Origin of the sequence: Paraburkholderia sprentiae WSM5005 (genome assembly GCF_001865575.2) — a bacterium.
GTDB lineage: Bacteria > Pseudomonadota > Gammaproteobacteria > Burkholderiales > Burkholderiaceae > Paraburkholderia > Paraburkholderia sprentiae.
This window is the reverse complement of record NZ_CP017562.2, coordinates 228,807-285,039: the sequence shown is the minus strand read 5'-3', so window position 1 is coordinate 285,039 and position 56,233 is coordinate 228,807. Positions and strand designations below refer to the sequence as shown.

Here is a 56,233-nt window from a genome sequence, read left to right as displayed (position 1 = left end):
GCCTGTCGCCGTGAGCGACGACCGCGATGACAAAGAGATGCGCTTGTATTACCTGATGCATCCGCTTTACGTGGACGTTTGTTTGGCCGATCTCGATTCCCCAACAGGGTTGAGTATTGCGCCTTATCCGGGAGATTCACTGACAGAATGAGTGACGTGAGCATAGCCCGTTCTTTTCGCCCATCGCAAGCAGATTTTTTATTGCATGCTGCAACTGCATGATCAGTTAATAGATGCAACTTTAATGCTTGTATCAATCGGCACCGATTTGCCATCCTCGGTCGCAGGCGATACTCTGTGCTGGCTTGACTTTCCCGTCGCCATTGTGAAGTGTAGTCAGACGGCGGCCTTCGATGCACGGTGATCTACGTTATGGGTGAGCTATGTCTTCAGGAAAGTACATCGGCAACAAGACGGTCAGTCCATCGTTTTCATGTCTTTGCGACAAGACTCGAGCGCAGTATGCAAACCGCCGCATCAGTGCCGACCTGTCGCGCCGCGGCTTTGTCACCGGTCTCGCGGCTTCGATGCTGAGTCTGGTTCTCCCCGGACTCAGCCAGGCGCAAAGCATGCAACCGCCAGCACCGCCCGCCAAGCCGGTGCTGTTCACGAACTTCCGCTTATTCGACGGCAAATCGTCGACGTTGCGCGATGGCCTCCATATGATTGTCGAAGGCGATAGCATCAGCCAGTTGCGTCAGGGGCAGCCCGCTTCGAGCGACGGCAACACACTCGTCGATTGCGGTGGCAAGGTGATCATGCCAGGCATGATCGACATGCACTGGCATGCGCTGCTCGCGGCGGTACCGATTCAAGTCCTCCTTCAATCCGACATTGCTTTCGTCCATCTTGCGGCGAGCGCTGAAGCAGAACGCACACTATTGCGCGGCTTCACGACGATACGCGACGCGGGCGGCCCTTCGTTCGCGTTGAAGCAGGCGATCGATAGCGGCATGATTTCCGGGCCACGCATCTATCCGTCGGGCGCGATGATCACCACGACCGGCGGCCACGGCGATTTTCGTTCGCTATGGGAGCTGCCACGCACCGGCAGTCAGGTCAGTCAAATCGAACGGGATGGCGGCGCCGCGATCGCCGACACCGAAGACGAAGTTCGTTTGCGCGTGCGCGAGCAGTTCATTCAGGGCGCGACGCAGATCAAGCTGGTCGGATCCGGTGGCGTATCGACGCCGCGCAGTCCGCTCGACATGCTCACGTTCACCGAAAGGCAGCTACGCGCGGCGGTCGAAACAGCGGCCGACTGGGGCACCTATGTCCTGTCGCATGCGTACACGCCCGAAGCGATTCAACGCTCCGTTGCGGCCGGGGTGCAGTGTGTCGAGCACGGTCATCTGATGGATGACAGGACTGCCGCGTTGATGGCGAAGAACGGCACGTGGCTGAGTACGCAGCCGTTCGTCAGTGAAGACGACGTGGGCCCGCTCGCCCCACAGAGCCGCGAAAAGTTTCTTGCAGTGACTGCGGGCACCGACAACACTTTCAAGCTTGCGCACAAGCATGGCATCAAGGTCGCGTTTGGCACGGACCTGATCTTTTCGCAAGCCGTCGCAGCGCGGCAGGGAACGATGCTCACGCATATGCGGCGCTGGTACAGCGCAGGCGAAGCGTTGCGTATGGCAACGGGCACCAATGGCCAACTGCTCACGTTGTCAGGCCACCGCAATCCGTATCCGCGCAAGCTCGGCGTACTGGAGGAAGGTGCCTACGCCGACTTGCTGCTCGTCGACGGCGATCCGCTCGACAATCTCGACCTGATGGCGAACCCGGAGCAGAACCTGCGCATCGTGATGAAGGACGGGAAGTTCTACAAGAACACGCTGAAAGCGTGATGAGCAATGCGTGCGGGCGCGCAACTTCGCGCGCCCGCATTCGCTACATCGTCAGCACTATTTAGCTGTGGCCCTGCAGACGGATGTCGCGCGACGATGCGCCGACGTACACCGAGCTGCCCGGCACGTAGAGCCAACGGTTATTCGTCGTATCCCACACACTCTGCATGCGCTGCGTTACGACCATGTGCACGCGGCGCGATTCGTGGGGATTCAGACCGACCTTGTCCCAACCGACGAGACGCCGCGGCGGTTCACCCTGATACGGCACCCCGAGATACACCTGCGGCACTTCCGCTCCCGCGACGCGCCCATCGTTACGCACGTTGAACGACACGTCGAGCAGGCCGCCGGGCAAATGCTGGACCGACAGACCCGAGTACGCGAAGTGCGTGTACGACAGGCCGTAGCCGAACTCGAACATCGGCGTGATGTTCTGCGAGTCGTACCAGCGATAGCCCATATCGAGCTTCTCGGCGTACACCGGGTTCGCCGCAAACGCGCCATTGGTGCCCCACGTCGGCGTATCCTGGTCGCGCATCGGGAACGTGACGGGCAGCTTGCCGGAAGGATTGACCTTGCCGAACAGCACGTTCGCGATCGCGTTGCCGCCGCCTTCGCCCGGATACCATGCTTCGACGATCGCCGACACACTATCCTTCCACGGCATCAGCACAGGATTGCCGCTTTCGACGACGACGATCGTGTGCGGATTCGCAGCCGCAACCGCTTCGACGAGCGCGTCCTGGTTGGTCGGATTCGCGAGGCCGAGGCTCGGCAGATCGCCGATGTCCTCACCGGCCGGTTGCGCGACCACCACGATCGCGACGTCGGAGTTGGCCGCCAGCGTCGCCGCCTGGGTGATCTGCGGTTGCGTGTAGGCGGCAAACGGCGACTGCTGATCGCTGTTGCCGGCGAAGGTCACCGTGGCCTGCGGCGCGAGCGCCTGAATCGCCGACACGATCGGCGTCTTCAGTTTCAGCCACGGGTTGGTCCACCAGCTGCAGCCCGTCGACGTGCCGAACGTCAAACCTCCGCAACCGGCGAACGCGCCCGTCACCGGATCGCGCGTATTTCCCGAACCGCCGCCCGTCAGCACCGCCGCGTCGGCGTGAGCGCCGATCACCGCGATGCGCGACAGCGAACCGGCGGCGAGCGGCAACTGATTGCTGGCGTTCTTCAGCAGTACCATCGATTGCTCTTCCACTGACTGCGCGAACGCCCTCGCTGCGGAGAAGTCGATGGTCGCGCCACCCTTTGGCGGATCGTCCATCACGCCGGTGCGGATCATCACGTACAGCTTGCGCTCGACCATGTCGTCGAGGCGCGCGGTCGACACCGAGCCGTTCGCGATGGCCTGCTTGACCAGCGTGGGCGTCAGGTAGACGGTCGAACCGACGTCTTCTTCCTCATCGAGACCGGCGTTGATAGCCGGTACGGTGCTATGCGTCGCGCCCCAGTCCGACTGCACCTGACCTTCGAAGTGCCAGTCGTTCTTCAGCACGTCGTTGAGAATATGCGAGTTCTCGCAGGCATACGTGCCGTTGACCTGGTTGTAGCTGCACATCACGCTGCCTGGCTGCGCGCGACGCGCGGCGATTTCGAACGGCAGCAGATAGAGCTCGCGCATCGTGCGCTCGTCGATCTGGCTGTTGCCGCCGCCGCGGTTATGTTCCTGCTCGTTGCCCATGTAGTGCTTGATCGTCGCGATGACCTTCTGGCTTTGTGTGCCGTCGGTGCGCTCGGCGAGCATTTCGCCGGCCAGCACCGGATCTTCGCCGAGATACTCGAAGAGCCGGCCACCGCGCGGCTCACGCGCGAGGTTCGTGCCGCCGCCGAGCCCCATACCGAAGCCTTGCTGACGCAACTGGATCGCGATCTGCTTGCCGAAGTTCCACGACAGTGCCCGGTCCCAGCTAGCCGCCACCGCGAGCGTTGCCGGGAAAGTCGTCGACGCTTGTGTGGTGCTGCCCGAACCCGTGGCGGAGTCGACCATGTTCAGGTCGGGAATGCCGAGACGCGGCACGCCCTGAATGTAGCCCGCGCCGCCGCCCGGCACGGCCGACATCGCGTACTCCGAATGAATGAACTGCAGCTTTTCGTCGATCGTCATCTTGTTGACGAGGGTTTGCGCGCGCCGATGCGCCGCCGCGGACGCGAATGGGTTCAGCACCGTCGACATGGGCGCGAAGTCGAGACCAGGATTGGGAATTTCCGCGTGCGCAACGGCGCTCACGACCGCCGCTATCGCGACGGCCGGCCATAGTTTCTTCTGCATAGTGTCTCTCCGAAATTGTGCTTTTCTGGGGCCAACGGAGCGCGTCGGGTGGGTGGAAAGCGGACGCGAAAGCAGGCGTGCAGCGATGACTGCAAACGTTTGCCTGCTGGGAAGGAGAACCGGCGCAACTGGATGGGCTGTAGCGAGTCTCCGTGGTGATTAATGTAAGAATGTAGTCTGACTACAGCATCGGTATTTCTACTAATGCGAGTAATTTTATGCGCAATAGGGCGTAAAGCTTTTCTTGTATAAGGCAATCGAAAGTTTGGCAATCAATTCGCATCGTTGATCGGCAATTTGTTTCCGAATTTTTATTCACATTCGTAAATGCGGAAGAATGTACGTGCAATGAGAACTCTTCGTTCACTGGGCAGGTACGGGGGTTGTCGGGCAGCGCATTTCGTACGGGCTTAGCGTGCGCGGGACCGCGTGGCTGGCGTACTGAGCGTGGTCGCCTTTGCTTCATGCCGAGTCCATCTCAATAATCGGATTCTCCCGATACTCGTTGCTAGCCGCGGTCCATAGACTAAAGGCTCCTCTTATCGGGTTGTGTAGCGCGAACGAGTAGCCCTCTATCGGGTTTCTGCTGTTCCAGCAATGTCATTCATGCCTGCAGCCCTTTATTCCGACTGCGAGGTTTGCAATGATGCGCGTTTCCTATCTACGTCATGCCTGCTGCTGCGCCCGCGCTATTTCCGTCACCGTGGGCCATTCGATGAATTGCCGATTTACATCTTCAGCGCGTGCCGTGTTGCTATGCGGCATCGCTGCGCTGCTGGGCACATCGAGCGCAATCCGATCTTCCCTGACCTCGGAAGTGATCGTGCCGGCTGTTGACGAGCCTGTTAGCAAAGCCGGGCATAGTGAGCTGTCTGACGCTGCGCCGCTTCGCATGCCGGAGGCCGATAGCGGGTCATACGCGGGGCGCATCGATGGCACATTGCACGACACGCTCGTACGGGCCAACGTGCCGATGGATATACAGGAACAAATCGCGCATATTTTTGCGCATCAGCTCGATCTCGCCGCCCCCGCGCAGAAGGGCGACACCTACCAGGTCCTCTACGGACGCGACGATACAACGACAGCGCGCAAGCGTCTCACGGCCGTCGAACTGAGGTCACGCGGTCAAGTCTACCAGGCCGTATGGTTTATCGCGCCGGGGCACACCGATGGGGACTACTACTCATTCGACGGACGGCGGCTCACCGACAAGCCCTTTACGATGCCGCTCGGTCACGCTCGGGTCAGTTCGCGATTCGGCTACCGACACCATCCGGTCAAGGGCAAGCATCTGATGCACACAGGTGTGGACTTTGCCGCACCCATGGGGACTTCTGTCGCCGCCGCCGCCTCGGGAACCGTGCGGTTCGTTGGCTTCAGAAGCGGTTACGGCAAGATCGTCGAGCTCAGTCATCCGCGAGGCTATACGACGCATTACGCGCATCTGTCGGCCTTCGCCCGCGACTTGCGCGTCGGCGCGCCGGTGACTGGAGGACAGCCCCTCGGCGCGGTAGGCAGTACCGGCACAGCCACGGGGGCTCATCTGCATTTCGAGGTGCGCAAGCACGATCGACCGGTCGATCCGCTCACGTTGACGAGCCGAACCCGCGCTGCGCCGCTCACGGCAAGTCAACGGATCGCGTTCGATAGCATGACAGGCGCCCTGCTCGAAAGACTCGCGGCGTTGCCCGCCGATACTCCGCCGGTCAGAATGGCGTCGAATGCTGAAGGCACAGCGAATCGCGCTGGAAACAGGAAAGGCTCGTTGGTTTGACGCACGACACCGCGCGTGCCCTGGATTGACAACAATAAAATCATTGTCTATTTTACTGGAAACACCGTCTCTTAAACTGGAACATATGGACATCAACGCCCTGATCGCACGCCGGGTCAAAGCGCTGCGCGATGCGCAGAACTGGTCGTTGGATGCACTGGCTGAACGCAGCAAGGTCAGCCGCTCGAATATCTCGCTGATCGAGCGCGGGCAGAGCAGCCCCACCGCGACCGTGCTCGACAAGCTCGCGACCGCGTTGAACGTGCCGCTCGCATCGCTATTCGAGCAGGATGACGCACCAGTTACCGAGCCGTCGCCGGTCAGTCGCTCGTCCGAGCAGGTGGTATGGACCGATCCGAGCTCCGGTTACGTACGGCGTCATCTATCGCCGACCGCGCGCTCGGCGATCCAGTTGGTGGAGGTCACCTTCCCCGCGGGTCAGCGCGTCAGTTACGAAACCGGCGCGCGCGACGTCGACATTCATCAACAGGTGTGGATGCTCGACGGCTCGATGGAAATCACGGTCGGCGACGTGAGCTGGCGCCTCAAGACAGGCGACTGTCTCGCGATGCGGCTCGATAGCCCGATCGTGTTCCGCAACCACACTCGCAAACGCGCGCGCTATCTCGTTGCGCTGAACACAGCGCCAGTCAATGAACGGAGAAACGGATGATCGATAGCGCGACCGTACGGCGCGTCGGCGCAAACGAAGCCGCGGCCTGCGTCGAAGCGCTCGCCGATGTGCTCATCGACTGCGTGGAAGGTGGCGCGTCGGTCAGCTTCATGCTGCCCATCTCGCGCGACACGGCGCTCCGATTCTGGCGCGACGTCGCGGAGGGCGTCGCGCGCGGTGAGCGCGCCTTGCTGATCGCTGAAGATCGAGATGGCAGCATCATCGGCACCGTGCAGTTGATCACCGCGCAACCCGAAAATCAGCCGCATCGCGCCGATGTCGCGAAGATGCTCGTGCACAGAAAGGCGCGCCGGCACGGCGTCGGGCATGCTTTGATGACCGAGCTCGATCGCATCGCACGGGAAGAGAAGAAATCGGTTCTCGTGCTCGACACCGTCACCGGTGGCGATGCCGAACGGCTCTATCAGCGCGCCGGCTGGCAACGCGTCGGCAGCGTGCCGAATTACGCGCTGATGCCCGACGGCGAGTTCTGTGCCACGACGTTCTATTGCAAACAGCTTTGACTTCGAAGGCAGTCGGCTCCGCGCAAGTATTTGAAATTTTCAACTACTTGCCTATAATGCCGCACTGCGTATGACGGTCGACAGCGGAGCAAATTCTTGTACTCGGACTTCCTGACTTTCAGGCTCGACCTGACCAGCGCGTTGCTGATCAACCGCGCGAACATCGTCTACCGCGAGCGCTGGGATCTCGACGTGCGTGCGCTGCGCGTGCTGCGCCTCGTATGCTCGCAGCCCGACATCACGCCGAAGGCCGTTTCGCAGCGCGCGCTGATCGAAAAGACGTTGCTTTCCAAGGTCCTCGCCGAGCTTGAAACGCGCGGCCTGATCACGCGCAACATGCATGCGTCGGACCGCCGTAGCATCGCGTTGCGCGCCACCGCGCACGGGCTCGACGTCGCGCAGGCGTCCGAAGCGGTCGGCACCGACCTCGAAGTCGAGCTCGCGAAGGCGCTCAGCAAGAACGAACGCAAAACGCTCGAGCGTCTGCTCGGCAAGCTTTCGCACAGCCTGCTCGAAAGCGAGTCCGCAAGCACGCCGCCTGCGGGATCCTGACAGACGATCCGTATTTCGCCGCTTTCTCTCTGGCCTTCACGCTGACAAGCATCCCGCCATGCCGAAGCCGATCGAAACGATGTCGAGCGCATTCGAAAAGCAGTTCAGCGAGCGCGCCCATGAACTGCCGGGCGACCATTCGCCGAAGTTCGCACCGGTGCTCGACCCGAAGCTGCGCATGGACCTTGAAGCCCTGCCGTGCACCGGCGGTGCCTCGCTCGACCAACACGAAACTACTCAGTGAATTCGCACGCCGTCTATACCATCTTCGATCTGATCGGTACCTTCGTGTTCGCGATCAGTGGCGCTGTGGCCGCGCGCCAACGACGACTCGACCTGTTCGGCATCGTCGTGATCGCCTTCATGGTCGCGTGCGGCGGCGGCATCGTGCGCGACCTATGCATCGGCGCGATCCCGCCCGCGGGGCTCTCCAACTGGCGATATCTGGCCGCCGCGCTAGCCGCGTCGGCGGTGACCATTCTCGCGTATCCGCAGGTGCGCCGGCTGCGTCAGCCGGTGTTGTTCTTCGATGCGATCGGGCTGGGTCTGTTCGCTGTGTCGGGCGCGCAGAAAACGCTCGCGTACGGCCACAATGCCGAGCTCGCGATGCTGCTCGGCATCGTCAGCGCGGTGGGCGGCGGTGTCATGCGCGACGTCGTGCTGTCGCGCGTGCCCGCGATTCTCGAGCGCGAGATCTATGCATCGGCCGCGCTGCTCGGCGCGGCGGTGCAGGTCGGCTTTTCGTATGCGGGCTGGACCGACTGGTGGACGCCGTGGTTCGCGACCCTCGCGTGCGTGCTGGTGCGGCTCGCGTCGCTGCGCTACGGCTGGCGGCTGCCGGTCTTCCAGGGCAGACGCACGGCCGAGAAGCGCGACAACCCATGACACCGTGAGCCGAGCGCGCGCTTTACTCGCCCGCTCCTTCCGGCTCGCGCGGCATGAGCCGCGCCTTCGCGTGGCGCATCTTCTCCAGCGTCTCGGGCCCGGCCTTCAGCGCGACACCGATCGCGAGCGCGTCCATGATGCATAGATGCACGAGCCGCGACACGCCCGGCGTGTTCGGATCGATCGGGCTCGCCACGCGCAGCAGCAGCGGAATATCGACGAGCCATGCGAGCCGCGAGCCGACGTTGGTCAGCGCGATCGTCGTGGCGCCGCGCTCCTTCGCAATCTGGATGCTCTCGTTGACCTCGACGCTGCGGCCCGAATGCGAGATCGCAAACGCGACGTCGCCGGGCTCCATCAGGCCGGCGTAAAGACGCTGCAAATGCCCATCGGTAAACGCGGCCGCGGCGATGTCGATACGCAAAAACCGCAGCGCCGCATCCTGCGCGACGAGCCCCGAGCCCGAACCCACGCCGAAGAAAAACACGCGCCGGGCGCTGGAAAGTGCCGCGATCGCGCTTTCGACCACGGCAGGGTCGAGCGCCCCGCGCGCATGCGTGATGCCGTCGATCGCCGCTTCGCCGACCTTGTTCATCAAGGTCTGCACGTCGTCGTCGCGCGCGACCGCGGTCGACGCATAGGGCAGCCCGCCCGCCACGCTCTGCGCGAGGTGCATCTTGAAGTCGCGCAAGCCATGCGCACCGATCGCGCGGCAAAAACGCGTGACGGAAGGCTCGGACACTTCGGCGCGCTGCGCGAGTTCCGTGATGCTTGCGCGCATCGCGAAGTCGACGTCAGCGAGCACCATGTCGGCGACCTTGCGCTCGGCGGGCCGCAGATTCGCGAGTGCGCTGCGGATATGGGGAATCAAATTCGGTGCGGACACCCGGTGTTCCTTAGGGTCTGTTTACATATGGATCCGCGTCGCTCGCAGCTGCTTCGGCTTCAGGCGGCCCGATCAACATTCAGGCCGCACGCGGTTCAGACCAGCCTGCGCCCACTCTCCGTATCGAATAGATGAATGTGTTCGGCAGGCAGACGCAGCGCGACACGCTGACCGGGATCGATCTTCGAGCGTTCGCGCGTGGTCACGCACCATGTCGTGCCGCCGATTTTTCCGTACAAATGCGTCTCGGCGCCAGTCGGCTCGATCACTTCGACGTCGAGCGCGGCATCCGGTATCTGCGTCGTGATCTCGATGTGCTCGGGCCGCACACCGAGCGTGACGTTCGCGCCGGCCACAGCCGACGCGGGCGTGCGCTCGAGCGCGACCTCTCTGCCGTCCGTGAGCTTCAACGCGAGGCCCGTACCCTGCGTGCGATTGACGATCACGCCCTCGGCGAAATTCATCGACGGCGAGCCGAGGAAACTCGCGACGAACAGATTCGCCGGCCGGTCGTAGAGTTCGAGCGGACGGCCGATCTGCTCGATACGTCCCGCGTTCATCACGACGATGCGATCGGCCATCGTCATCGCTTCGATCTGATCGTGCGTGACGTAGATCACCGTGTTCTTCAAGCGCTGATGCAGCGCCTTGATCTCGGTGCGCATCTGCACGCGCAGCTTCGCGTCGAGATTCGACAGCGGTTCGTCGAACAGGAACAGCGACGGCTCGCGCACCACCGCGCGGCCCATCGCGACCCGTTGCCGTTGACCGCCCGACAGTGCCCGCGGCAAGCGGTCCAGATAGTCACTGAGGTTGAGCATCTTCGCGGCCGCATCGATGCGCGGCTTGAATTTTTCCGAGGATTCGCGGCGAATTCTCGGACCGAACGCGATGTTTTCGTACACCGACAGATGCGGATACAGCGCATAGCTCTGGAACACCATCGAGATATTGCGCTGCTGCGGCGCGAGCGTATTCGCGCGCGTGCCGCCGATCATCAGATCGCCGCCACTGATTTCCTCGAGCCCGGCCACCATCCGCATCAGCGTGCTCTTGCCGCAGCCGGACGGACCGACCAGCACGACGAACTCGCCGTCGTCGATGTCGAGATCGATGCCGTGCACGACCTGGGTGTCGCCATAGCGTTTGAAGATGCCGCTCAGTTGCACTGCTGCCATGCTGTCCTCATTGTCTTGCTGCGTATCGTATTGCGGGTAGCGGATTGCGCACGCCGGGCGCGGCTCAGAACGACTCGAGCGTCAGCTCCTCCGCCATCAGGCGGTTGCCCGCCATCAAGCCGCCATCGACCGGCAACGCGACGCCGGTGATCACGCGCGCTTGCGGCGACGCGAGAAACAGCACCGCGTCGGCAATGTCGTCGGGCGTCGCGAAGTCGCGCAACGGATACCACTTCTTCAGTTCCTCGAATACCTGCGGGTTCTTGTCGACGCGCGCCTGCCATGCCTGCGTCTTCACCGTGCCCGGACACACGATGTTCGCGCGAATGCCGTAGCGGCCCAGTTCGATCGCGAGCGCCTTCGTATAGCTGATCAAGCCGGCCTTCGCGGCGCTATATGCGGGATGGCCGAGCGCGGCGAGACCGTTCACCGAGCCGATCAGCACGAGCGAGCCGCGCTGCCGTTCGATCATCGACGCGCGCACCGCCTCGACCGTGTGATACGTGCCGTTCAGGTTCAGATGGATGTCGCGGTGCCAGCTCGCGGCGTCGGTGGTCGCGAGCGACGCGCCGAGCGCCGCGCCCGCGTTCGCGACCAGCACGTCGACCGGGCCGCGCTGCGCGACCGCGGCGGCCACCGCCTGCTGCACCGCGGCGGCGTCGCCGAGATCGACCGCGACCGGCGCGACCTTGTCCGCGCCGAGTCGCGCGCTCAGTGCTTGCAGCGCGGCCGCGTCGATGTCGAGCGCGAGCACGGTGTCGCCCGCCTCGACGAAGCGCTCGCACAACACACTGCCGATACCGCCGCATGCGCCCGTTACCAATACGACACGATCCATGTGATCCTCGCTCGTTCTCCCGGCTGTTTCAGCCGTCTTGCCGTCGCCTTCCGCCAGCCCGCATGCGCCGCGCGCGGTGCTGTAAATTTCCTACATCCGCAACGACCGAGGGCTATGGGGTGATCCCGAAGAGTGGGCTTTCACGCCACCGCGAAATACACGATAGCCCATGCTTTACAGCATCTTATGCACAAAACGGCCCGAGAAAAAATATCGCAGACCCTACGTGACAAGCTATTTTGCGTCATGTAGGATTTTTTCAAACAACGTACCCAGGCGGCCGGCGACGGCAGCAAACCACCCAGGAGAGAGAAAAATGTCGTTGCATGCCCGTGCTTCCCTCGCGCTAGGCAAAGTCGCCGTGGCGCTCGCGTTTGCAGGTATCGCCGTCTCGGCTCACGCCGACACGGTCCGCGTGACGGTCGCTCACTACAGCGACGCGACCGCGCCGTACTTCGAGAAAATGGCCCGCAACTTCGAGAAGGCCAATCCCGGCACGACCATCAAGATTGAAGACGTGAACTGGGACACGCTGCAACAGAAGCTGCAAACGGACATCTCCGGCGGCGCCAACGCCGACCTCGCAATCGTCGGCACGCGCTGGCTGCTCGACTTCGTGAAGGACGACGTCGCCGAGCCGCTCGACGGCTACATGGACGCGAACTTCAAGGCCCGCTTCATCGGTCCGTTCCTGGCGCCTGGCCAGATCAACGGCAAGACCTACGGGCTGCCGATCGCCGCTTCCGCCCGCGCGCTGTACTACAACAAGGATCTGCTCGCGAAGGTCGGCTACCCCGACGGCCCGAAGACCTGGAACGAGGTGATCGACGCATCGAAGAAGTTGAAGGCGCAAGGCATCGCCGGCTTCGGTCTGCAAGGCAAGGAAATCGAAACCGACGTCTACTTTTACTACGCGCTGTGGACGATGGGCGGCGACGTGGTCGGCAAGGACGGCAAGGCCGCGTTCAATTCGCCCGCGGGCGTGAAGGCCGCGACGATGTACAAGCAGATGATCGACCAGGGCCTCACGCAACCGGGCGTCACCGGCTATAGCCGCGAGGACGTGCAGAACCTGTTCAAGCAGGGCCGCGTCGCGATGGTGATCTCCGCGCCGTTTCTCGCCAAGCAGATCAAGAAGGAAGCGCCGAATCTGAAGTACGGCATCGATCCGGTGCCGATGGGTACGACGCACGCCACCTACGCGGTCACCGACTCGATCGTGATGTTCAAGAACTCGAAGGTGAAGAAGTCCGCATGGAAGTTCCTCGACTATCTGTTCACGAAGGAACCGCGCGTCGAGTTCACGACGACCGAAGGCTTCCTGCCGACCACGAAGGCCGAAGCGACGGACCCGGCGTTCAACGACCCGGACCTCAAGGCATTCATCGCGTTGCTGCCCACCGCTCACTTCGCGCCGACCGTGACCGGCTGGGAAGACACCGCGAAGGCCGTGACCGACGCGATGCAGGCGATTTACCTGAACAAGGCGCAACCGGCTGACGCGTTGAATGCGGCGGCTGCGCAGGCGAACAAGTCGCTCGGTCACTGATACGCGGCTTTTGGCAATAGCGAGGCGAACAGGCAACGCGCGGCGCCGTTACGACGGCGTCGCGCGCTGCGCCGCGCCACCCGCGCAATCGAGCCGACGCGGCACGATGCACTCTCCGGCCCATTCCGTCGCGCCTGCCGTTTCAAGGCGGGCGTGTCTTACGATCGAGCACGCATGAGCCGTTCCGTTTCTCCGCGCGCGCACGCGCCCTGGTTGCTGATTGCGCCGAGCCTCGTGCTCGCGCTGTTCATCATCAGCTATCCGATTTTCAACATCGTGTGGCAATCGCTGCATGAGGTCTCGCGCTTCGGTGCGATACGCGACTTCACCGGCGCGCAGAATTTCATCAACGTGTTCGAGGACCCGGTATTTCTCGCTTCCGTACGCCGCACGATCATCTGGACCGTGTGCGTGGTGGGCGGCACGGTGCTGATCTCGGTCCCGGTCGCGCTGATTCTGAATCAGGACTTTCACGGCCGCGGCGCGGCGCGCACGATCGTGATGCTGCCGTGGTCCGTCTCGCTGACGATGACGGCCGTCGTATGGCGCTGGGCCTTCAACGACGACTACGGCATGGTCAACGTTACGCTGCAGCGGCTCGGGCTGATCGGTGGCCCGATTCATTGGCTCGCGACACCCGAGTTCGCGTTCCCCGTCGAAATCGCGGTCGGCATTCTCGTGTCGATTCCGTTCACGGTAACGATTTTTCTCGGCGGCCTGTCGTCGGTGCCTGGCGATATCTACGAAGCCGCGCGTATCGACGGCGCGAGCGCCTGGCAGCAATTCCGTCAATTGACGATGCCGCTGCTGCGCCCATTCATCAACATGGCGATCCTGCTGAACGTGATCTACGTGTTCAACTCGTTTCCGATCATCTGGGTCATGACGCAAGGCGGCCCGGACAACAGCACGCACATCCTCGTCACCTATCTGTACGAACTCGGCTTCCGGCTCGGACGCCCCGGCGAAGCAGCCGCCGTGTCGCTGATCATGCTGGTGATGCTGTTCGTGTTCTCGATCGCTTATCTGCGTCTGCAACCCGCGAAAGAAGGAGTGACGTCATGAGTCTGAGCGCGAAGACGAAACGCTCGCTGTGGTGCTGGCTCGCGCTGTCGCCGCTCGTGGTCGTCGTGCTGTTTCCGTTCGCGGTGATGTTCTTCACCGCGGTCAAGCCCGCGTCGGAGATCTTCGTCTATCCGGCGCGCTGGCTGCCAGTGAACTGGCAGTGGCGCAATTTCGTCGACATGTGGGACGCGGCCAACTTCGGTGTCGCGCTGCGCAACAGCGCGATCATCAGCTTCCTGTCCACCGCGCTCGCACTCGCGGTCAGCTTGCCCGCCGCTTACGCGCTCGCGCGCTTCCCGTTTCGCGGGCGCGGCCTCTACCGGCAGTTCCTGCTCGTCACGCAGATGCTTTCGCCGATCCTGCTGGTGGTCGGCCTGTTCCGGCTCGCGGCGATGATTCCGTGGGGCGACGGCAACCTGGTCGATTCGAGGATCGGCGTGATCGTGTCGTACGCCGCGTTCAATATCGCGTTCGCGGTGTGGATGCTGTCGTCGTACTTTCAGACCGTGCCGCAGGATCTCGAGGAATCCGCGTGGCTCGAAGGCTGCAGCCGCACGCGCGCGGTGTTCAAGGTGTTTCTGCCGCTCGCGGTGCCGGCGATCGTCGTGACCGCGATCTTCACGTTCATCAATGCGTGGAACGAGTTCGCGGTCGTCTATACGCTGATCCGCTCGCCGGAGAATAAGACGCTGACCGTGCAGGTGACCGATATGGTGGCGGGCAAGTACGTGGTCGAATGGCATCTGGTGATGGCCGCGACGTTGGGCGCGACGTTGCCGGTTTCGATCGTGTTTGCGTGGTTGCAGCGCTATATGGTGAAGGGCCTCGCGCTCGGCGCGGTGAAGTAAGCTGCTGCGCGGCGCGTGCCGCGCAGTGTTTCGTTGCGGCTCGCGTCAGTCGGTGCCGCGCACGATGCGCAGATCGCGCTCGACGCCATCGCCCAATGCGGCCAGCGCCTTCTTGTATTCCTCGCTTTCGTAAGCGGCCACGGCTTGCTCGTAGGTCGGGAACTCGATCACGACCGTGCGCTCCTTGAGGCCCTGCTCGCGCGCCTCGTCCGCCACTCCCCGCACCAGAAACTTGCCGCCCGCCGCCGCTACCGCGGCCGGAGCCAGTTGGGCGTATGCGGCTAGTTTCTGCGGGTCGTTCGTCTTGCGGTACGACGACACCCAATAACCTTTGCTCATTCGAATCTCCTTGTGTAATGGACCTGGCTGTTGCGGTCTTACATAGTAGCAAAGAGGCGCAGGCTGTTCGCGTGGTTCGCTATTGAACGTTTTGTGCACTAGGATTGCTTGTGCACATTCCAGGTGACGGACCATTCAAGGAGACGGCGAATGAGCGAGCGATACGAGTCGTTGTGTGCATGCTGCGGCGGTGCCGATCACCGGGCGATGAGCCGGCGAACTTTCATGAGCCTGCTTGCGGGCAGCGCCGCCGGACTCGCGATGCCGTCCGCGTTCGCGGCCGATGCCCCCACCGTGCCGACGATAGCTTATGACTCGATTCCCAATCCGGTACGTTTGCCGAACGACATGTACTTCGGGGAATGCTCCGGCGTCGCGCTCAATTCGCATGGCCACCTCTTCGTGCTGTCGCGCGGCAACACGAGCGGGCCCGCGTATGGCGCGGCCGCCGCGCAACTGCTCGAGTTCGCACCCGACGGACGCTTCGTGCGCGAGATCGGCCACAAGCTGTATGCGTGGTCGTTCGCGCACACGGTGAAGGTTGACCGGCACGACAACATCTGGGTCACCGACAAGGGTTCCGACATGGTGATCAAGTTCACGCCGGAAGGACGCGTCGCGATGGTGTTCGGCCGCAAGCAGGAGGCGTCGGACGAAGGCACCGCGCCACTCAAGCATCCGAATCCGCCGCTGCCGTCCGAGCCCGGACGCTTCCGTCAGGTGACCGACGTCGCGTGGGACAAGGCGGGCAATACCTATATCAGCGACGGCTACATCAATTCGCGCATCGCGAAAGTCGATCGCGACGGCAACTGGCTGAAGTCATGGGGTGATCGCGGCACGGGTCCGGGGCAATTTCATACGCCGCATAGCATCGCGGTCGATGCGAACGACCACGTGTACGTGGCGGATCGCAGCAACAGGCGCATCCAGGTGTTCGATACCGAGGGCACCTTCCTGCGCCAGTTCACGATCGATGTGCCGGTGCCGCCCGACGCGCGCCCCGCGATCGGCAACCTGCCGAGCGAAGCGGACATCGCCGCCGGCACGTTCGCGCCGGGCTCGCCGTGGGCGATCTGCATTTCCCCGGGACCGCATCAGGTGCTCTATAGCGCCGATGCGTTTCCGGGCCGCATCTACAAGATGACGCTCGACGGCAAAGTGCTCGGTGTACTCGGCAAAACGGGCAAACAGCCGAAGCAGTTCGGCTGGATTCACCAGATGGCGTGTCCTGCGCAGAACGTGTTAGTCGTTGCGGAGTTGCTGAACTGGCGCATTCAGAAACTGGTTCTGCGTGCGTGATAGACGGTAGGGCCGCCGCGGTGCGCGACGGGCGGCCCTGATCCTTCGCGGACTGGTCCCGTCGATGTCAAGCCGTCTCAGTCGTAACGACGATGCTTGTGATGGTGCTTGCCCGATTGGTACCCGCGGGAGTAGTCATTCGCGTACGAGTTCGAGCGCGAGACGTTGCCGCCGAGAGCCGAACCCGCGCCGCCGCCGAGCGCCGCGCCGACGAGCCCGCCGGTGCGGCCGCCCATCGCGTTGCCGGCCGCGGTGCCCGCCCCGCCCCCCAGCGCGCCGCCGATGATTGCGCCGGTACGCTCGCGGCGATTCGACGTGACCGCGCCGCCCGCCCCGCCGCCCACCGCGCCGCCGATCACCGCACCGGTGCTGCCGCCCACCGCGCCGCCGACCGCCGCGCCGGCGACGCCACCGAGGGCGCCGCCGAGCATGTTGTTCATATCACCGGCGAATGCCGGCAACGACGCCGCGGCGCTCAATGCAGCCACGGCAACCATCTGAATGATTTTCTTCGACATATCGGGTCTTTGTTTTAGTGAGACGGCGCCGAGTATAACGGGGCTTTGGAAAGGGCTTTGTAACCGCGACGATCAGTGTCGGTAAGACGTGTAACAAAAATGAATGGGACGGGTTCGTTGCGGTGGGCGTCAAAGCACAAGGGCCGCTCATGACGAGCGGCCCATGGAAAATGAATGCCGATTACCGATGCGAATCTTTGGTTCTACCCGCGCCGCTTCTTCCGCAACCCGATCGTCTCGAACAGTTCATAGTCCGGTGTCGGCGTCTGATCCGCGCCCGGCGCATGGTAGTAGTTCATCGTGATCGTGGTATCGCCGCCAGGCTGCCCCGGATCGTAATCGAACACCGCGATGCCGTAGCCGGTGCCGGTGTCGCGTTGCGCGGACCAGATCGCGTCTTCGACCGCATCGGCGCTCGCGCGCACGAACGTGCCCGCGGTCGTCGACGGCATCGGGCGATTCGGCTTCGTGAAGATGCGCGCCTGCGGCAGGCCCGTGCCGGTATCGACGCCATACACGTCGAGCGGCGCGCTGGTGCCGCCGCCGCCGAGAATCAGGTGGATCGTGCCGTGGCTCGTATCGAACGTCGATGCACCCGCCGATACCGCCGACATGATCGGCTTGGGCTGCAACGTATCGACCGGGCGCCCCGTCGCGATGTCGGTGCCCTTGTTGTGATTGCAACCGCGCACCGGATAGCTGCGCTCGTAGTCGTGATCGTGACCGCACAGCACGAGGTCCACGCCATAGCGATCGAACAGCGGCAGCCACGCTTCGCGAATGCCCTTGTCGGAACCGTTGCCGGTCTTCGACGAACTGAGCGCATCCTGATGCATCTGCACGATGATCCAGTCCACGTCGTCATCGTGCGACGCATGCTGCAGCACTCTTTCGAGCCAGCGCGTCTGTTCGCCATTACTGTAGCCGCGCACGTAGAGCGATGTGCCCGCCGGAATCGGCGGATTGCCGGTACTCGCGACCGGCGTCAGCGGCGCGGGACCGGCGACGAAAGCGGCGGCATCCTGATAGACGACGTCGTCCGCATCGAGCGAAATGAACAGTACCGAGGCGATGCGGAAGCTGTACCAGCGGCCCGGAAATCGCGTGCGATTATCGGGCAGCATGTAGCGCGACAGATACGACGCAAGGCCCTGCTCGCCGTTGTTGAATTCGAGCTCGTGATTGCCCGGACAAGGCATCCATGGCCGGTTCGCCGCCGACGTCTGCGCGTTGTTGCCGAAGTCGCGCCACACCTCGGGCTGCTGCGTCGGGTTCAGATTCGCGTAGCAGAGGTCACCGTTCAGCAGATGGAACAGCGGCTCGAAGCGCTCGACGGCCGCCACCGCGAAGCGGCTTTGCGGCGACGACAGCACCCAGTTCGTATTCGGCGTCGCGAGATCGCCGTAGCTCGTCCAGCGAAACGGCGCGCGCCCGCGCGGCGCAGTACGAAAACTCGCAGTGAACGGTTGCGCTGCGTTGCCGTCGTTATCGGCCGTGACTTCATACTGGTAACTCGTGTCGGCCTTCAGGTCACGCACGCGCGCGTGATAATTGAACACGACCTCGCCGTTGATGCCATCGGTGTAAGTGTTTTGCACCGCGTGAACCGTATGTTTCGCGTGATCCCTGTTCGCGCCGCTCACGCGAACCTGCGGATTGACCGCGGGCGCGAGCGACGACCACGACACGGTGACTTCGCTCGTCGGGTCGCTGCCCCAGGTGAGATGAATCTGCTCGGGGGTGCCGTCGGGTGTGCCGCTATTCGCGCCGCGCGCGGTCGACGCGAGCGCGCCCGCCGCCGTCGCGAGACTCGATACGCCGGCGAACTTCAGAAAGCCGCGACGCGAGACGATCGATGCACCGTGCTCATCGGCAGGCGGTGTCTTGACGATTTTTCTGTTCGACATGTCCGGTAGGGTTGTCCAGGTGGAAGAATGCCAGCGCAAAACAACGCCCCGCGAGGCGCGCGCGGACGCAAGGTGACGGACGATCGTAGCCGGACGGCGATGACAGCCCGATGAAAACATCGGGTGAACAGCGGAAGGGGGATTGATATCGGAACCGGTATAAAAACAAATTGCCGGTGCAGCGCGTGATTCGATCACGCGCGTGCAACCGGCAATCGGCTTGACGTCCGCTCAGGTTTGCGAGCTGGTATCGTCCGCGGCTTGAGCGTTGGCGGCGTCGTCCTGCTTCTCTTCTTCTTTCTTTTCCACCAGCGATTCAAGCTTGCCGGCGCCTTCGAAACCCGCGATAGCAGCCAAGCCTTTCGTCAGCAGACCCGCTTCCGGATCGACTTTCTCGGCGGCTTCAACGGCGGCAACCGCACCGGCAATCTTGCCCACTTCGTCAAGAAGTCCCATGTCGCACCCCTACAAAAATAAGTGAAACTGCATCGTCTCACGAACTGCGTCGCGTGTCGTCGAATGTTAAGCCGTTTGACGATGAAGCTTTCGGAGTGAAATGTAAGCGGCTGCCTCACACACGCGCGGGCGCCGCTTCGCACTGCTCGATTTCGTCACTGCACATCGGCTTGCCCAGAAGATAGCCCTGCGCATGCGTGCAACCGCAGACGCGCACGAAATTGAGCTGCTCTTGGGTTTCGATGCCCTCGGCCGTGGTCGGCATGCCGATCTCGCGCGCAAGCGCGACGATGCCCCGCACCACGGCCGCCGATTCGCGCCCATGCACCGACTCGCGGACGAACGAGCTGTCGATCTTCAGTTTGTCGAACGAGAAGCGCACAAGCGTCGACATCGTCGAAAAGCCCGTGCCGAAGTCGTCGAGCGCGAGCCCGATGCCTAATGCGCGCAACCTGGTGATATTGCGGCGAGTCACTTCGTCGTCGTCCAATAGCGCCGTTTCCGTGACTTCGAGATTGAGCCGCGTGGGCGGAAGCTTCGTTTTTCGAAGTATTGCCGTCACCGTCGATGCGAACGCTTCCTCACGCAATTGAACGGGCGATACGTTGACCGCGACGATCACCTTGTCGCGCCACGTCGCCGCTGACATGCACGATTGCAGCAACACCCATTCGCCCAACGCGAGGATCAGGCCGGTGCGCTCAGCGGTGGGAATGAACGAGGACGGCGGCAGCTCGCCGCGCGTCGGATGGGTCCAGCGAATCAGCGCCTCGCGGCCCGCCACCGCGCCGGTGTTCAGATCGATGATCGGCTGATACGCCATGCGCAAACCATTGAACGACTTCAGCGCGCCTTCCAGGTCGCTGCGCAACAGGCTCAGGCTTTCGTCGGAAGCGTGCTTCTCGGCATCGAAAATCGCGAACGCGCTTTTGCCGCTGCGCTTGACGCCATACAACGCGCGGTCGGCGCAGATCAGCAATTGCGGGCCCGTTTTCGCATGTTCGGGGTAGAGCGCAATGCCGACACTCGCGCCGATATGGACGAGCGCTTCGCTCAACACGAACGGCCGCGCCAGTGTTCTGACGATGCGATCGGCCAGCACGCGCACGTCGCGAAGCTGCCCGGCGTCGTCCGAAATCGCGACGAACTCGTCGCCGGCCAGGCGGCCAACCTGATCGCCGCTCGGCAGCAGATCGCTCAAACGCGTCGCCGCTTCCTGCAGAATCTGGTCGCCGGCGGCGTGGCCGAGACTGTCGTTGATCGCCTTGAAGCCATCGAGGTCGATCAGCAGCACCGCGAACGCCTCGCGCTCCCGCGTCGAACTCTCGCCGGTGCGTTCGAGCAGTAGTTCGCTGATACGCGCGCGATTCGGCATACCGGTCAGACTGTCCTGGCGCGCGAGGCGATGACTGTTTTCGCGCGCGAGCAGCAACGCGACGGTGTCGCGATTACTACGCAGCGCGACCGTGAAAAAGCCGGCCGCGCAAAACGGCGCCTGAAATAGCAGCACGAGCTTGCCGTTGCCCGGCGACATCGCCGCGCCGACACTCAGAAAGCTGAGAATAAACACGATCTGCAATAACGCGAGCCGCGGCGTGCTCGCATTGCGGCCGGCCAATCCGCCGATTACGCCGACCGCGCAAACGTTTCCAAGCAGAAAAAGCGTGGGACTTCCACTGATATTGCACAGCATTGTGCCGAAACCGAATAGCGCGCTCCACAAGAGACTCGCGAGAACAAACGCGGAAGTCGGCGTGGGCAGCCCTTGCGCGGCGCGCTTTCGGCATAGCCAGATGAGCACGAGCCGCGCGATCAGCAACGCGACGACGGCAATGCCCCACGCGGCATACAGCGGAATCGGATAAAGATAATACGCGGTCGCGCAAACGCTGATTTCGCAAATCGACGCGAAAACGATGGAGGCGGTTCGCGTGAACAGATTGGCAAGCAGGACCTGCCGGTTGTCCGGACTCAGGTTCTGGGCTGAGGACACAACCCACTTGAAAAATGGAGACCTTGGTTCGGTAAAAGCCATGACCTGCGCATTCGACGGTGAGTGGGTCCGAATCGGCATGCGAATGGACGGCTCTTGCAGCAATTACATAAACATAAAGTATCAGATTAATGCATGCAATGGCGTGAAATGACCCGTAGCCGTTGCGGAACGGCAATAAAAAAGAGGAAGAGCGCGGCTCTTCCTCCTTGATGATTTCCGGCAGCCTCGGCTTGCCGAGTCGCGATCGCCGGCCTTGCTTAGTCGTACAGCACGGCTGCGATCTTCGGATCGTTGATATTGGTCTTGTCGTACCAATAGAAACCGGTGTCGATCTTCTTCGGCAGCTTCTCGCCATGCAGCGCCTTGACCGCCGAGTCGACCACGCACTTGCCGATACCGACCGGGTTCTGCGTGATCGCGCCAGCCATCAGGCCGGACATGATGTTGTCCTTCTGCTCCTTGCCAGAGTCGAAGCCGATCAGCACCAGTTTCTTGCCCGATTCCTTGACGCCGATCGCCGCGCCGTCCGCGGAACCTTCGTTCGCGCCGAAGATGCCCTTCAGGTTCGGATTCGCCTGAATCATCGCCTTGGCGATTTCTGCGGACTTCAGGTGATCGCCGGCGCCGTATTGCACGGACACGATCTTGATGTTCGGATGCTTCGACTTCATCTGATTGACGAAACCGTCGCGGCGATCGACGCCGGTACGGCTCGTCTGATCGTGCACGATCACGGCGACTTCGCCGGAGTTGCCGATCAGCTCGGCCATCTTGTCGGCGGCGAGCGCGGCGGCCGCGAGGTTGTCCGTCGCGCAGGTCGTCAACGGAATATCGCTGTCGACGCCCGAGTCGAATGCGATCACCGGAATCTTGTCGTTCTGGGCGCGCTTGAGCAAGGGGATCGCCGCCTTGCTGTCGAGCGCCGCGATACCGAGCGCCTGCGGCTTCTTCGCGAGCGCGGCCGACAGCATGTCGATCTGCTTGTCGACCATCGCTTCCGTTTCCGGTCCCTCGAACGTGATTCTGACCTTGTTCGCTTTCGCGGACTGCTCGGCGCCCGATTTGACGGCTTGCCAGAACTGGTGCTGGAAGCCCTTCGAAATCAGCGGAATGTACGGCTCGTCCGCATACGCGAGACAACTTCCGCCGACGAGTGCACCGACACCGACCACGATACCGATTAGTCTTCTCTTCAACATGGGGCCTCCTCCAATGGTTGGGCTATCAAGCCGCTATCGAGCTTCAGGGGGGCGCTTCGCGCGTCCCTCTCGCTCATGGTTCTGGGTTTGCTGCTGATTTGCTGCTTCCTTGTTCCCGCGTCAACTGCTCCGGCGGCGCCGCAGGATATCCGCATACACCGCCAGAATGATGATCAGCCCCGTCACGACGATCTGCCACTCCTGCGCGACCGACATGATGCGCAGTCCGTTGGTCAGCACGCTCATGATGAAAGCGCCGATGATGGTGCCGAGTATCGTGCCCGAGCCGCCGCTCAACGAGGTGCCCCCGATCACGACTGCCGCGATCGCATCGAGCTCGTAGCCCTGGCCGAGCGCTGGTTGCGCCGAATTGAGCCGCGATGCGATCAGCAGACCCGCGATACCGCAGATCGCGCCACCCACGCCGTAAATCGCGATCTTCCAGCGATCGACATTGACGCCCGAAAGCCGCACCGCTTCCTCATTGCTGCCGAGCGCGAACGTATAGCGGCCGAGCGCGGTGCGATTGAGCGTGATAGAACTGACGATCGCGAGAAAGAACAGGATCAGTACCGCATTCGGAATAGGCACGCTCGGCAGGAAATAGCCGATCAGCGAGTCCTGAGAAATACGGTAGAAGTTCTCGGTATCGGTGAAATAGATCGGCTTATCCGACGACACGACGAGCGAGAGCCCTTTCAGCAGCATCATCATGCCGAGCGTCGCGATGAATGGCGGGATCTTCATTTTCGCGGTCAGCGTGCCCGATACGGTGCCACATACCGCGCCCGTGGCGAGTGCCGCGAGTACGCCCATCCACATCGGCAGATGCCAGTAAGTGAGAAACACCCCGCAAATCACGGCGGTGAACGTCATCAACGTACCGACCGACAGATCGATGCCGCCCGTAATGATCACGAAGGTCGCAGCGATCGCCAGCACGCCGTTCACCGCGGTCGCCTGCAAGATGCCGAGGATATTGTCCATCTGCATGAATGCCGGCGACGCGAAGCTGAAGAACACCAGCAGCAGGATGAGGCTCGCGAACGCGAGCATCTTTTGCACCGCAGTCGGCGCGAAAATGCGCGCTTTCAGGCCGGAAGTGCGCCTTTCATTGTCCAGCGTCGCGGTATCCGTTTGCAATGTCATGTCGTAGACCTCTTCAGGCTTGTGCCGTTTTCAGGGTTTCGCGCTGCGTCGCGAGATGCATGATGCGCTCCTGCGTCGCTTCGCTGGCGGATAGCTCGCCGGTAATGCGGCCTTCACACATCACGACGATGCGGTCGCTCATGCGCAGAACTTCCGGCAGCTCGGATGAGATCATCACGATCGCCTTGCCTTGCGCCGCCAGCGAACGCAGCAGCTTGTAGATTTCGCTTTTCGCGCCGACGTCGATACCGCGCGTCGGTTCGTCGAAGAACAGCACGTCGCAGTCGCGCTCCAGCCATTTCGCAATCACGATCTTCTGCTGATTGCCGCCGGACAGGAGCCGCACCTGCTGCGTCGCTGAAGGCGTGCGAATCGCAAGCAGCTTGATGAAGTGCTGCGCTCTTTTGCGAATCTGCCCGCGGCGCAGGAACATATTGAATGACAGGAACTTGCCGAGATCGGACATCACGATGTTCGATTCGACATCCATTCCTGTCGCGAGACCGAAGCGCTTGCGATCTTCGGACAGGTAGCCGATGCCGCGCTTGACCGCATCACTGGGCTTTTTGATCGACGCCTTCGCGCCCTTCACGAGAATCTCGCCCGATTCGACCGGATCCGCACCGAATATCGCGCGCGCGACCTCCGTGCGGCCCGCACCCATCAAGCCGGCGAAGCCAAGTATTTCGCCCTTGCGCAATTCGAAGCTGACGTCGCGCACGAGCGGACCCGCAACGAGATTTCTCACTTCGAGCGCGAGCTCGCCTTTGACCGGCGCGTTCTCGACCGGCGTGATATCGCTCAGCGTACGTCCGACCATCATGCCGATGATCGTCTCGACGCTCGTGCTCTCGGTCGGCACGGTGGCCACATACTCGCCGTCGCGCATCACGGTGACGCGATCGGTGATCTGCTTCAACTCGTCCATTTTGTGCGAGATGTAGACGACGCCGACGCCGCGCTCTTTCAATTGACGGATGATCCGGAACAGCTCGGCGATCTCGGCATCGTTGAGCGCAGACGTGGGCTCGTCCATGATCAGTACGCGCGAATCGAAAGACAGTGCTTTCGCAATCTCGACCATCTGCTGACTCGCCACGGTCAAGGTGCCGACCATCGTGCGCGGATCGAGTTTCACGTGCATGCGGGCGAGGATCTCGCGCGCATGCGCATTCAGCTTATCTTCGTCAAGGAACAGACCGAGACCCTTGCGCGGCTCGCGGCCGATAAAGATGTTCTGCGCGATGCTCAGATGATTCATCAGTTGCAGTTCCTGATGAATGATGCCGATGCCGACCGCCTGCGCGTCGCGCGGCCCTTCAAAATCGACGGGTTTGCCGTCGAAGAAGATTTCGCCGGAATCGCGCGTATAGACACCGGCGAGGATTTTCATCAGCGTCGACTTACCCGCGCCGTTCTCGCCCATCAGCGCATGGACCTCGCCGGCCATGACTTCGAAGCGGACGTCGTGAAGCGCTCTGACGCCCGGAAAGCTCTTGCAAAGCTTGTTGACGGAAATGAGTGGGTTCATGTGCTGATCTGTTCGACGGCTGCCTATATCACCAACGTTTTTTCGGTGGAGCCTTTTATGGCTTGGACAACGGCTTTCATTTCCAGCTTTCATTCAAGGCGCGAACAGGTCGGGCCGCTCTTTTGCGGACCGGTGCAACTCGGCGACGACCTGGTCGAGATGATCGTGCATTGCTTTCGCGGCCGCATCGCCGTCGCCGGCGCAAAGAGCCTTGAAGATGCTCTCGTGCTCTTCGAGCGTATGCACGACCCGTTCGGGACTCGCGAGCAGTTGCCTCGCGCGGTCCAGCGCATTGCGAGACACCGCGACGATTTCCTTGACGCGCGGCAGTTTCACCGCGTCCAGCAGGATTTCATGGAAGGCCAGATCGAGCGCATGAAACGCCAGACGTTCGCCACTTCCAGCCGCGCTGCGCTGCTCGTCGAGATTGCCGGCCAATGCGTCGAGCGTCGCCCGGTCGCGCAGCAGCGCCACGCCACGCACCGTCTCGACTTCCAGTGCACTGCGGATGAACAGATGCTGGCGGATGTCGTCGAGCGCAATCGGTTTGACGCGCGTGCCGCGCTGCGGCAATACCTCGACGAGCCCCGCATGCGCAAGCCTCGCCAACGCGGAGGACACCGGAAAGCGCGACACACCCATCCGTTCGCATACGGCCATCTTGTCGATCATCATGCCGGGCTCCAAGGCCAACGTAACAATCGCTTCTCGCAACGCCGCCTCAACCGCGTCGGTCAAACTACCGCGCTCGCCACCGCCGATTTTTTGCAGTGCGACATAAGGATTGCCGGCGGCATTCTCAAGTTCGGCTGAGGAGGTCACGAAGCCCTTGATTTCGAGAGAACATGCTAGCATGCTAGAAAGTGAATGCGATGTTGTCAACGCGTACAAATGCCTGGGAATACCAAGGGATGCCTGGTATCTGGGAACTGCGGGCTTACCCGTACGCGCAGCAGGAACGCGCACGCAGAGAAGGTGCGCAGGTAGCCGATCCGTCTGCGTTCGCAGACGACAAGCCGATAGCCATAGCCCCGGAGGGCGCGCAGATGACCACGATCACAAGGCTGTCCGTTCGGGACATCCGTTTTCCCACTTCACGTTCGCTGGACGGCTCCGACGCGATGAATGCCGCGCCGGACTATTCCGCCACCTATGTCACGCTCCAAACCGACACGCCGGATCTCACCGGCCACGGCCTCACGTTCACGATCGGCCGCGGCAATGAAATCTGCGTGACGGCCGTCAATGCCCTCACGCCGTTGATCGTCGGCAAGACGCTCGAAGATATCACCGCGAATATGGGCGCTTTCTGGCGCGCATTTACTTCGGATAGCCAACTACGCTGGATCGGTCCGGACAAAGGCGCGATTCATCTGGCCACCGCGGCGGTCGTCAACGCGGTGTGGGACCTGTGGGCGAAATCCGTCGGCAAGCCGGTGTGGAAGCTGCTGGTCGACATGAGTCCGGAAGAACTCGTGCGCTGCCTCGACTTTCGCTACGTGACCGACGCGATCACGCCGCACGAAGCACTCGCCATGCTGCACCGGCACGCCAGGACCAAAGGCGAGCGCGAAAAAGAAATGCTCGCGCAAGGCTATCCGGCCTACACCACGTCCGCGGGCTGGCTCGGTTACGACGACGACAAGATTCGCCGTCTCGCGCGCGAGGGTGTCGCGCAGGGATGGACGCATTTCAAGCAGAAGGTCGGCGGCGATCTGGAAGAAGATGTGCGGCGCGCGCGCATTCTGCGCGAAGAGATCGGCGAGAACCTGAAGCTGATGATGGACGCGAATCAGGTGTGGGACGTCGATGAGGCGATCGCGAACATGCGCCGTCTCGCCGAGTTCGACCCGTGGTGGATCGAGGAGCCCACGAGTCCGGACGATATCCTCGGTCATGCGGCGATTCGCCGGCGGCTCGGCTCGATTGGCGTTGCAACCGGCGAGCATTGCCACAATCGCGTGATGTTCAAGCAGCTGTTGCAAGCGCAAGCCATCGACTTCTGCCAGATCGACAGTTGCCGGCTCGGCGGACTCAATGAAGTGATCGTCGTATTGCTGATGGCCGCGAAGTTCGGCGTGCCGGTGTGCCCGCATGCGGGCGGCGTCGGTTTGTGCGAATACGTGCAGCATATTTCGCTATTCGACTATATCTGCGTGTCGGCCTCGCTCGAGAATCGCGTGCTCGAATATGTCGATCATTTGCACGAGCATTTCGTGAACCCCGTCGTGATTCGCAACGGGCGCTATATGCCGCCGCAAAGTGCCGGATATAGCATCGAGATATTGGAGGCGTCGTTGGACAGGTACTGGTTTCCGCAAGGAGAAGCGTGGCAGGAATAAAGCTGCATGGCCAGGGTTCTGTTCGCCTCGTGTCCGAAGTCGACGCGGTTGTCGCATTGAAAAACGTCTGAATTCAACTCATACCTTCTGAGCCACCAATGTCTTCTCCACTGTCGCCCGCCGCCATCGACGCAATGCGCGCCCGCACGCCCGGTGTTCGCAGTACCACGCATTTCAATCATGCCGGGGCGTCGCTGCCTTCCGCCGCCACGCTCGAAGCGATTCAAGCGCATCTGTTGCGCGAAGCGTCGATGGGACCGATGGAAGCAGGCGCGGCTGCCCGCGAACAGACCGAGCGGGCGCGCACGCTCGCCGCGCGACTGCTGAACGCTCAGCCCGTCGAGATCGCGTTGACGACCGGCAACTCGGCGGGCTGGGGCGCAGCTTTCGCGGCCTTGGGTCCGTGGCTCGCAGGGCAGCGCATCCTCGTTGCGCGGCACGAATGGGGCGGCAATCTCGCGACGATGCGTCTTCTGGCGCAGCGCGCGGGCGCATCGATCGAGACGATCCCTTCCGATGCCAGCGGCAGGGTTGATCCTCGCGCGCTCGAAGCGATGCTCGACGACCGCGTCCGACTGATCGCGCTCACGTGGCTGCCGGCCAATGGCGGACTGATCAACCCCGCCGCCGCAATCGGGCAGATAGCACGCCGTCACGGCATTGCGTATTTCATCGATGCGGCGCAGGCCGTCGGGCAACTGCCGATCGACGTCGTCGAAGTCGGCTGCGATGTGCTGGCGGGCGCGGGCCGCAAGGCACTGCGCGGACCGCGCGGCACCGGGCTGTTATACGTGCGGCGGGACTTTCTGCCTCGGCTGATGCCGGCGTTCGTCGACACGCACTCCGCGCCGCTCGATGCCGAGGGCGACCCGATACTGCGCGACGATGCGGCGCGGTTCGAATCGTCGGAAGCGTCGCTTGCCCTGCATTGCGGATTGGCGAATGCATTGGAGGAAGCGCTGGACATCGGCATCGACAACATCCGCGCGCAGATCGATCGAACCGCGCAGACTTTGCGCGAGCAACTGGCCGCGCTGCCGGGCGTTTCCGTACTCGACCAGGGTGTCGAACGATCCGGGCTGGTGTCGTTCAACGTCGCGGGACTCGATGCGATGTCAGTGCGACACACGTTGGCGGCGCAGGGCATCGCGATCGGTTCGAATGGCGTCGCCTATACGCCGTTCGACATGACGAGCCGAGGACTGACGCAGATCGCGCGCGCGTCGGTCAGCTACCTGACCACCGGCGCCGAAGTTGACAAATTATTGGCTGGGATACGGACGTTGGCGCGTTGAGCACTCGAGTCATACGGAAGTTTGCGCCAGTCAAACGAATAGAAGCCTCTTGTTGAACTTAATCGCCCGCGCACGACCATGAACTTCGCCTCATCGCGCCGCCTCGATTTATCCAGCTTTCCGCGCCATGCACTGCTCGAAGGCCCCACGCCCATTCAGCACCTTGCGCGTCTGAGCGCTCGCCTGGGCGGCGCGGACATCTACGTCAAAAGAGAAGATCTGACGGGACTGGGTGGTGGCGGCAACAAATTGCGCAAGCTCGAATTCCTGATTGGCGAAGCGCTCGCGGGTGGCGCGGACGCCATCATTACCGTCGGCGCGCGTCAGTCGAACCATGCGCGCCTCACGGCGGCCGCGGCGGCTCGCGTTGGACTTGACTGCGAACTGGTGCTGACGAGAACCGTGCCACGTGCCGACCAAGAGTATATGGAGAACGGCAACGTGCTGCTCCATGCGCTATTCGATGCGCGCGTGCATGATCTTCCCGGCACGGCCAACGCACTTGAATTCGCCGAGGAACGGGCGAACGAGTTGCGAGCGCAGGGCCGTCACGTCTATGTGTGTCCGTTGGGCGGTTCGAGCCCGGTCGGTTGCCTCGGCTATGCGGACTGTGCCGCCGAAATCGTCGCTCAATCGCATGCGCAAAACGTGGCGTTCGATCGCATCGTGGTGCCGAATGGAAGCGGCGGCATGCATGCTGGACTGGTTGCGGGTTTTGTCGCGCTTGGCCTGGATCCGTCACCGGTTGCCGCATTCACGGTCTATGGGAACGCTGGGCACGCGCGCACGGTGACTTTGGATAAAGCCAATCAGACGGTTCGACTGATCGACCCAGGCCTGAGCGTGAGCGATGACGCCATCTCGATCGACGAAGCGCAGCTCGGACCCGGCTATGGCATGCCGACCGACAACATGCGCGCTGCCGTTCGTCTGATGGCATCGACGGAAGGTCTGTTGCTGGATCCCGTGTATAGCGGCAAAGCATTCGCAGGTCTGGTCGACAACGTGACCAGCGGGAAGTATCCTGCCGGACAGAAGATTCTATTCGTCATGAGCGGCGGACTTCCCGGACTATTCGCCTACCGCAAAGAGTTCTAAGCGATCGAACGTGCATCAGAACTTGTTCGGCAAGCGGGCAAAGAGATCGCCGAAGCGCAACGAAAGTGAATAGCAGAAGAAGAATCGACAATGCAATGGCCTGATACGGCCGCCGCTGTCTGAAAGAAAGCGCGAAGCGCTTGAAGATTCGAATCGACGATTCGACATGGTGCCCAGGGCGGGATTTGAACCCACACGCCTTTCGGCGCTACCCCCTCAAGATAGTGCGTCTACCAATTTCGCCACCTGGGCAGAGGGGCGCCATTGTAGCAGCCAAATTATTTTTTTGAAGCCCCTTTCGCGACTTGTGCCTCGTGGTTGCCTGGAGTGCTGCTCGTATGCGAAGCTCGGCATCGATTGACCATGAAAACGGAGCCACTGTGCCGCAACCGCCCCTCCAGCTCTATACCGACGCGCAATTCGCGAGCCCTTACGCAATGTCCGTCTTCGTGACGCTTCGCGAGAAGCGCTTGCCGTTCGAACTTTCGACCGTCGATCTCGCGAGCAAAGCGAATCACGCAACGGACTTTGCGAACCGCTCATTGACGCGGCGCGTGCCGACGCTGACCCATGAAGACTTTGCACTATCCGAGTCGTCGGCGATCACCGAGTACCTCGACGAGACTTTCCCTGACACGCCGGTCTATCCGCAAGATCGGCGTCTGCGCGCGCGAGCGCGCCAGGTGCAGGCCTGGTTGCGCAGCGATCTGCTGCCAATCCGCGAAGAGCGTTCCACCGAAGTCGTTTTCTACGGAACGCGCGGCGCACCGCTTTCCGGCATCGCACAGGAAGCGGCACAAAAACTCTTCGCCGCCGCCGACGCTCTTCTTCCAGCCCATTCGCCGAACCTGTTCGGCAAATGGTGCATTGCCGACACGGACCTCGCATTGATGCTCAATCGCCTCGTGCTGAATGGCGACCCCGTTCCGCACAAGCTGAAGGAATACGCGACGCAACAATGGCAGCGTGCCAGCGTGCAACAGTGGGTCCAACTGGAGCGTCCGCCGCTCTGACGTCCACCGGCGTGGCCGCGCGCCACGCCGAATCACCATCGATAGAAGCAGCAAAGAACTGCAAAAGATCTCAACGGGGACGCATTCAAAGATGACGTAAAAACGACTATTACAGTCGCGGTCTATCTGATCTTTTCGGCTCCGCCATGGCGCGATTTCGCGCCCGCTCCCTCTGCTGTCTCGCGCGCACGATGCAGACAACGATCAGCACGATTGCCAGCAATGCCAATTCGATCATTGCAGGGACCCGAATGGGATCGTGAAACATGGCGGGCCTCCGTCACGTGATTTCGTCATATTACGCCGGGCGCGCTGAGTCCCGAAGTATTGCGCCGCACCATTGCGGTTCTATCGTCGTCACTACCTACGCCTTGATTCGGCCGACAAAGCCGCCAGCGACAAATTGCAAACATTCTGTCACGCGCAAACTACAGGATTCAGATAGCTGTCCCCAAACAGTTTATTTGCGCTAGAGTACGTGAGCGATCAGTTGGATCGTGAGCCGTCCCGACAATTCAAGGGTGTTTTCTGCCACGCGTTTCGTTGCGTGTACTAAAGAAGCACTTGGACTCGTTGAAGACATCGCGCCATGCCATATTTTCCTGTCGCCTACTGTGGTCCCGCGCCTGTCCCCGAAAGCCTGTGGCTACGCTGGAACACGGACCTGCCATTGCTCGTCGCGCTCGCGGCGCTGGCATGGATCGTGACCAGCGGCCGCTCGGCGAATACACGGGCGGGATGGGTCGCCGTCGCGCTGATGGCCGTCGTGTTCGTCTCGCCGCTGTGCGCGTTGTCGTCGGCATTGTTCTCGGCGCGCGTAACCCATCACATCATTCTGATCGCTGGCGTCGCTCCTCTGCTCGCCCTCGCGTTTCCGCTACCGCGCCTCCCGCATCCGCCGCTCGTGCCGGTGGTCGCCGCGCACGCGGTGATCATCTGGCTGTGGCATGCGCCGGGGCCGTATGCGTGGGGCCTGTCGACCGTACCCGGCTACTGGCTGATGCAGTTCACATTGCTCGGCAGTGCATGGCTGATGTGGCGCAGCATCTTTTCGCCATTGCTGCCGACCGGCCTCGCGCTGATGGCGCTCGTCGCGACGATCGGCCATATGGGTCTGCTCGGCGCGTTGATCGTGTTCGCGCCGATGCCGCTCTACGTCGTGCACTTCGCGACCACCGCCGCGTGGGGCCTCACCCCGATCGCCGACCAGCAACTCGCCGGCCTGTTGATGTGGGTATTGGCGATGATCCCCTATCTCGCGGCAGGACTTTCGCTAGTCTGGTCAAGCCTGCGCGTCGGAGAGCCCGCACTGTGACGACCCTGCTGAAGTTCATTCATCTGGCCGCGATCGCGACCTGGTCGGGCGGTTTGATCGTGCTGCCGTATCTGTTCTGGCAACGCCGCGGGCTTGCGGCCGGCACCGAGCTCGACCGGCTGCACCGCATCACGCGATTCGTGTTCGTGGAACTGACCTCGCCCGCCGCTTTCGTCGCGATTGCGAGCGGCACCGTGCTGATTTTTCTGCAGGCAACCTTCGTCGAGTGGTTCACCGCGAAGATGGTGTTCGTCGGCATCATGGCGATGCTGCACGTGCTGGCCGGCCTCATACTGCACGATCTGTATCTGCCCGGCGGCCGGTTCAGCCCTGCTTCGGCGATCGCACTGACCCTCGCCTATCTGATCGTGATCGTCGCGATCATCTGGATCGTGCTGGCCAAGCCGCACATCGACTCGAACCTGCTGGCCCCGCACCTGTTCGAGCCCGGCGGACTAGGCCGGTGGCTGCATCACTCCTTCGGCGAAACCAGAATCCCCACGCCATGATCGAACACGAGCTTGCCTCCATGCCAGCCGGCGAAGCCCGTCATCACCGAGCTGAGCACCGACAGCACGAGCCCATGCGGCAGGATCTCATCGGGGTACAGAAGGCGCACGCCCCAGTTCATCCCCGCGAGCGCGACGAGCGTCATCGCGGCGATCGCATGCGACCAGCTCGCCTCCTTCAGGCGGATACCGCGCACGAGCAGCAGTTCGGCCGTACCGACGACGCTCGCGGCCACGCCGCTCCAGAACGCGAAGCCGGCGGCCCACAGGCCGGCGCGAATCCAGAATGGGTCGCCCGTCCACCAGTAGATCACGTCGACGCCCAACGTTGCGACGACGAACGCGATCGGGAAATGCACCATCATCACGTGAATCGGATGGCCGACGAGCGCCACCGCGGAGCCCTTGTCGAGCCGCAGCAGTTCGAGCATCACTTCGCTGCGCGTCTGGGTGCCGGAATTGCCTTTTTTTGCCATGATGGTGTGCCCTCGCATCGAATGCCTGGTGGTGCAAACCATCATAGCTGCTTGCGTCTGACGGTCCAAGCAGGATCGCTCGCGGCGTTGTCCGGCTGCAGCGGGCCGCTTTCGACGCTCGATCCATCCGGCCCGGCCGCCGCATCGATCGCCGGATTGTGGTGGGTGATGCTGGCGGGCGCGGCGATCCTGTTCGCCATGGTGCTCGTGCTGTTTCTGATGACGGTCTTCCGGCCGGGCTGGGGCTCGCACGTGTCGCCCGCGCGCTGGATCGTGCTCGGTGGTCTGGTGCTGCCCGCGGTGATCCTGATTCCGCTGATCTGCTACGCGCTGTATGCGGGCGAGTTGCTGCTGCCGCTGCGCGCGCATGCGCCCGCGCGCATCGAGGCGATCGCGCAGCAATGGCGCTGGACCTTCCGCTACCCGGAACTCGGCAATGTCGAAACCGCAAACGTGCTGCACCTGCCAGCGGGCACGCCGGTCGACATCTCCGTGACCAGCCTCGACGTCGTGCACGCGTTCTGGATTCCGCGCTTCGCGGGCAAGATCGACGCGGTCCCCGGCCACCACAACCTGCTGCGCATCCAGGTCGATCGGCCCGGCGAGTACGCCGGACAATGCAACCAGTTTTGCGGCATCGGTCACGCGCAGATGCACTTCACCGTGATCGTCGATCGTCCGGAAGATTTTCCGGCCGCAGTTAAAAACGCCGCCGCCAACGGGGAGGTGAAGAAATGAGTGTGCCCGTCGAGCCGCCGTCACAGGGCAACGCGCTGCGGCTGCACCGCCAGCTTGCCGCGATCTGGGGCACCGGGCCGGGCGTGCAGAGGCTCGCCGCGGTCAACCATACGGTCCTCGGCATGCGCATGATGATCACGTCATTCGTGTTCTTCGCGATCGCCGGGATTCTCGGCATGCTCACGCGCGTGCAGCTCGCCACGCCGCATGCGGGCTTCATGGACGTGGAGACCTATAACCAGGTCTTCACGATGCATGGGTCGATGATGCTGTTCCTGTTCGCAATCCCGATGGTGGAAAGCTTCGCGGTCTATCTGACGCCGAAGCTTCTCGGCGCGCGCGACTTCGCGTTTCCGCGCCTGACCGCATACGGCTACTGGTGCTATCTGTTCGGCGGCACGATCCTGACCGTGTCGCTGATTCTGCGCAGCGCGCCCGACGGAGGCTGGTTCATGTACACGCCGCTCAGCTCCAGGGTCTACACGCCCGGTTTGAACGCCGACGTCTGGCTGCTCGGCATCACGTTCGTCGAGATTTCGGCGCTGTCGCTCGCGATGGAAATCGTCGTGTCGATTCTCAAGATGCGCGCGCCGGGCATGTCGCTCGATCGCATGCCGATCTTCGCGTGGTACATCCTCGTCACCGCGATGATGATGATCGTGGCGTTTCCGCCGCTCATTCTCGGCTCGATCCTGCTCGAGGTGGAGCGCGCGTTCAACCTGCCGTTCTTCGATCCGACGCGCGGCGGCGATCCGCTGTTGTGGCAGCATCTGTTCTGGCTGTTCGGCCACCCGGACGTGTACATCATCTTCCTGCCGATGGCCGGCGTGCTGTCGACGATGATCCCGGTGTTCGCGCGACGCCGTCTGATCGGCTATCGCACGATCGTCGTCGCGATCATCGCGCTCGCGTTCCTGAGCTTCGGCATCTGGGTGCACCATATGTTCACGGTGGGCATTCCACATCTGGCGCTCGCGTTCTTCTCGGCGGGCTCGGCGATCGTCGCGGTGCCCACCGCGATCCAGTTCTTCGCGTGGTTCGCCACGCTTTCGCACGGCCGCCCGCGCTGGGACGTACCGATGCTGTACATCTTCGGCTTCTTCTTCGTGTTCACCTGCGGCGGGCTGACCGGCGTGATGCTCGCGATGGTGCCGTTCGACTGGCAGGCGCACGACACCTACTTCGTCGTCGCGCATCTGCACTACGTGGTGGCCGGCGCGCTCGCGTTTCCGATGCTCGCGGCGTTCTATTACTGGCTGCCGCTACTGAGCGGGCGCACCGCCGTGCATAAACTTGCCGTGCCGGCGTTCTGGCTCGTGTTCATCGGCTTCAACATGACCTTTTTCATGATGCACCTGACCGGCCTGCTCGGCATGCCGCGGCGGGTCTTCACCTATAGCGGCGACGAAGGCTGGAACTGGCTCAATCTGCTGTCGTCGGTGGGCAGCTTCGTGATGACGATCGGCTTCGCACTAGTCGTGATCGACATCATCGTGCAACTGCGTTTCGGCCAGCGCGTGCGGCGCAATCCGTGGCAGTCGACCACGCTCGAATGGGCGATGCCGATTCCGCCCGCGCCCTATGCGTTCGCGTCGATTCCGCACATGGACGCCGAAACCGAAAAGGTCCCGCCCGGCCAGCTAGCGACCTCGCTTGCGCGCGGCGAAGGCTACCTCGGCTTCACGCGCAACGGCTGGCTGGAGACCCTTGGCGTGCATATCACCTCGGGCGAGCCGGATCAACTGATCGTGCTGCCGAACTCGACCTATCTGCCGCTCGTCACCGCGCTCGTGACCGCCGCGGCGGTGCTCGCGATGCTGTTCAAGTTCTATCTGCTGTCGGTCGCGTTCGCGTTGGTCACGTTTGGCCTCTTCATCTTCGCAGGCCACGGCGCGGGCCACGCGCGCGACTACGGCGCGTTGCCGGTCGGCCGCGGCGTCAGCGTGCCGCCGCATACCGAGGTGGCCGGCTCGCCATCATGGCTTTCGCTGATCTGCGCGCTGGTGGCGAACGGCACGCTGTTCACATCGCTGGTCTTCGGCACATTCTATCTGTGGATCGCCGCGCCGAACTGGCCGGCCGCTGTGACGCCGCATCCGAGCCGCCTGCTCGCGCTCGTGGCGCTCGTCGCGCTTGCGCTCGCCGCCGTCGCCGCGCGCGGCTCGTTGCGCGCGGCCGCCGCCGAGCGCAAACCGCACGGCACGATCGGACTGACCGCGATTGCCCTGATCGTCGCGCTGATCGCCTGCGTGATGCTGATCAACGGCGTGACACCGAATCCTCGCGAGCATGCGCTCGGCGCGACGGCCGCGGCGCTGCTCACGTACATCGCGGTTCACGCGGGCGTCGGGCTACTGTTCCTGATCAGCAATGTGCTGCGCGTCGGCGCGGGCTTCGTTTCCGCGCGACGCCTGACCGATCTGCGCCTCACGCGCCTGTGGGTCGATTACACGCTGGCGACGGGCCTCATCGCGCTTGGACTCGTGCTCGCGCTGCCTGGCCTCGTCGCCATGCTGGGAGCCCGACCATGAATGCGCGTCCGCTTTCGCCACGGCGGTTGTGGTGGCTCGCCGTCGGCTTCACGATCTGGTGCCTCGCGTTCGTGATCCTGTATGCGCTGCATGCGATCGGCTGCGCGTTCGCGTGGCCGGCCGGGCCGCTGCGCGCGAGCCTCGCGATCATCCTGCTGCTGCATCTGGTCGCGATCGGCTGGCTATGGCGCTATCGCGCCGCGACGCGCGACCCCGGGCCCGAGCGCATCAGCTCGTTCATGCATACCGTCGTCGTCTGGACGCTGATCGCGGCGCTGGTCGCGACCGTGATTACGTTCGGGCCGGCGCTGCTGCTCACCACCTGCGTGTGAACGCGGACTGAGCGCCGACCGAGCGCCGACCGAGCGCGAACGGGGCCGCTCCCTCCCCGGCATGGAGAAGCACTGATGCAGTCTCGAGATCTCGCACGCAAGATCATCTGGTCGGCCATCTATCTGTTGTTCATTCTCGCGCCGCTGTTTGCGCTGCTGGCCGGCACGCTGCCGCCCGCGCGCAACTTCGGCACCGAGTTCTCGGTGGCGCTCGGCTACTCCGGCCTCGCGATGATGGGCCTGCAATTCGGCCTCACCGCGCGCTTTCGTCACGTGACCGAGCCATGGGGCGAGGACGTCATCTACCATTTTCATCGACGCGTGTCGCTGCTCGCGGTCAGCCTCGTGGTCGCCCATCCGCTGATTCTGTTCGCGATCCGCTCGGACAAGGTCGCGATGCCCGACTCGCTGCGGGAGGTACCGTGGGGCGCGTGGTTCGCCTTCCTGTCGATCGGCTCGGTAATCGTGCTGGTGATCACCGCGCTGTGGCGCAAGCAGCTAAAAATCCCTTACGAACTCTGGCATCTATCGCACATCGGACTCGCGCTCGTGGCGATCTTCGGCGGCGTGCTGCATATGATCGGATGGGGCTTCTATCTGACCGATCCGCTCAAGCGCACGCTGTGGATCTGCATGACGGCATTCTGGATCGCGCTGTTGCTCTATGTGCGTCTGTTCAAGCCGATCTTCATGCTCAGGCGTCCGTACCGGATCGCGGAAGTGCGCGCCGAACGCGGCGACACCACGACGCTCGTGATGCAGCCCGACGGCCACGCCGGTTTTCGTTTCAAGCCCGGCCAGTTCGGCTGGCTCAACGTGTGGGGCAGTCCGTTCAGGATCACCGGGCATCCATTTTCGTTCTCGTCGAGCGCCGAGGCCGAGAACGGCCGCGTCGAAATGACGATCCGCAATCTCGGTGATTTCACGAGCAAGGTGAAGCTGATCGAGGCGGGTCAGCGCGTGTATCTGGACGGACCCTATGGCGCGTTCACGATCGGCCATCCGACCGACATGCACGTGCTGATCGCGGGCGGCATCGGTATTACGCCGATGATGAGCATGATCCGCACGCTCGCCGATCGCGGCGACCAACGTCCGCTGGTGCTGCTGTACGGCGGCAAGACCTGGGACTCGCTGACTTTCCGCGAGGAACTGGATGCGCTGAAAACACGGCTCGATCTGCGCATCATCTATGTGCTGTCGGCCCCGCCCGAAGGCTGGAGTGGCGAGACCGGGCGCATCGACGCCGCGATGTTCCGGCGTCATCTGCCGCCCGCGTTTGCCGAGCACGAGTACTTCATCTGCGGCCCGGACCCGATGATGGATGCAATCGAAACGGCGCTCGGCGAAATGAAGGTGCCGCGCATGCGCTACCATTCCGAACGCTACAGCTTCGTCTAGGAGACTTGCGATGCGTCGACTATTGGCCAATCGTCTCGTCGTTGCGACCGGCGTGATCGTCGTGGCGCTGTCGCTTCTTTTCGCGTATCTGCGGGTCGGTTCGCTGCACTAGGGGCCGGTTATGCCGGTCACGGCCTCGCGACGCGCTTGTCCTCATGCTCGAAGGTTGAATCGATATGCCCTACTTCTTTGGAATTGGTCTTCACGTTTTTATTGCGATCTTTTTCGCCGTCCACGCGATGCGCAATAACCAGGGCATTTATTGGCTGTTCATTCTGTTTGCTTTTCCGCTGCTCGGCAGCGTCGTGTATTTCTTCGCGATCTATCTGCCGGGTCTGCGCCATTCGCGCGGCGCGCGCGTGGCCACGCAGGCGATCACGCAACTCGTCGATCCGAATCGCGCGCTGCGTGAAGCGCGCGCCGATTTCGACCGCGCGCCGACCGTGCAGCATCGGATGCGGCTCGGCGAGGCCTTGCTCGCGGCGGGCAATCCGCGCGAAGCGCTCGAACACTTCGAGGCCGCGGCGAACGGCCCATTCGCGAACGATCCCGCGCTGCTGATCGGTCTCGCGCGCTCGCAGTTCGCGCTCGGCAACTACCCGGCCACCGATGCGACCTTGGCGAATCTGTTCTCGGTCAATCCGCAGGCGCGCAATCAGGGCGAGCCGGCGCTGCTGTACGCACGAACGCTAGCCGCGCTGAACGCGCCGGGCGCACGCGCGGCGTTCGAACAGGCGCTGGCCTGCGCGAGCGACGTCGCGCCGCGCTGCCTGTTCGCCGACTGGCTCGCGGCGCAGCCGGAAGCTGCGGACCGCCGCCGCGCGGGCGCGCTCTATGCCGAAATCGTGCAGGATGCCAAGCATTGGCCGCGTCACGCGCGCGAGCACAATCGCGAGTGGCTGCAGCGGGCACAGGCCGCGTTAGCGGCAGGCGCGGCTCGAACCTGAGTATGCGGAGGAGAGCATCGATGCGACGCGCGACCCGGTTTCTTGCTTCGGCGATGTGCGCCGCGATCGCGGCGACCGTTTCGAGTGCCGGTAGCGCTTCGACGTCCGCGCACGCCGCTGGCACGGACAAGCAGTTCGAATGGCCCGCGTCGTTCGTCGTGCTCGGCGATGGTTATCCGCACTCGGGCGATGCCTGCCGGCGACTCGGCGAGTCGGCCGCGACCGCGAACTATCTCGACCATATGGCGATGCTGATCGGCTGTCCGGGCTCGCGCGACAGCGCCGCGGTGCGCGCGCTCGTCGGGCATCAGCGGCACGCGCGCGTGGTCGGAGAAGCGGATGGCGTGACGCTGATTTCGATTTCGACCGAGAGCGCTCAGGCCGGCTCGCAGAACAGCCACGCGCCCATGAAGGAATCGCCTATCAGCGCAAGCGGCACCTTGCCGTGCGAGCGCGGCAACGGGCAGACCAAAACGATGTGCAAGTTCGGCGTCGTGCATCACAGCGATCGATCGACCACGGTCGTGGTCTACTGGCCCGATGGCGCCACGCGGGCGATTTTCTTTAGCGTCGACGGCCGGGTGATGGGCACAGCGGCGACCGCGAACGATCGCCCGATGCCCGGCGACACGCTCACGCGCAAGCATGCCGGCATCAATCTGATTTCAGTTGGCAATGAGCGCTACGAAGTCGAGGACACTGTTCTGTCCGGTGATTGAATGGCGTTGAAGCACATCGGCGTAAGCCATCCGCGGTCGAACGCCTGATTCGCCGCGCGTTAGTTTCGTTTCTATCCCCCTCGCCTTACACCTCTCGCTGATTCGCAGGTTGCGTGTCGCATCGACCAAAATATTAGTAATAAATCGTCAGAGACCCGCGCGTATGCGAAACGCTTACGCTATGCGCAGCACAATCCCTTCATTTACATCGAGGTCGGCATGCGGGATTACCCCATGCGGTCGAATCGATATTATTGACTAATATTATTACCTGCCGGACGTTCGGCGCCGGCCCACCCGCTATCTCGATTCCTTATCTAGATCAAAAAGTGTTTTCAACCGATCAGCGGTTCAACAGGAGGAGGTCACGATGTCCAGAAGAATGGGATTAATGGCGGTCTGGCTGGCGATGGCCGTCGGACTCGCCGCGTGTAACGGCGACAATAGCGGCGCATCGACATCGCCGGTGGCGAACGAGGCCATCTCGGACCCAGCGCCGATCAGCAATGCATCGCAATCGGATTCGAATGCATTGGCGGACAACCACGCGACGACGGCTGCGCCACTGCCCTGCGACGCCGCGGCCACGGCCAACACGCCCTGCTCCGCCGCGCACAGCGTGACCCGACTGCTGACGAAGAACTACACGGGCCCGCTGTTCCAGATTCAACGCGCGTCCGACAACACGACCCTCGACGTCTATCCGTACACCAACAGCACGCTAAAGGGCGGCAACCGCTCGCTGGTCGGCTCGGCGAACGTGCAGAGCATGCAATCCTTCTGTAACAACACGACCTGCTCGGTCACCTACATCTACGACCAGATCGATCTGGTCGCGCCGCTAAAAAACGGCGCGTTCGGTAATGTCCCCGCGACCTTGACGCTCAACCAGGACGGCACCGAGTCGCTAACCGTACAGAACGGCAGCAAAACGACCACGGTACCGGTCCTCAACGGTTTCGCGACGATCACGCTGCCGGGCACCACCGGCACCTTGACCGTGCAGTTGGCGCAACCGCCGACCGCATTGACCGCGCAGGCGCCGACGCAGCCACTGACGATCGGCAACGACTTGCCCGCGCTTCCCGGCACACCTGCCAAGCTCGCCTTCGTCACGACGAACGGCGTGCAGATTCCGGCTCTCGGCACATTGGCCGGGCAGGCTTATCGCAAACGCTTCGGCACGGTGAACCAGTCGATCGGCGATAGCGAAATCGCCGAGTACATGGTGGCCGGCGCGCACTACAGCCAGTCGTCGACCTGCTGCGGCACCTACGGCAACATGGAGAACAGCGCGAATCCGAGCACCTATTCGCACGGCGAAGTGGAAGGCGAAATGTTCGCGCTGGCGTTCTCGAACGGCAACGCGGCCGTGTTCGGCTATTGCGACGGCGACTCCATCCAGCCGTCGAACGTCAAGGACCCGGTGTGCAATGCGCTCGATACCAACTGGCCGGGCGTCGATGCCGAAGCCGGCGTCTATCTGTATGGTCCGCAGCAGCCGGCGAAAGAGAAGTTCGTGACGGTGCTGTCGAAGTACTCGCCGCTCACCGCGTCGAATCTGTTTGCGGTCAAAGGCGGCTCCGCTTCCCAAAGCGTGCTGACGTCGCTATACGACCAGGCGCCGCCTGAAGCGCTGGACTTCGGCAACGATGCCGGTCATGCATTCAACGGCCAATGGCAAGGCGGTCTGTCGCTCGGCGAAGGCGGCGACGGCAGCGGCGCGCCGATCCAGTTCTTCGAAGGCGCGATCATCACGAAGGCGACGTCCGATACGACCGACAACGCGATCCAGTCGAGCATCGCGAGCTTTTACGGGCCGCCGACCAACGCGGCCGCGGCGGCTTGCTACGCGAACAACCTGATCAACTCGCCACTCAGTCTGGCGACGCCGGATGCGTGGTTCCAGTCGAACGGCGGCACCGCCGTGCCCGCCACCGACATCTCCGGCGCGAATCGCGGCGCCGCGACGGTCACGAGCACGAACGGTTCGGCCGTGTCGAACATCCACGAAGTGATCCGCGTGCAAGGTGGCCAGTCGTACACGTTCACCGACTACGTGCTCGCCACCACCAACGCGACGGTATTCCCCGGCGGCTCGATCCAGACCGACGACCCGAGCGGCACCGAGTTCGGCTGGGTGCTGAACACGAACACCGGCGCGATCGTGCGCGGCACGTGGGGCGCGGGGCAAGCGACAGCGCTGAGCGCGGTGAAATCCGGCAACTGGTGGAAAGTGACGATGACGCTGACCGCACCGGCGGGATCGAACAATGCACAGGTGTTCATCGATCCGCCCACCTCGAGCGGCGCAGGCGTACGTTCGCAGCAGGCCGCGTATCTGAGCGCAACGCATTACTGCCCGAGCCTTGCGATCCTGAGCGGCGCGAAGTCGTAACCGCAGCGGTAGACGCTCGATCGAACCCGCGTGGCCGGACCGCATCGCGATGCGGTCCGGCCACGCCATGGCACTTCACAGCACCACTTCCTGCTTGCCCGGAATGCCCTGCCCGCGCAACGAACACCCGCGCGTTTCAGGCACGAAGATCAACGCAATCGCACCGACGACGCACGCGGCCATCATGTAATAAGCGGGCACCAGCGCATTGCCCGTATGGGCGACGAGCCACTGGTTCGCCATTGGCGCCGTGCCGCCGAAAATCGACGTCGACAGGTTATACGCAATCGCCATTCCGGCGTAACGGACCTGGGTCGGAAACATTGCGGGGAACATCGCCGAGATGCTGGCGAGTTGCGGCACGTACAACAGCCCGAGCACCGCGAAGCCGAGGAACGCGCCGACGAGGCCGAGCTTCATCAGCAGGAACATCGGAATCGCCGCGACGAACAGACCGATCAGCGAAAACCACCAGACGTTCTTGCGTCCGACGCGATCCGAGAACGTGCCCGCGAACGGCAGAAACACCATCATCGCGAGCATGCCGATCAGCGGCACCAGCAGGGACATGTTGTCGCTCATGCCGAGCTGCTTCTGCATGAAAGTCGGCATATAGGCGAGCAGCACGTAGTTGACGACGTTCAACGCAACCACGAGTCCGCCGAGCTGGATCAGCGGTTTCCAATAGTCGCGCAGCAATGCCTTCAGCGTGACGCAGCTATGCTGCTCCTTGTGCATCGATTGTTCGAGTTCGCGAAAGACCGGCGTGTCTTCGAGCTTCGAGCGCAGATAGAAACCGATCAGGCCGAGCGGCGCCGCGATCAGAAACGGCAAACGCCATCCCCATGAATGCATCGCCGTATTGCCGAGCACGACCGAGCAGCCGAGCATCAGAAATGCGCCGAGCGAAAAACCCGACAGCGTCGCGAATTCGAGGAAGCTGCCGCAAAAGCCGCGCTTCTTATCGGGTGCGTATTCGGCCATGAAAGTCGCCGCGCCGCCGTATTCGCCACCCGTCGAAAAGCCCTGGATCATTCGTAGCGCGACGAGTATCGCCGGTGCCCACCAGCCGATGCTCGCGTAAGTCGGCACGAGCCCGACCAGCAGCGTGGCCACCGACATCAGGATGATCGTCAACGCAAGCACGTGCTTGCGGCCGAGGCGATCGCCTAGCGGTCCCCAGAACAGACCCCCTAACGGACGCACGAGAAACGAAATGGCGAACGTCGCGAGCGCGAATAAGGTGGCCTGCGCGGTGCTGCCGGGGAACAACGCGGCCGAAATATAGCTCAGGCCATAGGCGTAAATACCGTAGTCGAACCATTCGGTCGCATTGCCGAGTGCCGACGCGGCGATTGCGCGTCGCAGCAAGCTGCGCGCTTGCGCTTGCGGTTGCGCGCTCTGCGCGGTCCATGAATTGGCGTAGTGCATGTCTCCTCCAGGATGTCTTTATGCGACACAAGCAATGTCGCCCGAATCCACGATACCGGCGGCCCGCGCCTGCAACGATGTTCTAGGACGATGCAGGCATCGGGGTTTTCCATAAAGCCGGTAACCGATGCGGTAATCCGTACGCGTGCATCGATGACACGTCGTGTGGGTTCGGGAAAAACGACACGATCGGCTCCACGCACGACATTTAGCGCGTCTGCAACGGCAGCGTCATCAAACGACCGTGCTGCGGCCTCGCCTCGTACTCGCCGCATAGACGCAAACACATCCATGCGGTCGCGAGATTGCTGCTCACCACGGGCTTGCCAATCGCGGCCTCGATTCGCGCGATGATCGGCGCGGCTCTCACCGCGGTGCACGAGATAAACAGCGCATCGGAGTCCGGCGCGATCGCGTCGCACGCGAAGGCGACGATGTCGTCGTGCGAAATCCGCGCCATCTCCCGGTCATCGGTCAGACCCAGGCATGAGAAGCGATCGATAGCGAAGCCTTGCGCGGCAAAATACGCCGCCATCGGCCGACTCGTTTCGGCGGTGTACGGCGTCAGCACGCTGATACGCCGTGCGCCCAGCGCGTTGAGCGCCGTGACCGCGGCCGCGGTTGGAGTCACGACCGTGGCCGATGGCTTCGCCGCATGAATAGCCCGCTCGATCTGCGCATCGCCGATTACCACGGATGCCGACGTGCACGAATACATCACGACGTCGAGCGTCTCGTCGGGCAGGATCAACGCCGCGCCCGCGCTCAGCGATGGCTGCATCGCCAGCAGATTGTCGGGCGTGACCGGGTTCGCATACGGCACGCGATTCACGTAGATACCGATACGATGGTTTGCCACCAATGCCGCGAAGTCCGGCTCGGTGGTGTGATCGGTGGCGAGAATCACGAGGCCGATACGTTTGTCGAGAGCGCGTTCGAGCAGTTGCGGCGCGCGCTCGAACTGCCGGATGGTGGTTTGCATCGTTCAATGCCCCGGCGCGGGAAAGCGCCTTTCAAGTAGTCGCACACAGGCGACCGCGATTAGGCTGATGATCAGGAACAGCACGCCGACGAGCGTCATCGGCTCCAGATAGCGGTAATCCGTATTCGCGATGATCTTCGCCCGATTCATCAATTCGAGGACCGTGATCGCCGACAGCAACGGCGTTTCCTTGAACATCGAGATCAGGTAATTGGCGAGCGCGGGCACCATCGGCGGTACCGCTTCGGGCAGGATGACATGCTGCCACGTTTGCGCGGGGCTCAGATTGCAGGCCTTGGCGGCTTCCCATTGCCCGCGCGGAATGCTTTCGATGCCGGCGCGATACACCTCGGCCGCATACGTCGCGTAATGCACGCCTATGGCGAGTACGCCGGCCGCTAGCGCCGGCATGCGGATGCCGATGTCGGGCAGCACGTAGAACACGAAATACAGCTGCACGAGCAGCGGTGTGCCGCGAATAAAACTCGCGACCGCCGAGGTGCCGCGCGACACCGCACGATTCGGCGCCAGCCGCAAAATGGCAATCGCCATGCCGACCACAGCCGCCACCACGGCGCCGAGCAAGGTAGCGAGCACGGTGATCTCCAACCCTTGCAGCAGGGTCGGCAGAATCTCGCGCACGAAGCTCCAGTCCCATTCCATACGTCTATCTCCTGATGCGGTCGAGACCAAAGCTCATCCGGTTTTCCAGCTTGCGCATACCGAACGAGATCAGACAGGCCATGGCGAAGTACAGCGCGAGAATCGTCGCGAACGGAATCAACGTGTTGCCGGTTTGCGAGCGCACCACCTGCGCCTGAAACGTCATGTCGCCGAGCGAGATCAGCGACACAACCGCCGTGCCCTTCAGCAGCTCGATCGCGTTGTTGCCGAACGTGGGCAGCATCAGCGGCAAGGCTTGCGGAAGGATCACGTGCCGCATGCGCTGATAGCGGGAAAGATTGAGCGCGATGCAGGCGCCGCGCTGCTCGTGGCCGATCGCGGCGACCGCGCCGCGCACCACTTCGGCACCGTACGCACCGACGTTCAAACCGAGCGCTAGCACGCCGGCCTGCAGCGGCGTCAGCGTCAGGCCGGCCATCGGCAACACGAAGTACGCCCAGAACAGCTGCACGAATATCGAGGTGCCGCGAAAGAACTCGATATACGACGTAGCCAAGGCGCGCACCACGAAGAAACGCGACAAGCGGCCGAGCCCCGCGACGAACGCCATCACGAGCGCGAGTACCGCGCCCATCAGCGTCAGTTCGACGGTGGTCTGCGCACCCTGCAGAATCAGCTGCAAATAGCCGGACCAGTGGTTCATCGACGCACCTCGCGCGCAATGTGTGGTGGGCCACGCGCGCTACCGTGTTGCGCGCATGGTGAGTTATCGCGGACTCAGTTCTTCGCCGCGCACAGTTTTTCGCGGCTCGTCGACATCGCGGCCTTCGCCGAGAAGCCATAGGGTTCGACGATCTTCGCGAACTCACCGGACTCCTTCATCTTCTTGAGCTCGACGTCGAATGCATCGCGCAGCGCGGTGTCCTGCTTGCGGAACGCGACGCCGTCGCATTGCACCGGCGTGTTCTGCACCGGTGCGATCGATTCGAGGTTCGGGTCTTTCGCCTTCGAAAGCAGATCGGTAATCGACAGCAGCGGCAACGCGAACACGTCGATGCGGCCGTCTTGCAGCATCTTCAGACCGCTTTGCCCGTCCGGCACGATGATCACGCGATCGGTCGGAATATTCGCGGCGGTCGCGAGCTTCTGCTCGGTCGTGCCGCCTTCCACACCGATCACCGCTTTGGAATCTTTCGCGATTTCGTCGTAGGTCTTGATGCTCTTCGTGTTGCCTTTCTTGACCGCGAACGCTTCGACCGCGCACAGCACCGGCTGCGAATAGGCGACGGCCGCGCAACGCTGCGGCGTCATGAACAGTCCCGCCGCGATCGCGTCATGGCGCCCGGCCGCAAGGCCCGGAATCATCGCGCCATACTCGGAGACCGACGCGACCACGTCGTTGACGCCGAGCTTCTTGAACACCGCGCGCGCGACGTCCGGCGCCGCGCCCGTCACCTTGCCGTCGGCGCCGACTGCGGTGAACGGCGGTTCGTTCGCAATCGCGATGCGCGCGAAGCCTTGCTGGCGCAGCTGCGTGAGCTTGTCGTCGGCGGCATAAGCGAGGCTCGCGAGCGTCAGCAGCGACACCCCTCCCGCAATCAGTATCCCCTTCAGCTTCATGATCTCTGGCTCCTATGGCGTAGTGGTATGACGTAGTAGTGGATGATGTACAGCGTGGAAAAAGCAATCTCTGGGAGGTCGGCTCAAATTCGATGCCCCGCGGCGAGGATCTTGCGCAGAAAGGTCTGGGTCCGCTCGTGCGTCGGATGCGTGAAGATGTCCTCGGGCTTGCCTTCCTCGACGATCCTGCCGCGGTCGAAGAACAGCACGCGATCGGCGAAGTCGTGCGCGAAGCCCATTTCGTGCGTGACGAGCAGCATCGTCATGTCGGTCTCGCGCGCGAGCCGTTGCATCACGTTCAGCACTTCCTCGACGAGTTCGGGGTCGAGCGCGGACGTCACTTCGTCGAACAGCATGATCCGCGGTGCGAGCGCGAGCGCCCGTGCGATCGCCACGCGCTGTTTCTGCCCGCCCGACAGTTGCGCTGGACGGCTGTTCGCCTTGTCGCTCATGCCGACCATGTCGAGCAGTTCGAGCGCGCGCTTCTCGGCCGACGCACGGCTCTCGCCCTTCGTCAGCATCGGCGCGAGCGTCACGTTGTCGAGCACGCTCTTGTGCGGAAACAGATTGAAGTGCTGGAACACCATGCCGATCTTCTCGCGCATCTTCTGCAGATGCCGTTCGTTCGCGGGCACCATCTGGCCGCCGCGCGGCATATGGAACAGCTGTTCGCCGTCCACTTCGATATGGCCGCCGTCGATCGTCTCCAGCGTCATCAGGATGCGCAGGATCGTCGTCTTGCCCGATCCCGACGGACCGATCAGCGCGAGCTTCTCGCCGGGCATCACGTCGAGCGACAGTTCGTCGAGCACGGTCAGCGCACCATATCGTTTCGTGATCCGGTCGAGCCGGATCAATGGCTTGTCCGCCGGGCTCTCGTGTCGGTGCGCCGGCGTGCTCGCGGACGAATGACTCGCCGGGGCGATGCCTGAAGCGCTCAGCAAATCGGTAACTCGCGCGGTGTTCATATCGATTCGATCCCGTTCGTCGTACATGACTTGAGTGAATGAAACGCGGCTGCGGCGTCACAAACGCCAGTAATGCAAACCAGAATACGCAGCCATATTTGCGATCCAGATTGCTCTAGAACAATTCTTTTTACGCGCGGACAAGCGCGGCGCAGCGTGCACTGCAACAACCACGCAGCGTCCGTCGCTAACGTCGCGAACATTGAACTAGCACATTCAGCGGCGTTTTTTCGCGGCATTAGACTGCGGCGAGAGATACCTGTGGACGCCCCATTCAGGTGCACCGGGCGCCACTTTCCGCAACGACGTCACGCTCAGAGAGAGAGGGGAAGATGTCAGATACGAAGCAACACGAATCGCGAATTGGGGCCCCCGTCGTGCGCCTGCCGTTCGAACGCGACGAATACGCCGCGCGTCTCGCGAAAACGCGCAAGGCCATGCAGGCGGCCGGCATCGAGCTATTGATCGTGTCCGATCCGACCAACATGGCCTGGCTCACCGGCTACGACGGCTGGTCGTTTTACGTGCATCAGTGCGTGCTGCTCGCGCTCGATGGCGAGCCGGTCTGGTTCGGCCGTGGTCAGGACGCGAACGGTGCGAAGCGCACCGTCTTCATGCAGCACGGTCAGATCGTCGGCTATCCGGATCATTACGTGCAATCCACCGTGCGGCATCCGATGGACTACCTCGCGCGCGACGTGATCGCCGCGCGCGGCTGGGCCCATGCGAAGATCGGCGTCGAAATGGACAACTACTATTTCAGCGCCGCCGCGTATCGCTCGCTGGTCGCGCATCTGCCGGACGCGACATGGCAGGACTCGACCGGCCTCGTCAACTGGCAACGCGCGGTGAAATCGCCGCGCGAGATCGAGTACATGCGCGTGGCCGCACGCATCGTCGAGAAGATGCATGCGCATATCGTCGAGCGAATCGAGCCCGGCATGCGTAAGAATGATCTCGTCGCGGAAATCTACTCGGCCGGCATTACCGGCGTCGAGGGTCATGGCGGCGACTATCCGGCGATCGTACCGCTGCTGCCGACCGGCGCCGACGCGGCCGCCCCGCATCTAACCTGGGACGACACGCCGTTCGCGAAGGATGCCGGCACGTTCTTCGAAATCGCCGGCTGCTTCAAGCGTTATCACTGCCCGCAGTCGCGCACCGTGTACCTCGGCAAGCCGCCGAAGCATTTCATCGAGGGCGAGCGTGCGGTGGTCGAAGGGATCGAGGCAGGGCTCGCCGCGGCGAAACCCGGCAATACCTGCGAGGACATCGCCAATGCATTTTTCGCGGTGCTGCATAAATACGGCATCGAGAAGAACAGCCGCTGCGGCTATCCGATCGGCGCGAGCTATCCGCCCGACTGGGGCGAGCGCACGATGAGCCTGCGCCCCGGGGACAAGACCGTCCTCGAACCCGGCATGACATTCCACTTCATGCCGGGCCTGTGGCTCGACGACTGGGGCCTCGAAATCACCGAGAGCATTCTGATTACGCGGACCGGCGTCGAGACCTTTTGCAGGACGCCACGCAAGCTGTTCGTCAAACCGTGATCGCGCGGGCGTCGTGCCCGCGAGAACTCGCGAAGCACGATGTTCGTTTCAACGAAAGGGGAAACATGCTTCCGAAAACGATGAAGGCCGTCGTGCTGACCGCGCACGGCGGCCTCGACAAACTGGTCTATCGCGACGACGTGCCGGTGCCCTCGTGCGCGGCCGACGAGGTACTGATCGACGTGACCGCATGCGGTCTCAACAATACCGATGTGTGGGTCCGCCAAGGCGCCTACGGCACCGACGACGACCCGCAAGCGGTGTCGACGTGGCGACGCGGCCGCTCGACGCTGACGTTTCCGCGCATTCAGGGCGCGGATATCGTCGGTCGCGTGGTCGCGGTGGGTCGCGGCGTCAGCGACGCGCGTATCGGCGAGCGCGTGATCGTCGACGCGTCGATCTACAACCGCGACGACGACAGCCTCGCCGATATCGACTACATCGGCCACGGCCGCGACGGCGGTTACGCCGAATACACGGCCGTGCCGGCGGAAAACGCGCATCATGTCGACTCCACCTATTCCGACGCCGAACTCGCCACGTTCTGGTGCGCTTATCACACCGGCGAGCAGATGATCGAACGCGCGGCCGTCAAGCGCGGCGAAACGGTGCTGATTACCGGCGCATCCGGCGGCGTCGGCTCGGCCATCATCCAGCTATGCCGCGCGCGCGGCGCGATTCCGTATGCGGTGGTCAGCAAGGGCAAGGAAGCGGCGGTGCTGGCGCTCGGCGCGCAAGGCGTGATGCTGCGCGACAGCGGCGATTTCGTCGCGGAGGTCGAGCGGATGACCGGCGGCCGGCCCGTCGACGTGGTGGCGGATCTGGTTGGCGGGGCGCTGTTCGGCAAGCTGCTGAACGTGCTGCGGCCCGAGGGGCGATATACGACCGCGGGCGCGATCGCCGGGCCGGTCGTGCAACTCGACTTGCGCACGATGTATCTGAAGCAGTTGCAGTTGAATGGATCGTCGCAGGGCACGCGTGGCGCGTTCAAACGCGTGCTCGACTACATTCAGAACGGGACGATCCGGCCGGTTCTGGCGGCGACTTATCCGCTGTCGAAGTTTCATGACGCGCAGACGCGCTTCATGGAAAAGCGCTTTGTGGGGAATATCGTTGTGATTCCGGATCGGCATTACGGCGGCGAACCCGCGCACTAGCTCGCGGTAACTCTGGTTGCAATAGAAATCTCCGAACCCGCCCGTCAAGGCAGGTTTTTTGCGCGTAACAATAAGAATTTTTCGATTCCGAAATGAGCCTGAGCAAGAGGACGTGTCGGGTAAGGTGATCGTTAAAGGAAGAGCCATTTTACCTTTGGCGCTGGCATCTGATCGGCGAACCGTCGATACGAACTCTGTGGGCTTCAGACTTATCTGCCGCTGGACAACGCTTATTGTCAATGATTGTCAAAACGGCTCTATCGCAAATTAAAGCGGTTGACTGTGACTCGTTTGGATGGTCAATTCGTCGGGTGTTTTCTGGTAAATGAGAAGATGTCAAATGAATCAACAGAAACAGGACGCCACCGAAGCCAAGGACGAATGCCTGCTTTGCCGCGTGACATACTCAATATTCTCCAAGTTCCCGCGAATGCCACGCGCAACGGCGCTGAACGTCGAAAGGGGCGAATTCTTTCCGCAGGATAGGCTTCGCTCGTACTCAGCCGGTTACGACATGGCCAACGCCCTAGGTTACGGATGGGCGTGCGATTGTCGGGGGCGCGCACAACAAGCGGACTGCGCGAGGGTGGCAAGCTCGCTTTATGGCAGCAGCCCGCGCGGGCCGCAGAAACTCGGCAATGCACAGCCGTTCGAGTATTCTGACGCCTTGACAGGCGGAGATGTGACGGTCCTTGGCGCACGTGGCGTCAGCGAACAACAAGAGATCGCGTGCGAGATGGAATACGAGCGGAATATGATCGCGTGCAAGATGCTGTCAGAAACATACGGCGGCGATTTGAGAACTCGTTTTGCGTGCGAACAACGTGCTTTTGAAACATACAACCAGTGCAGAGGCTATTGATGGTCCGAGACCTTGCTGTCGTCTTTATCTACGATGACGACACGAATACGCTCAAAATGAGCAATGTGTCGCGCCGTGCTATTCAAGCAACGTTGGATCGGGCGATGTTCCTCGATATTCCTGAAGCGCCGGAAGGCCCATTGGATGACGAATCGGCCCGCAAGCTTGGAGCCCTGGCACTTCGATGTCTTGGCGAAGCGCATCCGGATCTGGCGGCACGACTGAATCTTTCAGTCACAAAGTAAGCGTTTGTGCGATCGTATGGGTGACGTCGTGGCAGCGCTGGCCTATGTGACGATACCGGCGCATCCGGCGGCATCGGTCGGCCCTTACGTATTGCTCACCATCAGTTTTTCGGGTAAAAAATTACCCGTTCGCAATTTTTAGTCGCCCAATCCGACCGATCACTTCGAATGGTTCGCGCTCTATCGCGACGATGGTCTGATCGATGACTACACATGGATCAACGGGGTGCGGCGCGGAAACTTCAGGTTGCACCCGGCAGGTGGCCACGGTCTTTCGCTTGGCTGCATTACCCTTCCGAGCCGCACAGACTTTCTGAGAATCCGCGCGGCGCTGTTGCGCACGGCGACCATCCCTGCCGGAAAATCAGGGATAAACGCATATGGATCAATTGAGGTCACCACGCATGGCAACACCTGTCCGTAGAGCGCATAAAGTCGTGCTGGTCCTAGTTCTGTTTGGCCTGTCATTCATTTTTGTGCGTCCGCTTCACTATGAGTGGTCACAGACGGAAATGCGCGCATGGTTGTACACATCGCAGGCGCTCGGAATTCGAGACCCTGAAGATTTGTACATCGCGGTATGGCTAACCATCGAACTGATCGTGGCAGTACTCGCCTATGGGGTGATCATGAGGCTATGGCAGCACTACCGCACGAAATAAATCAAAACCCCGACCGCATGACATGACCGCGGCCGGGGCTCTCTTTCACCTCACTTCATCAAAGCGAAGCAGCCGGCGCAAACACCTGCGACGCCACCTCATCCACCGCCTCGCGCGTGAGCTTCACGATCTCGTCCACATCACTGCGCGACGTCACCAGCGGCGGCGCAAAGCCGAGAATGTCGCCGTGTGGCATCGCTCGCGCGATCAGACCGCGCTGCATCGCGGCAGCCGACACACGCGGCCCGACCTTGAGCGCAGCATCGAACGGGGTGCGGACATCCTTGTCGGCCATGAACTCCAGCGCGGCCAGCATGCCCGCGCCGCGCACTTCGCCGACGAGCGGATGCGAGTCGAACGCCGCATGCAATTGCTCGAGCAGATAAGCGCCGGTTTGCGCGGCATTCTGCGTGAGGTTCTCGCGTTCGAGAATCTCGAGGTTCGCGAGCGCCGCGGCCGCGCAGATTGGATGGCCCGAATAGGTCCAGCCATGCCCCAACGCGCCCGTTTCCTGCGATGCTTTATCGATGACGTCCCACACGCCTTCACTGACGATCACGCCCGACAGCGGCGCATAAGCACTGGTCAAACCCTTCGCGACGGTGATCAGGTCGGGCTGAATGCCGTAGTGCTGCGCACCCATCTTCGAGCCGAGCCGGCCGAACCCACACACCACCTCGTCGCAGATCAGCAGGATGTCGTGCTTCTTCAGCACCTGCTGGATCGCGGGCCAGTAACCGGCCGGCGGCGGTACGATGCCGCCCGTGCCCATCACCGGTTCGCCGATGAAAGCCGCGATCGTATCGGCGCCTTCGCGCGCGATCAGCTTTTCGAGTTCGTCGACGCAGTACGCGACGAACTGCGTTTCGTCCATGCCAGCCGGCGCGCGACGATACCAGTGCGGACACACGGTATGCTTGACGCGCTCGATCGGCAGATCGAAAAACTGATGGAAGCTCGGCAATCCCGTGAGACTACCGGTAACGATGCCCGAGCCGTGATAGCCGCGATCGCGCGAAATGATTTTCTTCTTGTTCGGGCGGCCCTTCACGTTGTTGTAGTACCAAACGAGCTTGATCTGCGTTTCGTTCGCATCCGAACCGGACATGCCGTAGTACACCTTCTTCATGCCCTGCGGCGACCAGTCGATGATGCGCGACGACAGCTCGATGATCGTATCGGTCGAGTGGCCGACATACGTGTGGTAATACGCGAGCTTCTTCGCCTGCTCGTAAATCGCTTCGGCCACTTCGGTGCGGCCGTAACCGATGTTCACGCAGTAAAGGCCGGCAAATGCATCGATAAAAGTCTTGCCTTGATGGTCCTCGATGCGGATGCCTTTCGCGCCGGTCACGATCCGGCCCGGCAGCGCGCCGCTCGCGTGGTCGTGCGCGTGCGTCGACGGATGCATGAAATGGGCGCGGTCGGCGTTCAACAGTTGATCGAATTGAGTCATGGGTCGCTCCTTCGTGTGATGTCTGGATGAATGAATCAGTAGGTGCCGGCCGTTGCGTCGGTCGCCATCGCGTGTGCCGCGGCTCGAGCGGGGGCGCTGTCGCTGACCGGCAAGCCGAGCTGGCCAAGGCAGAAATAACGTGTCTCGACGAACGGCTCGAAGCCTTCTACGCCGCCTTCGCGTCCAAGCCCCGACGACTTGATGCCACCGAACGGAATCGGCGCGCCGGTGAACTTCGCGCCGTTGATGGACACCATCGCGAAGTCGAGCCGGCGGATCAGTTGAAACACGGTGTTCAGGTCCTTCGCGCACACGTAGGCGGCGAGTCCGTACTCGGTATCGTTCGCGCGTTCGACCACTTCGTCGAGCGAATCGAACGGCGTGACCGCCGAAATCGGCGCGAAATTTTCTTCGTCGTAGATGCGCATACCGGGCGCCGCGTCCGCGACCACGGTCGGCTCGAAGAACCAGCCGCCGCGTTCGTGCGCCGCGCCGCCCGCCGTGATGCGCGCGCCTTTCTCGCGCGCGTCGGCGATGCGCTGCACGGTCGCGTCGAACGCCGCCTGGTGCATCAGCGGGCCGACGTCCACGTTCGGCTCAAACGCGCCGCCCACCTTCAATGCCTTCACGGCATCGCTATAGCGCGCGACGAACGTTGGGTACAACGGACGCGCGACGAAAATCCGGTTCGCCGCGCAGCAGTCCTGCCCCGAAGTCTGGAACTTCGCCGCGACCGCGACGCGCACGGCCTGTTCGAGGTCCGCATCTTCCGTCACGATGAAAGGCGCGTTACCGCCGAGCTCGAGCGCGGTCTTCTTGATGCCTGCTTGCGCGGCCGCCTGCATGACTAGCGCGCCGACACGCGTGGAGCCGGTGAAGCTGACCGAGCGCACGCGGCTATCTGAAACCAGCGTCTGCATCGCCATTTGCGGCTCGCCCAGCACGACGTTGAACACGCCCGCCGGAAAGCCCGCTTCCTCAGCGAGTTGCGCGAGCGCGAGCGCCGAGAACGGCGTTTCGTGCGCGGGCTTGGCGACCACCGTGCAACCAGCGGCCAACGCGGCGGCGGCCTTGCGCGTGAGCATCGCGCACGGGAAATTCCACGGTGTAATCAGGGCGGCCACGCCGACCGGCTCGACGATCGTGCCCAGATGCGCGCCATCGATATGCGTCGGGATCGTGCGTCCATTCAGGCGCCGCGCTTCATGCGCGAACCATTCGACGAAGCTCGCGCCGTACGCGATTTCGCCGCGCGCTTCGGCAAGCGGCTTGCCCTGTTCGAGCGACAGAATCGCGGCGAGATCCTGCTGATGACGCAGGATCAGTTCATGCCAGCGCAACAGCAGCGCCGAGCGTTTGGCGACCGGCACCCAGCGCCACGTGTCGAATGCGCGCTGCGCGGCATCGACCGCGCCGGTGATCTGCGCCGCGTCGAGCATCGGCACATGGCCGAGCACTTCCTGATTCGCGGGATTCTGCACCGCGACGCTCGCCGCGCTCGCGCTATGAACCCAGCGTCCATCCACGTAGCACAGCGATTTGAATAGGACCGGATGACCCAGCAACATGACGACCTCCTGTGTGCGATGTCTGCTATCACTGTAGATCCGGCGGCACTGCGGTTTTTTTCGTTGTCGCGCGTCGAAGACCGCGTTTTTTCTGCAATTGACCGTAGGGCTAGCGTTTTTTCGGGCGGGGCTTTATCGCGCCGCTCAACCGTTCTCGCCGACCGACTGCTCCGCCCATTCGGGCAAGCCTTCGGCTGCGCTTTTGACCACCTTCGTGACGATATAGGTGAAGTACTTTTCGATGCCCAATTCGTCGGTCAGCAAGGTATCGATGAAGCGCTGATAGTGGTCGATATCGCGCGACAGCACGTGCATCACATAGTCCACGCCGCCGCCGGTCGCGAGGCATTGCACGACTTCGGACGCGGCGGCGATGCGCTCCTCGAAGCGCCGCATGTCCGGCGCGGTATGACGCGCGAGCGTGACCTCGACCACCACGCGGCTGCCCTTGAACGCACGCACCCAATCGATGTCCGCGCGATATCCGCGAATCACGCCCTCTTCCTCGAGCCGCTTCACGCGCTCCCACGCCGGCGAAATCGACAGATTGATTTCTTCGGCGAGGCGCGACTTCGTGATGCGTCCGTCGCGCGCGAGAATGCGCAAAATCGCGAGATCGTAGCGGTCGAATTTCATCGCGCGCTCAGACCGTTACCGGTATGCCCCGTTCGAGCACGTCGGCGACCACCGC

54 protein-coding genes, 1 tRNA gene and 1 pseudogene (2 of these 56 only partly in view) are annotated in these 56,233 nt (G+C 62.6%); 30 read left to right on the top strand and 26 right to left on the bottom strand.

Going from position 1 to position 56,233, the window contains the following annotated elements:
- Positions 1-164, bottom strand: partial view of a MipA/OmpV family protein gene (locus BJG93_RS36085; RefSeq protein ID WP_162162777.1) — the 5' end (the start) only. 706 nt of this gene lie to the left of the window's left edge; only the first 164 of its 870 coding nucleotides appear in the window; the start codon lies at positions 162-164; the stop codon falls past the left edge of the window.
- Between the two features lie 363 nt (positions 165-527).
- Between BJG93_RS36085 and BJG93_RS18015 the strand changes: the two genes are divergently transcribed.
- A complete protein-coding gene (locus tag BJG93_RS18015; RefSeq protein ID WP_027195669.1) occupies positions 528-1,850 on the top strand; it encodes a metal-dependent hydrolase family protein in 1,323 nt (440 codons plus the stop codon).
- Between the two features lie 61 nt (positions 1,851-1,911).
- On the opposite strand, the gene BJG93_RS18010 is transcribed toward BJG93_RS18015, so the two are convergent.
- Positions 1,912-4,128, bottom strand: a complete 2,217-nt coding sequence (locus BJG93_RS18010; RefSeq protein ID WP_027195668.1) for a beta-glucosidase family protein — start codon at positions 4,126-4,128, stop codon at positions 1,912-1,914.
- Between the two features lie 643 nt (positions 4,129-4,771).
- On the opposite strand from BJG93_RS18010, the gene BJG93_RS18005 reads away from it, so the two are divergent.
- The 6 genes from BJG93_RS18005 (at position 4,772) to BJG93_RS17980 (ending at position 8,539) form a co-directional block, all read left to right on the top strand.
- The gene (locus BJG93_RS18005) at positions 4,772-5,905 is read left to right on the top strand and encodes a M23 family metallopeptidase (RefSeq protein WP_027195667.1); all 1,134 of its coding nucleotides are present in this window, start codon (positions 4,772-4,774) and stop codon (positions 5,903-5,905) included.
- 85 nt (positions 5,906-5,990) lie between these two features.
- Entirely contained in the window at positions 5,991-6,578 is a 588-nt protein-coding gene (locus BJG93_RS18000) for a helix-turn-helix domain-containing protein (protein ID WP_027195666.1), read from the top strand.
- Entirely contained in the window at positions 6,575-7,102 is a 528-nt protein-coding gene (locus tag BJG93_RS17995; protein WP_027195665.1) for a GNAT family N-acetyltransferase, read from the top strand. Before BJG93_RS18000 ends, BJG93_RS17995 begins: the two co-directional genes overlap by 4 nt.
- A 96-nt stretch (positions 7,103-7,198) precedes the next feature.
- Positions 7,199-7,654 (top strand): MarR family winged helix-turn-helix transcriptional regulator, encoded by a 456-nt coding sequence (locus BJG93_RS17990; protein WP_027195664.1) that lies wholly within the window; start codon positions 7,199-7,201, stop codon positions 7,652-7,654.
- A gap of 58 nt (positions 7,655-7,712) precedes the next feature.
- The gene (locus BJG93_RS17985; protein ID WP_027195663.1) at positions 7,713-7,898 is read left to right on the top strand and encodes a hypothetical protein; all 186 of its coding nucleotides are present in this window, start codon (positions 7,713-7,715) and stop codon (positions 7,896-7,898) included.
- Complete coding sequence (locus tag BJG93_RS17980) at positions 7,895-8,539, top strand: trimeric intracellular cation channel family protein (protein WP_027195662.1); 645 nt, start codon at positions 7,895-7,897, stop codon at positions 8,537-8,539. Before BJG93_RS17985 ends, BJG93_RS17980 begins: the two co-directional genes overlap by 4 nt.
- Positions 8,540-8,561: 22 nt before the next feature.
- Here BJG93_RS17980 and BJG93_RS17975 read toward each other — a convergent pair whose 3' ends face one another.
- The 3 genes from BJG93_RS17975 to BJG93_RS17965 all read right to left on the bottom strand — a co-directional run bounded on the left by BJG93_RS17975 (position 8,562) and on the right by BJG93_RS17965 (position 11,441).
- Positions 8,562-9,425, bottom strand: coding sequence for a MurR/RpiR family transcriptional regulator (locus BJG93_RS17975; RefSeq protein WP_027195661.1), 864 nt, complete (start codon positions 9,423-9,425; stop codon positions 8,562-8,564).
- 95 nt (positions 9,426-9,520) lie between these two features.
- Positions 9,521-10,603: an ABC transporter ATP-binding protein gene (locus tag BJG93_RS17970; protein WP_027195660.1), complete on the bottom strand. Its 1,083-nt coding sequence runs from the start codon at positions 10,601-10,603 to the stop codon at positions 9,521-9,523.
- 64 nt (positions 10,604-10,667) lie between these two features.
- Positions 10,668-11,441 carry an SDR family oxidoreductase gene (locus BJG93_RS17965; protein ID WP_027195659.1) on the bottom strand — a complete coding sequence of 258 codons (774 nt, stop codon included), beginning with the start codon at positions 11,439-11,441 and terminating at the stop codon, positions 10,668-10,670.
- 316 nt (positions 11,442-11,757) lie between these two features.
- Between BJG93_RS17965 and BJG93_RS17960 the strand changes: the two genes are divergently transcribed.
- From BJG93_RS17960 to BJG93_RS17950, 3 genes are all read left to right on the top strand, one after another.
- A complete protein-coding gene (locus BJG93_RS17960; protein ID WP_027195658.1) occupies positions 11,758-12,990 on the top strand; it encodes an ABC transporter substrate-binding protein in 1,233 nt (410 codons plus the stop codon).
- A gap of 174 nt (positions 12,991-13,164) precedes the next feature.
- The gene (locus BJG93_RS17955) at positions 13,165-14,055 is read left to right on the top strand and encodes a carbohydrate ABC transporter permease (protein ID WP_027195657.1); all 891 of its coding nucleotides are present in this window, start codon (positions 13,165-13,167) and stop codon (positions 14,053-14,055) included.
- The gene (locus BJG93_RS17950; protein WP_027195656.1) at positions 14,052-14,903 is read left to right on the top strand and encodes a carbohydrate ABC transporter permease; all 852 of its coding nucleotides are present in this window, start codon (positions 14,052-14,054) and stop codon (positions 14,901-14,903) included. The genes BJG93_RS17955 and BJG93_RS17950 overlap by 4 nt, the downstream gene beginning before the upstream one ends.
- A 45-nt stretch (positions 14,904-14,948) precedes the next feature.
- On the opposite strand, the gene BJG93_RS17945 is transcribed toward BJG93_RS17950, so the two are convergent.
- Entirely contained in the window at positions 14,949-15,242 is a 294-nt protein-coding gene (locus BJG93_RS17945) for a DUF1330 domain-containing protein (RefSeq protein ID WP_027195655.1), read from the bottom strand.
- A gap of 150 nt (positions 15,243-15,392) precedes the next feature.
- Between BJG93_RS17945 and BJG93_RS17940 the strand changes: the two genes are divergently transcribed.
- Positions 15,393-16,544: a peptidyl-alpha-hydroxyglycine alpha-amidating lyase family protein gene (locus tag BJG93_RS17940; protein ID WP_027195654.1), complete on the top strand. Its 1,152-nt coding sequence runs from the start codon at positions 15,393-15,395 to the stop codon at positions 16,542-16,544.
- 77 nt (positions 16,545-16,621) lie between these two features.
- On the opposite strand, the gene BJG93_RS17935 is transcribed toward BJG93_RS17940, so the two are convergent.
- From BJG93_RS17935 to BJG93_RS17900, 8 genes are all read right to left on the bottom strand, one after another.
- Positions 16,622-17,062 carry a hypothetical protein gene (locus BJG93_RS17935; protein ID WP_027195653.1) on the bottom strand — a complete coding sequence of 147 codons (441 nt, stop codon included), beginning with the start codon at positions 17,060-17,062 and terminating at the stop codon, positions 16,622-16,624.
- 203 nt (positions 17,063-17,265) lie between these two features.
- Complete coding sequence (locus BJG93_RS17930; RefSeq protein WP_027195652.1) at positions 17,266-18,969, bottom strand: fibronectin type III domain-containing protein; 1,704 nt, start codon at positions 18,967-18,969, stop codon at positions 17,266-17,268.
- A 231-nt stretch (positions 18,970-19,200) separates the two neighbouring features.
- Positions 19,201-19,425, bottom strand: coding sequence for a hypothetical protein (locus BJG93_RS17925; RefSeq protein ID WP_027195651.1), 225 nt, complete (start codon positions 19,423-19,425; stop codon positions 19,201-19,203).
- Positions 19,426-19,540: 115 nt separating this feature from the next.
- Positions 19,541-21,460 carry a putative bifunctional diguanylate cyclase/phosphodiesterase gene (locus BJG93_RS17920; RefSeq protein WP_027195650.1) on the bottom strand — a complete coding sequence of 640 codons (1,920 nt, stop codon included), beginning with the start codon at positions 21,458-21,460 and terminating at the stop codon, positions 19,541-19,543.
- Positions 21,461-21,678: 218 nt separating this feature from the next.
- Positions 21,679-22,620, bottom strand: coding sequence for an ABC transporter substrate-binding protein (locus BJG93_RS17915; protein WP_027195649.1), 942 nt, complete (start codon positions 22,618-22,620; stop codon positions 21,679-21,681).
- Positions 22,621-22,740: 120 nt separating this feature from the next.
- Positions 22,741-23,769, bottom strand: coding sequence for an ABC transporter permease (locus tag BJG93_RS17910; protein WP_027195648.1), 1,029 nt, complete (start codon positions 23,767-23,769; stop codon positions 22,741-22,743).
- A gap of 13 nt (positions 23,770-23,782) precedes the next feature.
- Positions 23,783-25,300 carry a sugar ABC transporter ATP-binding protein gene (locus tag BJG93_RS17905; protein WP_027195647.1) on the bottom strand — a complete coding sequence of 506 codons (1,518 nt, stop codon included), beginning with the start codon at positions 25,298-25,300 and terminating at the stop codon, positions 23,783-23,785.
- Between the two features lie 93 nt (positions 25,301-25,393).
- Entirely contained in the window at positions 25,394-26,155 is a 762-nt protein-coding gene (locus BJG93_RS17900; RefSeq protein ID WP_027195646.1) for a GntR family transcriptional regulator, read from the bottom strand.
- Positions 26,156-26,346: 191 nt separating this feature from the next.
- On the opposite strand from BJG93_RS17900, the gene BJG93_RS17895 reads away from it, so the two are divergent.
- The 3 genes from BJG93_RS17895 to BJG93_RS17885 all read left to right on the top strand — a co-directional run bounded on the left by BJG93_RS17895 (position 26,347) and on the right by BJG93_RS17885 (position 30,035).
- The gene (locus BJG93_RS17895; protein WP_027195645.1) at positions 26,347-27,642 is read left to right on the top strand and encodes an L-fuconate dehydratase; all 1,296 of its coding nucleotides are present in this window, start codon (positions 26,347-26,349) and stop codon (positions 27,640-27,642) included.
- 98 nt (positions 27,643-27,740) lie between these two features.
- On the top strand, positions 27,741-28,937 hold the full coding sequence (locus BJG93_RS17890; RefSeq protein WP_027195644.1) for an aminotransferase class V-fold PLP-dependent enzyme: 1,197 nt from the start codon (positions 27,741-27,743) through the stop codon (positions 28,935-28,937).
- Between the two features lie 78 nt (positions 28,938-29,015).
- Positions 29,016-30,035 (top strand): D-cysteine desulfhydrase family protein, encoded by a 1,020-nt coding sequence (locus BJG93_RS17885; protein ID WP_027195643.1) that lies wholly within the window; start codon positions 29,016-29,018, stop codon positions 30,033-30,035.
- A 167-nt stretch (positions 30,036-30,202) separates the two neighbouring features.
- Here the strand turns inward: BJG93_RS17885 and BJG93_RS17880 are convergent.
- Positions 30,203-30,287 (bottom strand) — tRNA-Leu (locus BJG93_RS17880).
- Positions 30,288-30,472: 185 nt separating this feature from the next.
- On the opposite strand from BJG93_RS17880, the gene yfcF reads away from it, so the two are divergent.
- The 3 genes from yfcF (at position 30,473) to BJG93_RS17865 (ending at position 32,872) form a co-directional block, all read left to right on the top strand.
- Positions 30,473-31,048 (top strand): glutathione transferase, encoded by a 576-nt coding sequence (yfcF, locus tag BJG93_RS17875; RefSeq protein WP_407675325.1) that lies wholly within the window; start codon positions 30,473-30,475, stop codon positions 31,046-31,048.
- Positions 31,049-31,637: 589 nt separating this feature from the next.
- Entirely contained in the window at positions 31,638-32,363 is a 726-nt protein-coding gene (locus BJG93_RS17870; RefSeq protein ID WP_027195641.1) for a cytochrome c oxidase assembly protein, read from the top strand.
- Complete coding sequence (locus BJG93_RS17865) at positions 32,360-32,872, top strand: CopD family protein (RefSeq protein WP_027195640.1); 513 nt, start codon at positions 32,360-32,362, stop codon at positions 32,870-32,872. Before BJG93_RS17870 ends, BJG93_RS17865 begins: the two co-directional genes overlap by 4 nt.
- On the opposite strand, the gene BJG93_RS17860 is transcribed toward BJG93_RS17865, so the two are convergent.
- Complete coding sequence (locus BJG93_RS17860) at positions 32,836-33,348, bottom strand: DUF2231 domain-containing protein (protein WP_027195639.1); 513 nt, start codon at positions 33,346-33,348, stop codon at positions 32,836-32,838. The two genes, BJG93_RS17865 and BJG93_RS17860, sit on opposite strands and share 37 nt — an antisense overlap.
- Positions 33,349-33,399: 51 nt before the next feature.
- Between BJG93_RS17860 and coxB the strand changes: the two genes are divergently transcribed.
- The 7 genes from coxB (at position 33,400) to BJG93_RS17825 (ending at position 42,414) form a co-directional block, all read left to right on the top strand.
- Positions 33,400-34,086 carry a cytochrome c oxidase subunit II gene (gene coxB, locus BJG93_RS17855; RefSeq protein ID WP_027195638.1) on the top strand — a complete coding sequence of 229 codons (687 nt, stop codon included), beginning with the start codon at positions 33,400-33,402 and terminating at the stop codon, positions 34,084-34,086.
- On the top strand, positions 34,083-36,617 hold the full coding sequence (gene ctaD, locus BJG93_RS17850) for a cytochrome c oxidase subunit I (protein ID WP_027195637.1): 2,535 nt from the start codon (positions 34,083-34,085) through the stop codon (positions 36,615-36,617). The genes coxB and ctaD overlap by 4 nt, the downstream gene beginning before the upstream one ends.
- A complete protein-coding gene (locus tag BJG93_RS17845) occupies positions 36,614-36,949 on the top strand; it encodes a hypothetical protein (protein ID WP_027195636.1) in 336 nt (111 codons plus the stop codon). Before ctaD ends, BJG93_RS17845 begins: the two co-directional genes overlap by 4 nt.
- 75 nt (positions 36,950-37,024) lie before the next feature.
- On the top strand, positions 37,025-38,350 hold the full coding sequence (locus BJG93_RS17840; protein ID WP_027195635.1) for a ferredoxin reductase family protein: 1,326 nt from the start codon (positions 37,025-37,027) through the stop codon (positions 38,348-38,350).
- A gap of 176 nt (positions 38,351-38,526) precedes the next feature.
- A complete protein-coding gene (locus BJG93_RS17835) occupies positions 38,527-39,297 on the top strand; it encodes a membrane protein (RefSeq protein WP_027195634.1) in 771 nt (256 codons plus the stop codon).
- A gap of 20 nt (positions 39,298-39,317) precedes the next feature.
- The gene (locus tag BJG93_RS17830; RefSeq protein WP_027195633.1) at positions 39,318-40,016 is read left to right on the top strand and encodes a hypothetical protein; all 699 of its coding nucleotides are present in this window, start codon (positions 39,318-39,320) and stop codon (positions 40,014-40,016) included.
- Positions 40,017-40,386: 370 nt separating this feature from the next.
- On the top strand, positions 40,387-42,414 hold the full coding sequence (locus tag BJG93_RS17825) for an arabinofuranosidase catalytic domain-containing protein (RefSeq protein WP_231337554.1): 2,028 nt from the start codon (positions 40,387-40,389) through the stop codon (positions 42,412-42,414).
- Between the two features lie 75 nt (positions 42,415-42,489).
- Here the strand turns inward: BJG93_RS17825 and BJG93_RS17820 are convergent, their stop codons facing one another.
- The 6 genes from BJG93_RS17820 to ehuA all read right to left on the bottom strand — a co-directional run bounded on the left by BJG93_RS17820 (position 42,490) and on the right by ehuA (position 48,039).
- Positions 42,490-43,845: an MFS transporter gene (locus BJG93_RS17820; RefSeq protein ID WP_027195631.1), complete on the bottom strand. Its 1,356-nt coding sequence runs from the start codon at positions 43,843-43,845 to the stop codon at positions 42,490-42,492.
- Between the two features lie 208 nt (positions 43,846-44,053).
- Positions 44,054-44,827, bottom strand: a complete 774-nt coding sequence (gene eutA, locus BJG93_RS17815) for an ectoine utilization protein EutA (RefSeq protein WP_027195630.1) — start codon at positions 44,825-44,827, stop codon at positions 44,054-44,056.
- Positions 44,828-44,830: 3 nt separating this feature from the next.
- Positions 44,831-45,490: an ectoine/hydroxyectoine ABC transporter permease subunit EhuD gene (gene ehuD, locus BJG93_RS17810; protein WP_027195629.1), complete on the bottom strand. Its 660-nt coding sequence runs from the start codon at positions 45,488-45,490 to the stop codon at positions 44,831-44,833.
- 4 nt (positions 45,491-45,494) lie between these two features.
- A complete protein-coding gene (gene ehuC / locus BJG93_RS17805) occupies positions 45,495-46,154 on the bottom strand; it encodes an ectoine/hydroxyectoine ABC transporter permease subunit EhuC (protein ID WP_027195628.1) in 660 nt (219 codons plus the stop codon).
- 74 nt (positions 46,155-46,228) lie between these two features.
- Complete coding sequence (gene ehuB, locus BJG93_RS17800) at positions 46,229-47,071, bottom strand: ectoine/hydroxyectoine ABC transporter substrate-binding protein EhuB (protein ID WP_027195627.1); 843 nt, start codon at positions 47,069-47,071, stop codon at positions 46,229-46,231.
- A gap of 83 nt (positions 47,072-47,154) precedes the next feature.
- Complete coding sequence (gene ehuA, locus BJG93_RS17795) at positions 47,155-48,039, bottom strand: ectoine/hydroxyectoine ABC transporter ATP-binding protein EhuA (RefSeq protein WP_034478150.1); 885 nt, start codon at positions 48,037-48,039, stop codon at positions 47,155-47,157.
- A gap of 332 nt (positions 48,040-48,371) precedes the next feature.
- Between ehuA and doeA the strand changes: the two genes are divergently transcribed.
- The 6 genes and pseudogenes from doeA (at position 48,372) to BJG93_RS17765 (ending at position 52,518) form a co-directional block, all read left to right on the top strand.
- A complete protein-coding gene (gene doeA / locus BJG93_RS17790) occupies positions 48,372-49,592 on the top strand; it encodes an ectoine hydrolase DoeA (RefSeq protein WP_027195625.1) in 1,221 nt (406 codons plus the stop codon).
- Positions 49,593-49,657: 65 nt separating this feature from the next.
- Complete coding sequence (locus BJG93_RS17785; RefSeq protein ID WP_027195624.1) at positions 49,658-50,749, top strand: alcohol dehydrogenase family protein; 1,092 nt, start codon at positions 49,658-49,660, stop codon at positions 50,747-50,749.
- Between the two features lie 340 nt (positions 50,750-51,089).
- The gene (locus BJG93_RS17780) at positions 51,090-51,611 is read left to right on the top strand and encodes a hypothetical protein (RefSeq protein WP_051374267.1); all 522 of its coding nucleotides are present in this window, start codon (positions 51,090-51,092) and stop codon (positions 51,609-51,611) included.
- Complete coding sequence (locus tag BJG93_RS17775; protein ID WP_051374266.1) at positions 51,611-51,856, top strand: hypothetical protein; 246 nt, start codon at positions 51,611-51,613, stop codon at positions 51,854-51,856. Before BJG93_RS17780 ends, BJG93_RS17775 begins: the two co-directional genes overlap by 1 nt.
- Before the next feature lie 151 nt (positions 51,857-52,007).
- A pseudogene (locus tag BJG93_RS17770) lies at positions 52,008-52,280 on the top strand (DUF2778 domain-containing protein); the annotation flags it as partial.
- On the top strand, positions 52,261-52,518 hold the full coding sequence (locus BJG93_RS17765) for a hypothetical protein (protein ID WP_027195623.1): 258 nt from the start codon (positions 52,261-52,263) through the stop codon (positions 52,516-52,518). The pseudogene BJG93_RS17770 and the gene BJG93_RS17765, both read left to right, overlap by 20 nt.
- A 58-nt stretch (positions 52,519-52,576) precedes the next feature.
- Here the strand turns inward: BJG93_RS17765 and BJG93_RS17760 are convergent, their stop codons facing one another.
- The 4 genes from BJG93_RS17760 to doeB all read right to left on the bottom strand — a co-directional run.
- Complete coding sequence (locus tag BJG93_RS17760) at positions 52,577-53,974, bottom strand: aspartate aminotransferase family protein (protein WP_027195622.1); 1,398 nt, start codon at positions 53,972-53,974, stop codon at positions 52,577-52,579.
- Between the two features lie 35 nt (positions 53,975-54,009).
- Positions 54,010-55,542 carry an NAD-dependent succinate-semialdehyde dehydrogenase gene (locus tag BJG93_RS17755; RefSeq protein WP_027195621.1) on the bottom strand — a complete coding sequence of 511 codons (1,533 nt, stop codon included), beginning with the start codon at positions 55,540-55,542 and terminating at the stop codon, positions 54,010-54,012.
- Between the two features lie 144 nt (positions 55,543-55,686).
- The gene (locus BJG93_RS17750; protein WP_027195620.1) at positions 55,687-56,178 is read right to left on the bottom strand and encodes an Lrp/AsnC family transcriptional regulator; all 492 of its coding nucleotides are present in this window, start codon (positions 56,176-56,178) and stop codon (positions 55,687-55,689) included.
- Between the two features lie 7 nt (positions 56,179-56,185).
- Positions 56,186-56,233 carry the final stretch of a N(2)-acetyl-L-2,4-diaminobutanoate deacetylase DoeB gene (doeB, locus tag BJG93_RS17745; protein ID WP_027195619.1) on the bottom strand. 978 nt of this gene lie beyond the right edge of the window, so the window shows 48 of its 1,026 coding nt (coding positions 979-1,026); the start codon falls outside the window, past its right edge; the stop codon is at positions 56,186-56,188.

What these genes read in the sequence shown, in the direction of transcription:
- BJG93_RS18015 (WP_027195669.1), top strand. Translation starts at nt 528, where the DNA reads ATGCTGAGTCTGGTTCTCCCCGGACTCAGCCAGGCGCAAAGCATGCAA.
- BJG93_RS18010 (WP_027195668.1), bottom strand. Translation starts at nt 4,128, where the DNA reads ATGCAGAAGAAACTATGGCCGGCCGTCGCGATAGCGGCGGTCGTGAGC.
- BJG93_RS18005 (WP_027195667.1), top strand. Translation starts at nt 4,772, where the DNA reads ATGATGCGCGTTTCCTATCTACGTCATGCCTGCTGCTGCGCCCGCGCT.
- BJG93_RS18000 (WP_027195666.1), top strand. Translation starts at nt 5,991, where the DNA reads ATGGACATCAACGCCCTGATCGCACGCCGGGTCAAAGCGCTGCGCGAT.
- BJG93_RS17995 (WP_027195665.1), top strand. Translation starts at nt 6,575, where the DNA reads ATGATCGATAGCGCGACCGTACGGCGCGTCGGCGCAAACGAAGCCGCG.
- BJG93_RS17985 (WP_027195663.1), top strand. Translation starts at nt 7,713, where the DNA reads ATGCCGAAGCCGATCGAAACGATGTCGAGCGCATTCGAAAAGCAGTTC.
- BJG93_RS17970 (WP_027195660.1), bottom strand. Translation starts at nt 10,603, where the DNA reads ATGGCAGCAGTGCAACTGAGCGGCATCTTCAAACGCTATGGCGACACC.
- BJG93_RS17965 (WP_027195659.1), bottom strand. Translation starts at nt 11,441, where the DNA reads ATGGATCGTGTCGTATTGGTAACGGGCGCATGCGGCGGTATCGGCAGT.
- BJG93_RS17960 (WP_027195658.1), top strand. Translation starts at nt 11,758, where the DNA reads ATGTCGTTGCATGCCCGTGCTTCCCTCGCGCTAGGCAAAGTCGCCGTG.
- BJG93_RS17955 (WP_027195657.1), top strand. Translation starts at nt 13,165, where the DNA reads ATGAGCCGTTCCGTTTCTCCGCGCGCGCACGCGCCCTGGTTGCTGATT.
- BJG93_RS17950 (WP_027195656.1), top strand. Translation starts at nt 14,052, where the DNA reads ATGAGTCTGAGCGCGAAGACGAAACGCTCGCTGTGGTGCTGGCTCGCG.
- BJG93_RS17945 (WP_027195655.1), bottom strand. Translation starts at nt 15,242, where the DNA reads ATGAGCAAAGGTTATTGGGTGTCGTCGTACCGCAAGACGAACGACCCG.
- BJG93_RS17940 (WP_027195654.1), top strand. Translation starts at nt 15,393, where the DNA reads ATGAGCGAGCGATACGAGTCGTTGTGTGCATGCTGCGGCGGTGCCGAT.
- BJG93_RS17935 (WP_027195653.1), bottom strand. Translation starts at nt 17,062, where the DNA reads ATGTCGAAGAAAATCATTCAGATGGTTGCCGTGGCTGCATTGAGCGCC.
- BJG93_RS17930 (WP_027195652.1), bottom strand. Translation starts at nt 18,969, where the DNA reads ATGTCGAACAGAAAAATCGTCAAGACACCGCCTGCCGATGAGCACGGT.
- BJG93_RS17925 (WP_027195651.1), bottom strand. Translation starts at nt 19,425, where the DNA reads ATGGGACTTCTTGACGAAGTGGGCAAGATTGCCGGTGCGGTTGCCGCC.
- BJG93_RS17920 (WP_027195650.1), bottom strand. Translation starts at nt 21,460, where the DNA reads ATGGCTTTTACCGAACCAAGGTCTCCATTTTTCAAGTGGGTTGTGTCC.
- BJG93_RS17915 (WP_027195649.1), bottom strand. Translation starts at nt 22,620, where the DNA reads ATGTTGAAGAGAAGACTAATCGGTATCGTGGTCGGTGTCGGTGCACTC.
- BJG93_RS17910 (WP_027195648.1), bottom strand. Translation starts at nt 23,769, where the DNA reads ATGACATTGCAAACGGATACCGCGACGCTGGACAATGAAAGGCGCACT.
- BJG93_RS17905 (WP_027195647.1), bottom strand. Translation starts at nt 25,300, where the DNA reads ATGAACCCACTCATTTCCGTCAACAAGCTTTGCAAGAGCTTTCCGGGC.
- BJG93_RS17900 (WP_027195646.1), bottom strand. Translation starts at nt 26,155, where the DNA reads ATGCTAGCATGTTCTCTCGAAATCAAGGGCTTCGTGACCTCCTCAGCC.
- BJG93_RS17895 (WP_027195645.1), top strand. Translation starts at nt 26,347, where the DNA reads ATGACCACGATCACAAGGCTGTCCGTTCGGGACATCCGTTTTCCCACT.
- BJG93_RS17890 (WP_027195644.1), top strand. Translation starts at nt 27,741, where the DNA reads ATGTCTTCTCCACTGTCGCCCGCCGCCATCGACGCAATGCGCGCCCGC.
- BJG93_RS17885 (WP_027195643.1), top strand. Translation starts at nt 29,016, where the DNA reads ATGAACTTCGCCTCATCGCGCCGCCTCGATTTATCCAGCTTTCCGCGC.
- yfcF (WP_407675325.1), top strand. Translation starts at nt 30,473, where the DNA reads ATGTCCGTCTTCGTGACGCTTCGCGAGAAGCGCTTGCCGTTCGAACTT.
- BJG93_RS17870 (WP_027195641.1), top strand. Translation starts at nt 31,638, where the DNA reads ATGCCATATTTTCCTGTCGCCTACTGTGGTCCCGCGCCTGTCCCCGAA.
- BJG93_RS17860 (WP_027195639.1), bottom strand. Translation starts at nt 33,348, where the DNA reads ATGGCAAAAAAAGGCAATTCCGGCACCCAGACGCGCAGCGAAGTGATG.
- ctaD (WP_027195637.1), top strand. Translation starts at nt 34,083, where the DNA reads ATGAGTGTGCCCGTCGAGCCGCCGTCACAGGGCAACGCGCTGCGGCTG.
- BJG93_RS17845 (WP_027195636.1), top strand. Translation starts at nt 36,614, where the DNA reads ATGAATGCGCGTCCGCTTTCGCCACGGCGGTTGTGGTGGCTCGCCGTC.
- BJG93_RS17840 (WP_027195635.1), top strand. Translation starts at nt 37,025, where the DNA reads ATGCAGTCTCGAGATCTCGCACGCAAGATCATCTGGTCGGCCATCTAT.
- BJG93_RS17835 (WP_027195634.1), top strand. Translation starts at nt 38,527, where the DNA reads ATGCCCTACTTCTTTGGAATTGGTCTTCACGTTTTTATTGCGATCTTT.
- BJG93_RS17830 (WP_027195633.1), top strand. Translation starts at nt 39,318, where the DNA reads ATGCGACGCGCGACCCGGTTTCTTGCTTCGGCGATGTGCGCCGCGATC.
- BJG93_RS17825 (WP_231337554.1), top strand. Translation starts at nt 40,387, where the DNA reads ATGTCCAGAAGAATGGGATTAATGGCGGTCTGGCTGGCGATGGCCGTC.
- BJG93_RS17820 (WP_027195631.1), bottom strand. Translation starts at nt 43,845, where the DNA reads ATGCACTACGCCAATTCATGGACCGCGCAGAGCGCGCAACCGCAAGCG.
- eutA (WP_027195630.1), bottom strand. Translation starts at nt 44,827, where the DNA reads ATGCAAACCACCATCCGGCAGTTCGAGCGCGCGCCGCAACTGCTCGAA.
- ehuD (WP_027195629.1), bottom strand. Translation starts at nt 45,490, where the DNA reads ATGGAATGGGACTGGAGCTTCGTGCGCGAGATTCTGCCGACCCTGCTG.
- ehuC (WP_027195628.1), bottom strand. Translation starts at nt 46,154, where the DNA reads ATGAACCACTGGTCCGGCTATTTGCAGCTGATTCTGCAGGGTGCGCAG.
- ehuB (WP_027195627.1), bottom strand. Translation starts at nt 47,071, where the DNA reads ATGAAGCTGAAGGGGATACTGATTGCGGGAGGGGTGTCGCTGCTGACG.
- ehuA (WP_034478150.1), bottom strand. Translation starts at nt 48,039, where the DNA reads ATGAACACCGCGCGAGTTACCGATTTGCTGAGCGCTTCAGGCATCGCC.
- doeA (WP_027195625.1), top strand. Translation starts at nt 48,372, where the DNA reads ATGTCAGATACGAAGCAACACGAATCGCGAATTGGGGCCCCCGTCGTG.
- BJG93_RS17785 (WP_027195624.1), top strand. Translation starts at nt 49,658, where the DNA reads ATGCTTCCGAAAACGATGAAGGCCGTCGTGCTGACCGCGCACGGCGGC.
- BJG93_RS17780 (WP_051374267.1), top strand. Translation starts at nt 51,090, where the DNA reads ATGAATCAACAGAAACAGGACGCCACCGAAGCCAAGGACGAATGCCTG.
- BJG93_RS17775 (WP_051374266.1), top strand. Translation starts at nt 51,611, where the DNA reads ATGGTCCGAGACCTTGCTGTCGTCTTTATCTACGATGACGACACGAAT.
- BJG93_RS17765 (WP_027195623.1), top strand. Translation starts at nt 52,261, where the DNA reads ATGGCAACACCTGTCCGTAGAGCGCATAAAGTCGTGCTGGTCCTAGTT.
- BJG93_RS17760 (WP_027195622.1), bottom strand. Translation starts at nt 53,974, where the DNA reads ATGACTCAATTCGATCAACTGTTGAACGCCGACCGCGCCCATTTCATG.
- BJG93_RS17755 (WP_027195621.1), bottom strand. Translation starts at nt 55,542, where the DNA reads ATGTTGCTGGGTCATCCGGTCCTATTCAAATCGCTGTGCTACGTGGAT.
- BJG93_RS17750 (WP_027195620.1), bottom strand. Translation starts at nt 56,178, where the DNA reads ATGAAATTCGACCGCTACGATCTCGCGATTTTGCGCATTCTCGCGCGC.